Source organism: Flavobacterium microcysteis (assembly GCF_006385255.1).
Classification (GTDB): Bacteria; Bacteroidota; Bacteroidia; order Flavobacteriales; family Flavobacteriaceae; genus Flavobacterium; species Flavobacterium microcysteis.
In genome coordinates this window covers 403,699-461,369 of record NZ_VFJE01000054.1, presented here as the reverse complement: position 1 = coordinate 461,369, position 57,671 = coordinate 403,699, and the positions used below count along the sequence as shown (strand labels likewise).

The following is a 57,671-nucleotide window of genomic DNA, read 5'->3' as shown; positions in this document are numbered from 1 at the left end:
CATCTTGGACAGCATTTCCTTACGGACGAAAACATAGCAAAGAAAATCGCAGATACGCTCCATTTTGAAGGCTACGATAATGTTTTGGAAATTGGACCGGGGATGGGCGTATTGACAAAATACCTGCTTGAAAAACCGGTAAACACCTATGTCATTGAAATCGATACGGAATCGGTAGATTATTTGAATGCGAACTATCCAAAGCTTCACAATCATATCATCTCGCAGGATTTTCTGAAATATGACATCAATAAAACCTTTGAAGGGAAACAGTTCGCTATCATTGGTAACTTTCCATATAACATATCTTCCCAGATTGTTTTCAGGGCTTTGGAATTGCGAAGCCAGGTGGCAGAATTTTCGGGAATGTTCCAGAAAGAAGTGGCCGAAAGAATCTGTGAAAAGAAAGGTAGTAAAACATACGGCATATTGTCGGTGTTGGTACAGGCATTTTATGATGCGGAGTATCTTTTTACCGTACATGAGAATGTATTCAATCCGCCGCCTAAAGTGAAATCAGGAGTGCTACGACTCAAAAGAAAAGAAAATTTTGCACTACCGTGTAATGAAAAGTTATTTTTTACAGTTGTGAAAACTGGTTTCCAACAGCGAAGAAAAACATTGCGTAACAGCTTAAAATCCCTAAATCTTTCGGAAAGTTTAAGAGAAGATACTATCTTTGACCTCCGTCCGGAACAGCTGGATGTACAGCAATTTATAGCAATAACCCAAAAAATAGAAGCCGATGCAATTTAAAATCAGTAAGGAGCTAATTCTTCAGATTGAAGAATTAATCTTGAGCAAAAAAGACCAGCAACTGGAAGCCTTGCTTAACGATATGCACCATGCTGATATTGCCGAAATCCTTGATGAATTGGATTTTGACGAGGCAACTTATATTTTCAAAATTCTTGATAGCGAAAAAACAGCCGAGATTCTTCTTGAACTGGAAGACGACCTTCGTGAAAATATCCTAAGCAGGCTTTCTCCAAAAGAAATTGCAGAAGAGCTTGACGAGTTGGATACGGATGACGCAGCCGACATTATCGCTGAACTTTCTACCGATATCAAGAATGAGGTAATCTCTGAGCTTATTGACGTTGAGCACGCAAAAGACATTGTTGATCTTTTGCGTTATGACGAAGATACTGCCGGAGGTCTTATGGGAAAAGAGCTCGTAAAAGTAAACGAAAACTGGAACGTATTGACCTGCGTGAAAGAAATGAGAATACAGGCGGAAAATGTTTCCAGAGTGCACTCTATTTATGTGGTCGATGACGAAAACAGGCTGAAAGGAAGACTTTCGCTAAAAGACCTTTTGACGACTTCTACTAAAACTCCAATCAGTGAAGTATATATCCCAAAAGTAGATTACGTACGTGTCGATACAGAAGATGTAGAAGTAGCCCGTATCATGCAGAAGTATGACCTGGAAGCCATTCCTGTTGTAGATGAACTTGGAAGACTGGTGGGAAGGATTACGATTGATGATATCGTAGACGTTATCAAGGACGAAGCCGACAAAGATTACCAGTTAGCGGCGGGTATCTCTCAGGATGTTGAGGCAGATGACAGCATTTTGGAACTCACAAAAGCACGTTTGCCATGGCTTGTCCTGGCACTTTTAGGAGGTTTTGTATCTGTACGGGTTCTTGGGCTTTTTGAAGGAGCAATGACAGAACACGGTAACCTGTTTTTCTTTACGCCGCTGATTGCTGCGATGGCAGGAAACGTAGGTGTCCAATCTTCTGCAATCATTGTACAAGGTCTTGCAAACAATACATTGAGCGGTTCGCTTTTTAGCCGATTGATAAAAGAGATTTCCTTAAGTCTTTTGAACGGAGTCATTCTGGCTTCGATATTGTTTTTAGGGAGCCATTTCTTATTGAACGTAGAACTTATCATCGGAGTTATCGTGACCAGCGCATTGATTTCCGTAATCATCATAGCATCGCTTATCGGGACATTTGTTCCTCTTTTGCTGAATAAATTTGGAATAGATCCGGCTTTGGCAACAGGGCCTTTTATTACGACCAGCAATGACATCTGCGGAATATTAATCTATTTTTCTATCGCAAAGCTTATCCTCGGCTTTTAAAGCAAAATTGCTTCGGTATAGGATTGCGCATTATTTAACCGTAAAAATTCTATCGAAGAATGGTGCCTAAAGAAATTAAAATACTACACATTGACAGCAATTATCCTTTATTGCTAAGTCAGTTACAAGAAGCCGGTTTCACTAACCACGAAGATTTCAAATCTTCAAAAGAAGAAATAGAAGCCAAAATTCAGGACTATAACGGAATTGTGATTCGCAGCCGTTTTAAAATCGACAAAACCTTTTTAGATAAAGCAACCAACCTGCAATTTATTGCCAGAGTAGGTGCTGGTCTTGAAAGTATTGATTGCGACTATGCGATTGCTAAAAACATAAGCCTGATTGCTGCTCCGGAAGGCAACCGAAACGCTGTGGGAGAACATGCTTTGGGAATGCTGTTATCACTTTTCAATAAGCTGAACCAAGCCGACAGGGAAATTCGTTCCGGACATTGGAATCGTGAAAAAAACCGTGGACATGAACTGGATGGCAAAACCGTAGGAATCATAGGATATGGCAATATGGGAAAATCATTTGCCAAAAAACTGCGTGGATTTGATGTTCAGGTATTGTGCTATGATATTCTTGACAATGTAGGCGATGTCAATGCAAAACAAGTGTCGTTAGAAGAACTTCAACAAAAATCAGATGTATTGAGCCTGCACATTCCGTGGACTCCGGAAACGGACAAGCTGGTGAATGCTGACTATATCAATGCTTTTGCAAAACCGTTCTGGCTAATCAATACATCAAGAGGTAAAAATGTAGTAACTGCTGATTTGGTTCAGGCTTTAGAAACGGGCAAAGTTTTAGGTGCCGGATTGGATGTGTTGGAATATGAAAAACTGTCTTTTGAAACCCTGTTTGAAGAAGATAAAATTCCGGAAGCTTTCCAATACCTTTTAGAGTCAGACAAAGTCATATTGTCGCCGCATATTGCAGGATGGACTTTTGAAAGCCATGAGAAATTAGCGCAGACCATCGTAGATAAAATCAAAGAATTGTATTTTGGTAAAAATGCAGAGGAAAAAGTGCCAAACCGTGTTACTGGAATAGGCGGCTTTTTCTTTAAATCAGAAGACCCGAAAGCGTTGAGAGATTGGTATAAAAAACATCTAGGATTAAATACAGACGACTATGGCTGTACATTCTGGTGGAAAGATAAGGAAGGATATGATTGTGCTACCCAATGGTCGCCGTTTAAAAGCGATACCAATTATTTTAGTCCTTCAGAAAAACAATTCATGCAGAATTTCAGGGTAGAAAACCTGGAAGAACTGTTGGTTTCATTAACAAGAGAAGGCGTACAGGTTGTAGGAGAAATGGAAAGCTACGACTATGGGAAATTTGGGTGGATTGTTGATATTGAAGGGAATAAGATTGAATTGTGGGAGCCTATAGACAAAGTATTTTTGTGATAAGAATATAAAATTAACATAAAGCAATTGTCTATCCGATATTTTTGTTAATTTTAGCAATTATAAACATCAAAAACAAAAATAAAAATGGAATTAGAAAGACCAGAAAACTATGGTATTATCCCTGAATTTAGGGTTGACCCGATAGTAGTTTTGCTTTTAGGATTTATTACCTGTGGGCTGTATTTGATTTATTGGAATATTAAAGTAGCGCAAGTACTTAATGCTGTAGCTGGGAAAGAAGTTATTTCTCAACCTATTGCCATTTTTTCAGGATGCTGTATGCCGGTAAATTTATATTTCTACTATTTAGCAGGAAAAGAAGGTTTGCCTAAAGTTTATGAAAGAACTGGCGAAAGGGAAAAAGACCAGTCAACATTATTGTTAGTTCTTGGTTTCTTGTTCCCAATGGTAGCCGCAATGATTGTTCAAGGTGATATCAACAAGCTATATAAGTAATAGAAAAGTTCAATTGAAAATATTTGGAATTATCGGGGCGCTATTGACCCTGATAATTCCATTTTTTTTAATGCTGCACAATCACGACAATCATCTGGAAACAGACCAGTCTTTGTGTCCGTTTAAGATGCTGACGGGTTTTCCGTGTCCCGGTTGTGGCATTACCAAGTCATTGGTCTATTTATATGAAGGCGATTTGCAGAAAAGCTTATCCTATCATCTTTTTGGGCCTTTTGCTTTTGTTTTCTGCATCGTTGTCATAATCGTATTGACACTGGAGCTAAGAAACCAAAAAGAATATTTCAATTCTGTTTTTTACAGTAAAAAAATAGCCTATTTCTTAGGTGCAATTCTAGTCCTATACCATTTAGGCAGATTGGTATACTTCGTACGTGAGAATACTTTTGATGAGATTTTAAGACAGTCTATCTGGATGTAGATACCTATAAAAAAGCCTGAGAATTTCTCAGGCTTTTCTTTATATATTGAATTTTTGTGTTCTGTAAGTTTCCGAACTATAATTTTTCTCCTTTTTCTGCCAGTTTTCTTTCCAACTCAGCCTGGAATTCTTCCATTACCGGTTTCATGGTGCTTTCTGGAATATCTGCAATTCGAATATACATCAGTCCGTCAACCGCATTGTTAAACAGCGGGTCCACATTAAATGCCACAACCTTAGCGTTCTGCTTGATGTATTTTTTAATCAATACCGGAAGGCGAAGGTTGCCTGGTTCCAGTTCATCGATAAGCTTATCGAATTTGACAAGATCGGCTTCGGCTTCATCAAATATAAAATCCTTATCCGCATCTTTAAGTTTTACTTTAAACTCCTTTTTAGGATGCACATATTGTGCGATATAAGGATCGTAATAATGCGATTTCATAAACTCAATCATCAACGATTTTGTAAAATCAGAAAACTGATTGCTGATGCTCACTCCACCAATCAGGAATTTGTGTTCCGGATAACGTAAAGTAGTATGCACGATTCCTTTCCAAAGAAGGAACAATGGCATCGGTTTTTGCTGGTATTCTTTTGTGATAAAAGCACGGCCCATTTCAATGGACTTATTCATCATATCATACAATTCCGGTTCAAATCGGAAAAGCTCCTGAAGATAAAACCCATCAATTCCATATTTAGGGAAGATTTCTGAACCCAAACCCATTCGGTAAGCACCTGCAATTTCTTTGGTGTCATCGTCCCATAAAAACATATGGTGGTAATATTTGTCGAATTGATCCAAATCCAATGATTGGTTGGTTCCTTCGCCCACTTCTCTGAATGTTATTTCCCTAAGTCGTCCAAGCTCATGCAGGATATTTGGAATGTGATTCGCTTCCGTAAAAAAGACCTCGTAGTTTTTGCTTTGTAGCAATCGGCAGTCTGTCTGTCTCAAAGCATTAACCTCGTTGACAATCTGCTCATGATTGGCAGGCATTGCAATCTGTTTTGGACTTCTTGGAATTTTTAGGTTTGAAGTATCTATCAGCTTGGTTTCCTTTTCAAAAGGATTGGCCAACATGTAGGTCTTTTTCCTAAGAAATTCAGAGTATTCTTCGATTTTATCGTATTCGTTCTGTTCGTTTACCGAAATAGGCTTACCAATCCTTACCTTGATTACACGGTCTTTCTGAGTTAGCAATTCCGAAGGTAGCTTTGCAGTTCTTAAAGTATCGTCAAGTTTGGAAAGGAAGTAAAAAAGCTTGCTGTTTTTGGCATGGAAATAAATCGGCACTACAGGAACTTTAGCTTTTTTAATCAACTTAATGGCGCCTTCTTCCCAAGGTTTGTCTACCACCAATTTTCCGTCTTTGTAGGTGGAAACTTCACCGGCAGGAAACATTCCCAATGGTTTTCCATCGCTTAAATGGCGCAGTGTTTCTTTGATTCCGATTACGCTCGATTTGGCATCCTTATGATTTTCAAAAGGATTTACGGGCATGATATACGGTTTCATAGGATCAATCCTATGCAAAAGGAAATTAGCAATAATCTTGAAGTTAGGCTCCCTGTCCAGCATCAACTTTAAAAGCAGGATACCGTCAATTCCGCCTAGCGGATGGTTTGAAATGGTAATATAGGCTCCGTCTTTTGGAAGGCGTTTTAAATCTTCTTCCGGGATTTCGAATTTAATCTGGAATTCGTCCAATATAGCATTAAGGAATTCGACATTTTGTAGATGTTTGTTCCGGTCGTAGATTTTATTTAATGTGGAAATCTTGAGTATCTTCATTAACAGCCAGCCTGAAAAAGTTCCCAAAACTCCGTATTTATCTGTGTTTATTGCTTTTGCAACTTCTTTAGCGGTAACTAACCCCATCTATCATCTGTTTTGTGCGAAAAAAACAAAGATAGCAAAATTGAGTTAACACATCCATTTTTTTCGCCCTATCAGACCAGAGATTTTGACTGCAGAAATAATCTTTTTTTACTTACTTTTGAAAAAGTCAAAATCTACAGCAACTATGAGAATTATCTCCTACAATGTCAATGGAATAAGAGCTGCCATTACGAAAGGCTTCTTAGAATGGTTACAACAAGCTAATCCGGATATTATATGTCTTCAGGAAATCAAAGCAACGCCAGACCAGATTCCGCTTGATGAATTTGAAAAAGCGGGCTATCCGTATAATTATTGGTTTCCAGCCCAAAAGAAAGGCTACAGTGGAGTAGCTGTTTTATGCAAGACAAAACCCAATAATGTAGTTTTCGGTACGGGAATAGAACACATGGATGCAGAAGGAAGAAACCTTCGTGTAGATTATGATGATTTTTCGGTTATGAGCCTTTATCTTCCTTCGGGGACTAACATCTTGAGATTAGACCATAAGTTTATGTATATGGACGATTTCCAGAACTACATCAATGATCTCAAAAAAGAAATCCCAAATCTTTTGATTTGCGGAGATTATAACATCTGTCACGAAGCCATCGACATCCATGACCCGATTAGAAATGCCAAAGTATCAGGATTCCTTCCGGAAGAAAGAAGCTGGTTGGATCTTTTCATGAAAAGTGGTTTTGTTGATTCGTTCAGGCATTTTAATAAAGATCCGCACAATTATACCTGGTGGAGTTACAGAGCTAATGCCAGAAACAATAACAAAGGCTGGAGGATTGATTATATATTGGCCAGTCGTTCTGTTGAAAACAGATTGAAAAGAGCCGTAATATTGCCGGATGCCAAACATTCTGATCACTGTCCGGTCCTGGTAGAGATTGATTAAATAAGCTAAAAACTAGTAAGAAATAAATAAAAACCAATTCAAAATCATGATTAAAAAAGTATCGCTTGGAGTATTAGCCCTGGCATTGACTACTTCGTGTGTTTCGTCAAAAGTTTATAAAGAACTTGAAGACAAATATGCTAACCTAAAAAAAGAAAACAGGAACCTTTCTGATGAAAACCAGAACCTGTCAAAAGCGAAAAACCAGCTGGATCTTGAAGGCAAGGATTTGAAATCGCAACTAGAAAAACTAAAAGCAGAAAGAGACAAGCTTGCAGCAGATTACGCAGCAGCAAGTGCTAATCTGAATACGCTAAAATCATCCTATTCAGCGTTGGAGAAAAACAGTGGCGATGCATTGGATACTAACATGAAGAAAAACCGCGAACTGTTAGCCCAGCTTGAAGCAAAAGAAAAAGCATTGGCAGCAGAACAGGAAAGATTGAACAAATTGCAGGCAGAATTAAAAGAGCGTTCTTCAAGAGTTGACGAATTAGAAGGAATGATTGCTGCAAAAGAAGAAAGCATGAGAAAGTTGAAAGAAACACTTTCTAAAGCACTAAACAGTTTTGAAGGAAAAGGACTTACCGTTGAGCAAAAAAATGGAAAAGTATATGTTTCTATGGAAAACAAATTGCTTTTCGGTTCAGGTAGCTGGTCTGTAGGAACAGAAGGAAGAAGAGCCGTTGTAGAAGTAGGTAAGGTTTTGGGCGTTAATCCGGATATTTCAGTACTTATTGAAGGACATACAGACAACGTGCCTTATGGCGGAACCGGACAAATCACAGACAATTGGGATTTATCTACAAAACGTGCTACAGCAATCGTAAACATTCTGGCTGAAAACAAAAGCATCGACAAAAAGAACCTTACGGCTGCAGGACGTGGAGAATATGCTCCATTAGCACCTAACGAAACAGCAGAAGGAAAAGCTAAAAATAGAAGAATCGAGATTATTTTGACTCCTAAATTGGATGAAATCTCTAAGATGTTGAATGAATTGTAGGAAAAGCGGCTAGTTGCTGAGGTACTAAGGCACTAAGGTTTTAAGTATTTAAGCGATAAAGCTTTTTGTTTATAATATAAAGACTCAGGACATTTGTCTTGGGTCTTTTTTTATTTATGAACACAACCCAAAACCTTAATACCTCAGAACCTTAGTGCCTCAATTCCTCAAAAACTTACTACCTTTGCACCTCAAAACCTTAGCAACTTAGCGCCTTAGCCACTTAGTACCTTAAAAAATGATCTACAATACACTTCCAAACACCAATCTAAAAGTCAGCGAAATATGTCTCGGAACCATGACCTTCGGGCAGCAAAATACCGAAGCAGAAGGACATGCCCAAATTGATTTTGCATTGGATAAAGGAATCAATTTTATCGATACGGCAGAAATGTATCCAGTGCCGGCACGTGAAAAAACAACAGGCGAAACCGAAAGAATTATAGGAAGCTGGCTGCATAAATCAGGAAAGAGAAACGACATCATCCTTGCTTCCAAAATTGCTGGACCAAACAGAGGAATGGAATATCTTAGAGAAGACCTGAGATTCAATAAAGAAACCATAAAACTATCAGTAGAAAAAAGCCTGAAGCGACTACAGACAGATTATATCGATTTGTACCAATTGCATTGGCCGGAACGAAAATCGAATATGTTTGGACAACGTGGATTCAAAATTCAGGAAGAAGCTTGGGAAGATAACATGAAAGATATTCTCGAAGTATTCCAGGAATTGATTCAGGAAGGAAAAATTCGTGCCATAGGCGTTTCCAATGAGACACCATGGGGCGTAATGCGTTTTTTAGAAGAAAGCAAAAAGCACAATCTGCCTAGAATAGCAACAATCCAAAACCCGTATTCTTTGCTAAATCGCACATTTGAAGTTGGACTTTCAGAAACAGCCTATCGTGAAAATGTAGGATTGCTGGCCTATTCACCATTGGCTTTTGGTGTATTGTCTGGAAAATTCCTGACAGGAGAAAGTCATCCTAATGCGCGACTCAACCTGTTCACCAATTTTATAAGATACAATTCACAACAGACCAAAGAAGCAACAGCCTTATATCAGGAAATAGCCACCAGATTTGGACTTACGCTAACAGAAATGTCTTTAGCTTTTATCCGTCAACAACAGTTTGTGACGGCAACGATAATAGGAGCAACAAACCTAAAACAACTCGAAGAAAATATCAATTCAAGACATACGGTTCTTTCAGAAGAGGTACTAAAAGCCATTGATGAAATTCAGGCCATACGTCCTAATCCTGCACCATAAAAAAGAAAGCCTGTTTCAAAAACAGGCTTTCTTTTTTTATATAATCGGGTTGTTATTTTTTTCCCAATTTTGATGTAAACGTATTTCCGGATGTGTCTTCTATTGTAACAACATAAATTCCTGTCTGTAGCGAACTGATGTTGATAGTATTTACAGGCGTGTTTTCCAACTTTTGGTCTATCAGGAGTTTTCCGGATAAATCAACAATAGAAATCTTTTGAAGAACAGTTCCGTTAGAATTGGAAAGGAAAAGTTCAGAATCTGCCGGATTAGGATACATAGAGAATCCGTTCTTCGTAAAATCGTCATTGCCCAATGCAGTATCGATAACTCTGTAAACAATATCCTGGGAAGTTCCGGTAACAAACAGTTCGCCACTAGAGTTTTCTCCAAAAGAAGTAAAGGAGTTACTGCCGGGGAAATTGGCAGAATAGGTGATATTGCCAGATGTATCAACCATTCCTATACGATTGACACAATAGTCAGCAAAGAAATATTTGTTTTGCATGGCCGGATACGTACTGCCTGTGTAGACATAGCCTCCGGTAATAGAACAGCCGCCTGTTGAAGCATGCGTATATTGCGCAATTGGAAATGTCATAGTCGACATAGCGGCACAGCCTGTCGTATTGTATGTAGCATTACCTTCATAGCATCTCCATCCATAGTTTAATCCGGCAGTAGTTGAGCTTACTTTATTAATTTCTTCAATTTGATCCTGACCTACGTCTGCAATCCATAAATCGCCATTAAGCCTGTTGAAAGAAAACTTCCAGGGATTTCGCAATCCGATAGCCCAGATTTCATCAGCTCCTGCTGTAGCGCCAGCATAAGGATTGGTTGGTGGAATTCCATAAGGAGATCCGGAATTGACATCAATACGCAGCATTTTGCCCAAAAGCTCATTAATATTTTGAGCTCTGTTTCCAGGATCGCCACCGCTTCCGCCATCTCCCATTCCAATATACAGATAACCATCAGGGCCAAATTTTATGGTTCCTCCATTATGGTTAGAAAAAGGCTGGTTAACAGTCATTAGGATAGTACCGGTCGTATTGGCGACATCAGGATTCGAACTCACAGAATAGCGTGAGATTACAGTATTTCCGGATGTATTGGTGTAGTTGACATAAAAAAATCCGTTCGTAGCATAATTAGGATGGAAAGCAAGACCTAAAAGTCCTCTTTCACCACAGCAGCTTACGAGACTTGAAATATTGAGAAAAGGCGTAGCATTTGTCGTGCCATTGGAGTTCAGGACTTTGATGACTCCGCTTTGTTCTACAATGAACAATCTTGAGTCACCTGCATGGGCAATTTCAATAGGATTATTGAATCCCGTCGCAAAAGAAACTATTCCTATCGTCTGCGAGAATGCAAAAGTTGAGAATAGTAGTACTAATAATTGTAGTGTTGTTTTCATTTTATAGCAATTAGGTTAGGAAGTAAATTTATAAAATAAAATTTGAAATTATTCATAATGAAATGTTTACATGTTTGAAATATAAGTATTTTTTTAATAAAAAAGCCTCGTTATTATAACGAGGCTCTCTTGTTTTAAAGATTGTCAATAATCTTGTTTTTAGGATATTTGACCGTATAGCTGATCCGAATCTTCTTGGTTTCATTTGGTTTCAGATTCAAATCCCAGGTTAAAATTCCTGTTTCTGAATTGACTTTTGCATTATCACTCTGCTTTAATTCGATTTCAATTTCTTTATCGGTGCTTAGTGGATATTGGTCCTTAAGCATCAATTGAACGGCCTCCTTTTTATTATTTCTTATAGTAGTCTCAAAAGTAAATGTCTGTACTTTGTATGCAGACAGGAACTTTGTACCTGATTTGTCTACTAGTTTTTCTCGTTTGATAGAAATTTTCTTGTCTCTTCCCATGCTTAGGTTCAAAGTATCCGAAGTCTGGTTTGGATCAACAAACGTTTTGCCTACATACATTCCTTCAAAAATAATATTGGCTTCACCTTTCAGGAGGTTGTATTTAGAATAATCGCTGATTTCTGCCAAAAGAAATGCTTCCTTGTCGGCTGTTGGTGCAGCATAATATTTATAGGTCGCTGGCAATTTCATTTCTTTTAAGGCAACACTATGCTTTTTACCGTTAGACAGGATATCATACGGAATATCAATATCAAACGAAATGTTCAATTGGTTTTCTGCGATGGTCGTAAAGTTGGAAACAGATCCTCTAATCATTACATTATTTTTCTTTGGACTATAGGCTTGAACTACAACTTCGGACAGTTCATTGCTTTTTGCATCCTCATTTCGACTATAATCTGGCACATATCCATATCTTAAAAACCAAGCTTGTAGTAATGGAGCCTGATTGTTTTGGTTAGGAACTCCAGATGATAAGGTCAGTTTTACGTTTTTCCAATCAATTCCGGTACTTTGTGTGACTTGTGCCTTATACATCATTTCAATTGGTGATGTAACGTTATTAGCTCTTAGGTCATAGAATGGTGCCCAGGTTGCATTATTAGTCAGATACGAAATTTCCAACGGCACATTTCCGGCAACTTCATTCATGACTTGTAGGATCAGTTTTCCGGATGAGATTTTTTCTTCGTTTTTGTTGTTAACTTCCAATCTGTCATTTAATTTTTTAAGTACCTCGGCTAGTTTCTGTTCTTTTTCGGCCAAGGCATTTATATTGTTGCTTAATTCTGCTCTTTTTGCCTTGTAGTACTCTACCATTTTCATCAATTCGGTTACATTCAATCCGGAATTTTGTCCAGAAACCTGCTGGTTTTTATCCAATAAGTCGATAGTCTTACCTTCAGAAATTCTGGAATTGACAAGTTTTGCGATTTCTTTTTGAACAATAACGATACTGTCTTTCACTTTTTTTACCAAAGGAGAATTGGTGTCAATTTCATATTCAGAAATATAATTGTCAGTGAACTGTACAGACAGTACCGTTAATGTAGGAGATGTTCCAATTTGTATTGAATTTTCATTGACCCAATTGGCCACATTTTTTACTACGATTTCGTGAGTTCCGGCAGGAAGGTTTACGCTGGCCGTTTGGGAAATTTCAGCTGCATTGAAATAAACAGTTGCGGCTTTTACTTTAGCTGTCGTAAAAACAGGTTTTTGGGCATATAACGTAGCCTGAAATAACAAGAATAGTATAAGAAATTTTTTCATAATTGAATTTTAAGGATTAGTCTTTCTTAGTAAGAGAGCAAAAAGACGCAAAAGGTTGGGAGGGAAGAAAAATAAATTTCTTTTCTTGCTTTGCGGCTCTGCGCCTTTGCGAGCAACTATTTCACGCAAAGGTGCAGAGCCGCAAAATTCCTAATAAAGGAAATGTTGGGAATTAACGGGTCAGGTATAAATTTTCCGATAATCATTAAAATAAATATGCCCCATGAAACGTATGAGGCATATTTTGAAGTAAGGTTTACTTTTCAGCAGTATAGCCTTTTATTTTTGCAAAGCCTAAAATCGATGAAGCAATAGCATTTCCTAAATCGTCCTGCGTTTTACCCTTTTTATTTTCAGTATCAATATAATCCTGGCGCTGTTTTGCCAATTGTGCCATTTCTTTCTGTATTGTTTCTCTTTCCTGTGTTTTTTTGTCTACAATGGCTTTGATTTCCTGAGGAGATTTATTCTGCAGTTCTTTTGGCAGTTCTTCTTTTTTGATTTTCTGCAAGGCTGATTTGTCTTCTTTTACTCGGTCTACTAAATCCCAGGATTCGTTTTTATAAATGGCGTTTGATTTGCTTACGGCACGTTCTGCATAATTAGAAGAAGAAACGGATTCAGCATTTTTGTCCTGCGCTTCCTGCATGGCTTTCTTCTCAGAACCTTGCGCTCCGTAGCCCATATAAGTAGAATTTAACCGGTCGTTGCATTTGCTAATTTTTTCATCATAAGGCGTTACGATATAGCGTACCTTTTCGTCAGAATTGATGTTAAAATATTTCCCTTGACCTTTGTCAGCACCATCTTTCCAGAAAGTATCGATTCCTTCTATCGACCCGCCACAAAAAATGGTGTTGACATAAATATCGCTTTTCAAAGCATCGCTTATGGCTTCTTTGTAGTTGATGCTTCCCTGATTAAAAGGTTCGTTGCCGGCTATGTATAGCAATTTCATGTTTGTTTTGCTTTTCCCCCAGGAAAGCTGTTTTGTAGCATCCTGGATTACAGCACCGCAATATTCCGAACCTCCGTTGGTTCTGAGTGAAAATAACTTTTCAGAAATAAGATCTAAATCGGTTGTTAGCGGTGCTACCTGGCGGATATAATTTGAGGTGGCCGACAAGCCGTCATTTCCATACTCATAAAGCGCAATTTCTATTTTTGGATTTTTTCCTTCATATTTCAAGGTTGTCAAAGTGTTTATGATATTCCAAAGCCTTGATTTTGCCTGGTCAATCAATCCGTCCATACTATTGGAAGTGTCTAATAACAGTGCTACCTGAATTTTTGTGTTATCATCATCAGGAGTAGTGGCCATTGCCAGTTCAGGCCCGGGATTGTTTTCTGGATCTGGATTTTGTTTTGGTTCTTTTTTTAAGAAATCGCAACTGGCAAAGCAAAAGGTTGTGCCTAATAGTAAGGATGCAAAAATGATTTTAGTTTTCATGATTTGTGGTTTTTAGATTATTGTAGTTTTTTAATATCGTTTTCAATTGATAAAATCATCAGGCAGGTTGCGGTGCAAAACACAGGACTTGTAATGCAATGGTGTCCGTTCCAGCTTCCATCATTATTCTGGATACTGATAATTCTGCCACTGACATCATCATACCATTTTTTCCATTCGTCATCCTGATTAACAATCATCGATTCTCCGGTTTGCAGAAAGCTTAAAAACTCTTCGCCGCCGTTATTTCCAAAACCATTGATTACATCTTTATTCATGGCTTTTACCTTTGCAGAATTATATACTTTGTCGGCAACATCATAAACTTCAGCCTGTTCTTCTGAAACACCTGCTTTTTTTAGGTTTTCTTTATTCAGTTTAGCATTTTTGTCTAGTTTTCCTTCACGTTTTGCCTGATTGATAATGGCTTTTGCTTCCTGAGATTCTTTTGCACTGCCACGCACAGAACTGCTCACGGCATATAATACGATTCCGGCACCATCTTCTGTTTTTACGCTTTCGCTTTCTGCATTGTAGTTGTTTTTTTGGTATTCGCGAGATTTTTGGAGTTTTTCGGTATTGACCTTGACATCCTTGTTTTTTGCGGCAGTTTCTAAACTTGAGTTGGCAAAAGAAGATTGCAATACTCCTGCCCATCCGGCACCTTTTACTTTTCCGGTTTCATCATACGACTTTTCAATTTTGTTGACACAGATCTGTATTGCTTCCTGTACTTTTCTTTTTAAGGATTTGTCTTTCAATGTTGGATAGACCTGGTTAAGGAATTGGAGCGTTAATACAGCATCAATATTTTCGCCTAATTTGCTTTGTATTTGTGTGCCTCGGACTTCAGTAATGAAATTCGGATTGTTTTTTGTCTTTTCAATTTCCAGTAAAAGATAATCCAGGCTTTTTTTCAAGACGTCACTATATTTACCCGATTCCAGATTGTAACCGCAGCGGTATAAAGACATTGCGGTCATAGCCGTAGTAGCTGGATCAGAACTAACGGCATGCGGATCCATAACATTTTGTCTGGCATGCGAACCGGCTCCCCATCCGCCATCTTTGTTTTGTGCCTTAATGAGCCAAAGTTCACCTTGGACAATCTTGTCGTCAATCTTTGCATCTCTTTTAGCTGCTGCAAATCCGTCAGAAGGCTGTTCTCCCATGACCGTCATAAAAACGCATGGTTTTTCTTCTTCTTCAATTTTTTCTTCAGGTAAAGAAGCTAAGTCTTTTCCTTTTGAAACCTCTTTGTCTTGCAGTATAGAACGATTGTTTATGATTCCTACAGATATGTAACATGCTGCCAGGAAGACTGCTACGGAAATAATTCTTGTTTTCATGATTATAAGGTTTTAATTGATTTCTAGGGTAAAATTATCTTTCGTTAGGATTGGAATTTTCTACAAATGGTGAAACGCCTTTTTCAATTGGTGAAAGGAATAGGATAAGAGACCAGAATTATTTTACTTTACATTGCAGAAAACAGGCAGTCGCCGTAAGTGATTCTGTAATAGAATATTTATACGATGAAAATAAAGTGGACATTCTTCTTTTTTCTTTTGCTGTTCGGTATGAAAGCCGCCATGGCACAGGATACTATTAAGAAAAAAAGTAAGTATAGCCCAAAAGAATATAATTTGAATCAGGCAGCATCTGAACTGAAAAAATCATTGTCGGAAGATGAAAATGATTTACAGACTGCACAAAAATATGAAGCACTGGCAAAACAGCTTTCGGCTAAAGGACAGTATGCAAAAGCAGAAGAATATTTGAAGAAAGCCCGTGATATCTATGCAAAGCGCAACAAGAAAAAAGAAGCGGCTATTACGAATCGTGGGATTGCTAAAGCACAGGAATCACAAAATAAAACGCAAGATGCCATTGTGAGTTATGAAATGGCAAGCCAGACTGCAACGGATAAGGTGGCAGAAAAAATTAATTACAATGATGCCGAGCGATTGAAAAACAGTGCGCCGGAACAAAAGAAGGATTATATTTCTTCTAATATTCTACTTCTGGAAAAAGAAGGAGAAAAAGAAGAAACGGCCGAAGCCTATCAGCAAATGGCTAAGGCTAATATTGATAAAAATGATACAAAAGCGGCCGTTGAAAATTATAAAAAAGCGTTAGAAAATGTAAAGCACAAACCGGAGGAAGCTATTAAGATTAAAAATGAAATAGCGAAAGTCTATGCTTCAGAAAATGAATTCGACAAGGCCATCGAGATTAACAAAAAACTGATCAACGAAGCCAAAGAGAAAAACAATACGGAAGGCCAAATTGTACAAATGCAGGAATTGGCAACAATTTATTTTAAACAACAGGAAGCTGAAAAAGGGATCTCTGTTTTAAAAAATGCGTATGAACTTGCCATCCAAAACGGAAAGACCATCTTGGCAAAAAATAGTTTGGATCAGCTTATCAAGGAATATAATGCGAAAGGAAATGGCGAAAAAAGCATTGAGCTGTATGAGAATTTCTTTGAGAACTTTGAAAGCCTAATCAAGTCTGATAATTCTCTGGTAGACTCAAAAGTCTTTCAGGTGACGGAAGACCGAATCAAACATTTAGAAAAAGAGCGAGCCTTAAAAGACGAGCTGATTAGCAAAAAAAACACTTTTAATTATTTTCTTCTGGGTTCAGTGGTGTTGATGATTCTGCTTTTTGTCTTTATCGTCAAGGCGTTGTATTCTATTAAAACCAAGAATAAAAAAATTGCTTTGCAGTCGTTGAGGAGAGAAATGAATCCGCACTTTATCTTTAATAGCCTGAATTCTGTCAACCAATTTATTTCAGAAAATAAAGAGCTGGAAGCCAATAAATACCTGACTTCTTATTCTAACTTGATGCGGAACATGATGGAAAATTCCAATAAAGATTTCGTTTCGCTGAATAACGAAGTAGAACAGCTCAAAAAATATCTGGATTTGGAACATCTGCGTTTCAATGAAAAATTTGATTATGAAATTACCATAGATGAAGCGTTGGATGGTGATGCTGTTTTTGTACCGAACATGCTTTTGCAGCCGCATCTTGAAAATGCAATCTGGCATGGGCTTCGTTACAAAGAAGGCAAGGGATTTTTGAAATTGGATTTCAAACTCAAAAACAATCAGATAAAAGTAACCATTGACGACAATGGAATAGGACTCACCAAAAGTCAGGAATTAAAAACGACCAACCAAAAGGTACATGAATCACGAGGAATGACGAATACACGTGAAAGGATAAGTCTTTTGAATGAGCTTTATAAAAAGAATATATCTCTGGAAATTTCAGAAAAAGGAAGTCCAGAAATAGGAACACGTGTTGAAATTAGTTTTCCATTAATTGATCGGATCTGATGATGATGCAAAAAATAAGAAGTGTTATAGTTGAGGATGAAACGGCTGCCCGAGAAGTCCTGAAAAATTATGTGCAGAAATATTGTCCGCAGATTGAAGTGGTAGGAGAAGCACAGAATTTTAAGGAAGCCGTTCCGCTACTTCATGAATTAGAACCGCAATTGGTTTTTCTGGATGTAGAAATGCCTTTTGGAAATGCTTTTGATGTTCTGGAAGCGTGTAAAGATCTGCGATTTGAGACCATTTTTGTAACGGCTTTTTCTGAGTATTCGCTAAAAGCATTGAATCAGAGTGCGGCTTATTATCTGCTAAAGCCAATTAGTATCGAAGAACTCATTACAGCTGTAAACAAAGTACAGCAGCATATATTGAACCATGAAATTTTTAACAGGAATAGAATCATTGTCGAAAATTTCAGAGAAACGAAACCGGAAAAACAACAGGTAATCTTGCCTACTTTAGAAGGTTTTGAAGTCGTAAAAATGGAAGATATTGTCAGGCTACGTGGGAATGGGAATTTTACGGATTTATATCTGGCGGACGGACAGAAAAAGATGGTCTGCCGATTTTTAAAACATTTTACTGAAATTCTCCCTTTTCCGTTTGTTCGTGTTCACAAGTCACATATTATAAATGTCAATTCTGTAAAATCCTACCACAAAGGTGCAGGAGGTTATGTAATGTTGATAGATGGTTCTGAAATAGAAATTTCTCCGAGTTATAAAGAAGATTTTTTGAAAGTTTTTAAATAATTTCTTTATCTAACCTTCCAACTCTTAACCCTGCCAGAGTTCGAAACTCTGGCAGGGTTAAGGTTTCGGTTCGAAACCCTGGCAGGGTTATTTAAAAATCAAACTCTTCGTCAATCCCTATCGAATCTACCGCAGTAGAATCCGGAGCTTTTATTCGTAAGAAGGAACGGGCTGGTCCGGTAATTTCTACAGGGAAATGTTTCTGTAGCGTATCGTCTTGAGTGAGCAGTCCACGACGGATCATCAGATTGGTCATGTATTCATTTCGCTTTTCGGCAAAAGACTTTAACTTTCCTTGGTTGTCAAACTGCCACATAAAACCGCGTGGCCTTGGAACAATACTAGCCAAAAATAACGATTCGTTCAGGTTCAGCTGTGACGGATGTTTTCCAAAATAAAAATGGGCTGCTTCTCCAATTCCATAAACATTAGGTCCCCATTCTATAATGTTGAAGTAGACTTCAAGCATTCTTTCTTTGCTGGCAATACGATTGTTTTCCAGAATATAAACCAGAAGAATTTCTTCAAGCTTGCGAGAAAGCGTTTTTTCCCTTGTCAGGAAAACGTTCTTGATCAATTGCATGCTGATGGTACTGGCACCACGTGAAAAACGTTTGGTTTTGATGTTTTTGATAATAGACTGCTTGAAAGCCTCATTGATAAAACCACGATGCGAGAAGAAAGACGGATCTTCAGAAGTCAGTACCGATTTTCGGATATAAGGCGAAATCTGTTCCAGTGGAGTATAATTCGGATTGGACATTCCAACTTCTATTTGTCGCTGTCGGACACCGTTTATGATTGCCCTATACGCAAAATCGCTGTTGAGTTTGCTGAGGTTAGCTTCACCGTATTTCGTGATTTTTAGATTTTCTTTATTCAGTTTGCTGTCAAAAACCAGTTCGCTCGGCTTGTTTTTGTTGTAAAGGAAGTCCAGATCATAGCTAAAGTTTCCTTCTGCCTCCATACCTTCAAAATTGGTAAAAAGCCCTTCAGGAAGCGAAACGATAAAATCCTGGGCATTCATTTTCGGAATCTTGACTTTTAACGCATAAATCTGATTTTTATCTTCTTTAGTTTTTTGATAAAAAACATATGGAGAAAACTTCATCTTGTTTAAGGTAACCGATGAGGTGCTGTCAACAGCAATAAAGTCTTCGCCAAAAAGCAGGTTATAATCGAACTTTGCTTTTTTTATGACTACGTCTTTAGTTGCAATCTTCGGATGGTTTACAGTGAAGTTAACAATAGAAGTAAAGCCGTCTATATGAAGCTTGCCGCCATCCATTTCAATATTGGAAACATTCAGACGTATGGAATCAAATCCTGCTTTCATGTTAAAGCGTTCATCAATATAAGGAACCCGGATTTTTCCGGTATCGAGATTAAAAAAGCGTAGGTCTGTTTTTTTGTTCCTTGGATCAGCAAAACCTTTGATTTTCCAATGCTGTTTAAAGTTATCTGCGGTAACGCCAATCGAAGTTTCGAGCTCTTTGTCTTCCAATCGGAGTTTTTTCAAGTCCAGATTTACTTTTCTTCCCATGTCGTCCATACGAAGAGAAATGTTTTCCAGATTCATATCGGTTGGAATCAGATTCAAAGCCTGATTCAGCAAGCGATAGGCTCTTTTGGCATAATTAGTCTCAATATTTGTTGTGTCTTCGTTGGATTTTCTTTTTAAAAACGCATCAAAGTTGCGGCCATTTTCATCTTTAACCAATTGTACAAAGCCATTTTTTACATGAAGCGTTCCTAATTGTACGTCACCCGTAAGCAACTTCCAGAAATTAATATTGGTCTTGATGCTTTCTACGTTGAGAAGCGTATCGGCATGTTTTGGAACCAACAGGACATTTTCTAAGGCAACACCTGAAAAGCCTTGAAAAGAAGCTTTTTTTATAGAAAAATTACTGTCGTATTCGTTTTCCATCTTATCAGAAACCTTAGCAATTGCCTTTTGCAATATGGAATTTCTGAAAATAAAGAATGTGCCTATGAAAAGCACAAAAAGCACGCCGATTATTTTTGCGGCAAGTATTGCTTTTTGTTTTCTGGATCTCATTTAAGATTTCTTGGTTTATTTAAAAAACAAATATAGCGGATTAATAGAAAACCAAAAGTCAGATGGAGACGAATTAACAGTTAAACCCAATCTAATCGTGTCATTTGGCGAGAATGTGTTATTCTTTCAGCATCTTAAGAGAGAAAAAGGCCAGCACAACGATAATAATTCCCATTAATACCCACAGCCATATTTTGTTTTCAAATAGTGGTGATTTTGTCTCTATTTTGAATTCCGGATTTGGCTCTTCTTTTGAAATGGAAATTACAGATGGGTTTTTGGGAATATTTTCTTCAAAATTTTCAATATCATAGGATGGCTTTCCTGCCTTTTTATTTCCGTAAAATAGGCTGTAATCTGCTTTTTCCGTAAAACGGGCAATTAGGAAATAAATGGCATTTTTGACTTCTATTCCCTTAATGTCTAAAGGCTGGTTGCTATTGTTTTCGATCGTGATTCTTAATTTTTTTGCAAGGCTGTTTCCCACTGAAAAACCTTTTTTCTCTAAAGAACTTAATGTTCCCTGAGTAAGGATGTCATAATTGTAATGCCAGCGGTCTTCGATTTTTACACTGTCGCGTAATGTTTCAACTGTTACCGGTCTGTAATAATCAAAAGCAGTCGCAATATCGATTTTAATGGAAGATATGGGAACTTTATTGACTAATTCTACTTCGATTATGGATGTCTTTTTCTTTTCGTCTATGGATTTTTTCAAAGATTTAATAGTAGCAATTTTAAAGCTGCCTTCGTCCTTTTTCTGTTCCCAAATTTTTGCTTCTGTTAGTTTTGGCTGTTCTGAAGCCCTGATTTTTATTCGGTAGAATTTATATTTTGAATCTGAAAAATCAACCTGTGTAAATTTATAATCGGTTTGGTTGTTTTTTATTGAAAGTATCCGATAGTCTTTTTGGATTAAAAACCATTCCGTTTGATTGTTACTTGCTTCCAAATCCAATTTCCAATCAAAATTCTCTTGTTCAAAAACGAGCTTAATCTGATTGATTTCTTTGTTTTGAGACAATTCAAACGTATAGAAATAGTCAGAATTTTTATTGGAAACATTAATCATCTTAAATGGAACTGCGACTTCCGAAATCCGGTCTGCCGATGTCTTTAAAATGTAAGGTGTTTCAATTTTATTATTTCCGAAGATTCTCAGGTCGGAAAAATCAGCGTTGAATTTACCAAAAGATTCTTCCGGCAATATGATTTTATGCCAGGTGTCTGAAACATTTTCCAGCGTTCTTTTGTATTGGAAATCTTCTGTTTGTGAAAAAGATTTCAGGCATACAAAAAGCATCAGGACTAATCCTATTTTATTTTTTGTCATCATCAAGAATCAGATGTTTGTATTTGTTATATAAGAATGAGATTACCAAAAGCAGTATACCAAGCGATACAAAAACAATTGTTTTTCGAATGGTATTTAAATGAACGATATCGTAGAAGAACAATTTCAACAATGTAATTCCAAAAAGAACGATGGCTAAAATTCGAAGATGTTTTTTGCCTTTCCAGATTCCGTAGCTGATGAGAAGCAGTGAATAACATCCCCATAGGATACTTAGTCCGAGTTTGTTGTTTTCGTAAATATTGAAAGCATTGAGCCAGATTAGCATTTCGGCACTTAAGATCCAGATTACTAAAATCGAAAAGAAGATGTCAAATAACATCCTGTTTTTTTCTTGTCGGCTAATAAAATAGATATAGATTCGATAGACAAAAATGGCCAGGATTACTAAGGAAATGTAATGAACAATCACGCCAAAAAATCCAGCAGGAGCAACATCTGTTGGGTTCATGTAATTATGAATCAGGCTAGCTTGAGTATATAATCCGGTAGTGATAAAAAGAAATAGCGTAAGACCCGAAATAACTAGTGTTGTAATTTCTAAAGCGGCATTCTTGATTTTCTTTTCAATTACAAAGAAGATAGCGGAAAGATATAAAAGAGTGAAATTTAATATCCAAACGGTCTCATAATCCATGAATTTCTCATTGTAAATGCTATAGCCGCTTCTGTCAGTGCTCATTGTTGAAGCTAGGTATTTCAGATTCCAATAATTACTGATTTCCATTTGGATTGCCTTATAGAAGACAAACAAGAAAACACCCGGCACAAAGTAATTCATCAGAGACACATGGAATTTTATCTTAGTATTTTCTTCTTCTCTGAATTTTCTCTGTAAGTAAAAAATAAACCCGAATGCTGTGAGAAACAGCAAGGAGTTCAAGAAGTCCGGATTGAAAAATGGCGTAGCATTTTTGTAATTCCACCAATCCTCAACCAGGCTAAAGAAAGCCAGGAACATTACAATATAAGAGAGATTTTCATAAAGCGGGACTTTTTTGCTTCTTCCCAACCAGAAGAGCAAGAGTGCCTGGAAAGCCCAACATAGGGTTACCCATTGTCCGTTTAATTGAATTGGGACCGCTATAGTAATGAATGTCAAGACCAGGCCTAGTATCAAATAAAACAAACTTTTATCGCCTAGTTTTTTCTTATAGATAAGCGTGCTTACTCCAAAATGAATGATTGCATTCAATAGCGTGAAAAGCCCTAAATAATTTGTGGCAACCGGATGGGCGTTTAACATTCCAATCCCAATTCCGTAGAAGACAAAAGAGTTTGAAAGAACGGAAAAGATATCTTTTGCTTCGTAGTTTTCTTTCTTGATCAGTTTGTAAGATAAGAATGCGGTATAAAAAATGGCAAAGAAAATAAATAAGAAAGTCAATCCTATATTGAAATGCATACTGACATTGAAGCTGGAAAAATACCAGGTTGCAAAAATCAGCCAGGTTGCAAAAAAGGAAGTCAGGTTGAGCAATCGCCAATATTTTTTGAAAGCGATGATCAGGATTCCGATATTGATTAGCGTCATATAGGAAAACAGGACCAGTACTTTTCCTGAACCGTCACTTAATAAAAAGGGCACGGAATAAGCACCCACTAATCCGATGATGGCAATAACCTGCTGGTCGTATTTCAATGCGGCAAAGACGGTGAAAACGGTAAAGATTACCATGATTATAAAAGCCAACGATTGGGGCATTAAGCCGTATAGACTGTAGGCGAGAAACGTAATAAAATACATAATCGCCATAGAGCCGCTAAGCAAAACAGCACTAAAACTTTCAAATTTCTTTTTTAATTTGAGAGCAAAGCCTAATAATCCGAGTCCCATCAGGTAGCCTAAAATGATTCGGGTTAGCGGACTGATCAATTCGTTGTCAATGGCATATTTGGCACCAATTCCAACTCCTATTATCAGGACAAGAACTCCAATTTTGTTAATCAGATTTTCACCAATAAATTTCTCCCAGTTCGATGGTTTTTTAATTTTTGGCTCTGGCCTTGGAGCAATAGGTTTTGGAGCAACACGGGTTTGCTGGTGTACTCTTGGTTTTTCCGGAACTGGCTGTTCCTGTGTAAATGAAACGGTTTCGACTTTAGAAACAGGAGAAGTTTCACGCTGTAACGATTCTATTTCTCTTCTCAGTTCTGAGATTTCCTTTTGAAAGCTGTCTTGTCTTTGGATTAGAAAATCTAGTTTCTGATGAAGCAGGTTGATTCTATCTTGATTGTCAGCCATAAGTTTCAGATTATATATTTTAAAGATATATAAAAAAGGATAACAGTTTGTTATTATCCAAACAATTCGCTTACAACATCTTCAATTTTTGAAACCAAACGCACTTTTATAAAAGTATTTTTAAGGGTAATTTTGTTGTATTTAGAAACAAAAATGGTTGAAAATCCTAATTTTTCAGCTTCCTGGATTCTCTGATCTACTCTATTGACAGGGCGTATTTCGCCGGAAAGGCCTACTTCGCCTGCAAAACAGAAATCTTTGCCTACGGGAATGTCTTCATTAGATGAAAGTATGGAAGCGACAACAGCCAGGTCAATAGCGGGATCGTCTACAGAAATTCCACCGGTGACATTCAAAAAAACATCCTTAGCGCCTAGTCGGAATCCTGCTCTCTTCTCCAATACGGCCAAAATCATGTTAAGTCGCTTGGCATTATATCCGGTAGTGCTGCGCTGTGGAGTTCCGTAAACAGCTGTACTTACCAGTGCTTGTATTTCAATCATTAAAGGACGCATTCCTTCCAAAGTAGTAGCAATGGCAGTTCCGGAAAGCTCTTCTTCTTTGTGGGAAATCAAAATTTCTGAAGGATTTGAAACTTCTCTCAAACCAGACCCTTGCATTTCATAAATTCCCAATTCGGCAGTTGATCCAAAACGGTTTTTCAGCGAGCGCAATATTCTGTAAATATGATTTCTGTCGCCTTCAAACTGCAATACTGTATCCACCATGTGCTCCAGTATTTTTGGTCCGGCAATATTTCCATCTTTGGTAATATGTCCAATCAAGATTACAGGAACGTTGGATTCTTTGGCAAATTTGATTAGTTCTGCCGTTGTCTCCCGGATTTGGGAAATGCTTCCGGCTGAAGATTCGATGTAATCTGTGTGAAGCGTTTGTATGGAATCGATGATTACGATTTCCGGTTCAATGGCTTCAATCTGCTTGAAGATATTCTGCGTTTTTGTTTCCGTGAGAATATAACAGTTGTCATTTAAGGGATTGATTCTTTCTGCCCTCATTTTTATCTGTTTCTGGCTTTCTTCTCCGGAAACATATAAGGTGCGGTAAGGTAATTTTAGGGAAATTTGCAGTAAGAGCGTACTTTTTCCTATACCGGGCTCACCACCCAAAAGAATTAGTGATCCGGGAACGATACCGCCGCCCAATACACGGTTTAGTTCGCCATCTCTGGTATCAAGACGGATTTCTTCAGCGCTGTCAATTTCATGGATTCGTAAAGGTTTTGAAACTCTTTTTGAATCTGGTGAAACCGCACTTCTCCAGTCCTTTTTGTCTTCTTTCTGGATTATTTCTTCGGCAATAGTATTCCATTCCTTACAGGAATTACACTGGCCTTGCCATTTTGAATATTGGGCACCACAGTTTTGGCAGAAAAAAGACGTTTTTGTTTTTGACATACAATTATTTGCTCTTCATTTCGTCTGCTTTTTCAAGCATCATATCTTTTGTCAGGTCGCCAATCTCATTTTTAGTGTAGGCATTTTGGTAGGATTTGAAAGCCTTTTTGTATTCACCGGTGTGTTCATACATCATGCCCAATTCGTAATCTGCCAACATAGCTTTTGGATAGCTTTTTTTAGCAAGACCTGATAGTTTTTCAAATTCAGCATAGGCCTTGTTTTTCAAGATAGCTGCTTCGATCGCTTTGAAATCATTGACACGTATTGGCATTTTTATTCCCAGCGATTTTTCAATAATCTCATATTTGTTTGCCAGATAATCAACATATCCGCTTGGAAGCGTTGCAATTTTTTCTTGAAACTCTATAGTTGAAATAGGTTGGTATGCTGAGAAAATCTGGTAAAGCGCATTAGGAATTGCATACGGTACTAAAGAATAGTGTGTCGCATTTTTGAACTCATCAAAACGATAATTCAAATTTGGGTTGCCGACCTTTTTTATGTTTTCATCCAGCTCTTTAATTCTTTTCTGCATTTTCTTCAAATCACCGTCAGCTGTAGCCTGATAATAAAAAATAGGTTGTTTTAAAATGGCCAGTCTTTCAGCAATTCGGGTTTCCATTTCCGGAGCAAGTTCGGGGCTAAGGGAAATATAGGCGTTAAACAACGGCTGATCTTTATAAAGGTAAAAGTTTAAAAACCCTGCAGTAGTATCATGCCCTGCAATCACTCTGAAAGGAGCGATTCGGTATTTTTTCTCAAGAGCAGGAATCAGTTCTGAACCAATAAATTCATAGAAACGTGAACCGCCTTCTTCTGGAAGTCCGCTTTCTTTGTCAAATTGGCTATCAGTGAATCGTTCTCCTTTTTTATTTTGACTGATGCCTACCATAATAACCGGTGGCAGGTCGTCCCAATAATTAGCATAGGATAAGGTTCCTGAAAAAGCATCAAAAAGATATTCGCCATCCAAAAGAATCACAAGCGGAAACTTTCTGTCTGGTTCTTTTTCATAATTAGAAGGAAGCGAAATCATAATCTGGCGTGTGCCATTGAGTTTTTCTGATTTTACTTCTTCAACACTTTTTTGGGCAAACAAACTAAAAGAAAAAATGCAAAAAGCAGCAGTAATGAAATTCTTCATTCGTAAGAGTTTTAGGGTTTACGTTAGCTGAGACGGAAAGGCCTCTAATAGGAAAGCAAGATAGTAATTTATTTTTTCCTATTCAGGATAGGCAAAAGCAAAAACGAGAGTCCTCCTAAAATAATTATTTGAACGGTTTGTGAAGTCCAGATAATCCAACCAAAAGCAGTTCCGGCTTCTTCTGAAATTCCATATAAGGCCAATATTTTAGAAATTAATGCCGGAAAAACACCAAATCCTCCATTAGAAAAAGAGATTGCTAGACTGCCAATAACGAAAGCGGTTACCACTACGCCAAAACTAATGCCACTGGTTTCATCCAGTGCAAAAATGGCAGTGTAGAAAGTCAAAACGTACCCAAGCCAGATTATAGCGGTGTAAAACAAGAATGACCATTTTTTTTCCATTCTCCAAACGCTAAGAAGTCCTTCTGTCAACCCAGAAATCTTTCCTTTAATCATCAGAATCCATTTTGATTTAGAGTAGATAAAAAGAAGAATAGCAGAAAGGAAAATCACAAAAGCGACAATGCCGTAGACCAATAATTTTTCTGCCGGAATGGTATGTAGAAGAAAAGTTTTTAAAACATCAAACTGTAATAAGACAGCAGTTGCGATGAATAGTAAAAGAATGATAAAATCAACAACTCTTTCAGCAATAATGCTTCCGAAAGCTTTGTCAAAAGGAATGTCTTCGTATTTTTTTAGTACTAAGGCCCGTGAAACTTCACCGGATCTTGGAATTGTCATGTTCATAAAATAAGCAATCCAAACGGCCATGAAATTATTTTTAAACGGGGAATGATATCCCATATGTTCCAGCATGAATCTCCATCGGTAGGCTCTTGCCGCATGGCTGATGAATCCAAAAACTAAGGCTATAAGAATATAAGTATAGTCTGCATTCCTGAAATAACTTTTTATTTCTTCCAGTTGTTCTGGAGTAAATGAATTATAGGCATATATAGTTAAAAAAACTCCCAATAAAATTGGGAGGAGTATGGATAATGCTTTGCTGATTTTTTTCTTCAAAAGAATTCTAAGTTAAGGAGTTGTCCTTTTCATTAGGGAAAACAAGAGTTGGCTTAAAGCTCTTTGCTTCTTCAAAATCTAGAATTCCATAGGAAATAATAATGATGATGTCGCCTTTTTGAACCATTCTCGCTGCAGGACCGTTTAGTGTAATCTCGCCGCTGTTTCGGTTTCCTTTGATAGCGTAAGTTTCTAATCGAGCACCGTTATTGATATTGACAATAGAAACTTTTTCTCCTTCAATAATATTTGAAGCTTCCATCAACGCTTCGTCGATTGTGATGCTTCCGATGTAGTTTAAATCTGCTCCAGTCACCATAACACGGTGAATCTTGGACTTAACAACTTGAATTTGCATGGTGCAAAGGTAATTATTTTTTAATTCAATGAAATATTATCTATGAGCCGAATACTGTTAATAAAAACAGCTATGAAAGCGCGGTACTTTTTAGCAGTGTCTTTTTTATCTATCGGCAATAATTGAGCTTCGTCAGCAATTTGGAAATATTCCAGTTTGAATTCAGGATTTTTTTCAAAAACACTTTCCACCCAGTCAGTGATATCTTTTGCACTTTCCGTGCCAAACTTTTCTTTGGCAGTCTTTAATGTTTTGTATATCAGGGAGGAATCTTCTTTTTGTTGCGGAGTAAGTCTTTCGTTTCGGGAACTCATGGCAAGTCCGTTAGCTTCCCTGTATATTGGGCAACCTATGACATTTACGGCCATTTGGTGCTTCTCGACCATTTTTTTTACAATCTGCAACTGCTGGAAATCTTTTTCTCCAAAATAGGCATTGGTAGGAGTTACGATTTCGAAAAGCCTCTTGACAATCGTGCCTACACCGTCAAAATGTCCGGGTCTGTGTTTGCCTTCCATCTGATTTTCAAGTCCGTCAAAGTCAAAAGCCTTTGCTATGGTTTTTCCTTCGTAGATATCGTCTACGCTTGGAGCAAAAATGAGGACATCTTTATTGACTGTTCCAATTTTTTGAGTGTCTTTTTCAAGAGTTCGGGGATATTTTTCAAGATCTTCGGGGTTGTTAAACTGTGTCGGATTTACAAAAATACTGACTACCGTTACCTGATTTTCTGTAAGCGATTTTTCAATCAGCGACAAGTGTCCTTGGTGTAGAGCGCCCATTGTTGGGACAAACCCAATAGTCGTATTTTCTTTAGTAACCGACATTAAATGTTTTTTAAGGTCTTCCTGTCTGTTGAAAATGAGCATCAGCTTAAGATTAAATTGAGTGCAAACTTACCATTTTTGTTAATAACTCCATAAATTTTTGTAATTTTGCATGTTTTTATATGCAATAAATAAAAGTTCAAAACAATATGGAGGATAAGAGGATATTGTATGTATCATCTGAGGTAGTGCCTTATTTGGCTGAAAATGAAGTGTCTATAATGTCGTATGACGTTCCGAAAATGATTAATGATCAGGGAGGACAGATTAGGATTTTTATGCCACGTTATGGAAACATAAATGAGAGAAGGCATCAGCTACACGAAGTTATAAGACTTTCGGGGATGAATTTAGTGGTAAATGATTTAGACATGCCGCTAATTATTAAAGTAGCCTCTATACCAAAAGAAAGAATCCAGGTTTATTTCATCGATAACGATGAATATTTTAAACGCAAGGCAACTTTTACAGACGAAGAAGGAGTATTATATCCGGACAATGACGAAAGAGCCATCTTTTTTGCAAAAGGAGTCGTGGAAACAGTGAAAAAACTGAATTGGGTGCCTGATATCATCCATGTGCACGGTTGGTTAGCTGGAATGCTTCCTATTTATATGAAGCACTATTATAAAGATGAGGCCTTGTTTTCTGAAACAAAAATAGTAACTTCTGTTTATAGCCAAGGCTTTGATGGCAACCTTGATATGGAGATGATGAAAAAGGTAGCCTTTGACGGAATCCCAAATGAGTCTATAGAATATCTGGTAGAGCCTAACTACGAAAACGTAATCAAAGCTTCTGTAATGCACTCAGATGCAGTCATAATAGCTTCAGAAGACCTTTCTTCAAGTTTAACAAAATTTATAGAATCATCGGGAAAACCTTTTTTACCTTTCGCCACGAAAGATAAGTTTGCAGAAGCTTATACTAATTTCTATAGAAATCAAGTTTTATAAAAAAACATTCAAAAAAAATATGCTTAATAATTCGACTTTTAAGAAGCTTCTTTTTCTTATCGTGGGTACCGGTTTTGTGATTTCGTGTGATAGCGAATACAATTCTATAGGTGCTGACATTGTAGACGACAATGACCATTTTGGGTTTATAAAAAACGATGAGGCGTCAATAGTAGCTTTTAGCCAGAAAACGAATGCAGTGCAATCAAATAACCTTCCCATAAACCCATTGGGAGTGTTTGATAATGGCCTTTTTGGAAAAACTACAGCCAATTTTGTTACGCAGGTAGAATTAAAGACTGAGAATCCTACTTTTAGAGAAGTGCCTACGGTAGATAAGATAAAATCTGTCGTCTTAAATATCCCTTATTATTCTACCCATATCGAGACTAAAAGCGATGGGAGTAATACGTATGAGTTGGATTCAGTATATGGAAACATAGAAAACAAATTAAGACTTAAAGTGTATGAGAACGGATACTATTTGAGAGATTTTGATCCTAATAGTAGTTTTACTGATGCTCAGAAATTCTATTCTGATCAGAACGCAGTTTTTAATAATGCTAAAGGACAGCAATTAAATGATTCTGATTTTACGGAGCAGAATGAGTTTTTTGTTTTTAGTCCAGAGGAACGTGTAACTAGGGTGGATGGAAAGACTATAAGAGAAATTCCTGGCATGAGGCTTGATTTGAACAAACAGTTCTTTTATGATAAGATTATTGCTGGAAGTAGCAATTTAGTTAACAATAACGTCTTTAAAAATCATTTCAGAGGTCTTTATTTTCAAGTAGAAGAGGTTGCCGGAAGCTCAATGGCAATGCTTAATTTTTCCAGCGGAACAATAACCATGACTTATGAAGACAAGAAAATAAAAATTGTAAATGGTGAAGAAGTTGATGATGGCGTTCAGGAAAAAACACTTGTTCTTAATTTAAAAGGAAATACGGTAAGTTTATTGGATTATACTCCAACTGGTACAAGCCAGCCTTATGATAATTTGGTGTCGAATCCTGTTACAGGAGATCAGAAGCTTTACCTGAGAGGAGGCAATGGCTCTGTTGCGATGATTGATTTATTTGGAGGAGGAAATTCTCAAGAATTGGAAACATTGCGAGCACAGGCAATTTCAGGGAATTGGCTTATAAATGAGGCTAATCTGGTATTTTATGCTGACCAGCCTGCCATGCAAAATAATGTTGAACCCAAAAGGATATACGTATATAATGCAAAAGATAACCGTCCGTTAACCGACTATCTTTTTGATCTTTCGTCTAATGGGGCAAAACCTAAGTATGGGAAAAGAATTTTTGATGGAATGGCAAAGCTAACGGGCAGTTCCAGTGATGTAAATAGAAGAGTAATCAAATATAAAGTAAGGATTACGGAACATATCAAAAATGTCCTGTTTAAAGACTCTACAAATGTGCGACTCGGTGTTGCCGTTACAGAAGATATTACAAAATCGACCAGCCTATCACTAAGAACACCACAATCGGCATTTACTAAAGTGCCTCTTTCTTCAGTGATAGATCCACTTGGAACTGTGCTTTATGGAACTGTTCCGGTGCCAGCAAACGAAAACAAGCGACTAAAGCTTGAAATTTATTATACTAAGCCTAACTAATACGAAGGAATTATGTGTGGAATCGTTGGATATATAGGTCATAGGGATGCCTATCCTATAATTATTAAAGGATTAAAAAGATTAGAATATAGAGGTTACGATAGCGCTGGAATCATGCTTTATGATGGCGAATCTATGAAAGTAGCTAAAACCAAAGGCAAGGTTTCTGATCTTGAAGAAAAAGCAAAAGAAATTAGCCGTAACGGAAATATAGGAATTGGGCACACGCGTTGGGCTACTCACGGTGTTCCAAATGATGTGAATTCGCATCCGCATCTTTCTAATTCAGGAGATCTGGTAATCATTCATAACGGAATTATAGAAAACTATGAGCCGTTAAAGAAAGAGCTGATTAAAAGAGGGTATGTTTTTAAATCGGATACGGATACTGAAGTATTGGTAAATCTTATTGAAGACGTACAGAAAAAAGATAATCTAAAATTAGGTAAAGCAGTTCAGATTGCCTTGAATCAGGTAGTAGGAGCATATGCGATTGCTGTTTTTGATGTAAAGAAGCCTGATGAAATTGTTGTTGCCCGTTTAGGAAGTCCTTTGGCAATAGGAATTGGCGAAGAGGAATTTTTTATTGCCTCTGACGCTTCTCCATTTATAGAATATACAGCCAATGCCATTTATCTGGAAGATGAAGAAATGGCTATTGTCAGAAAAAATAAATCAATCAAGGTACGAAAAATTAAAGACGATTCATTGGTAGATCCGTATATTCAGGAATTGCAAATGAATCTTGAGCAGATTGAAAAAGGAGGCTATGAGCACTTTATGTTGAAGGAAATCTATGAGCAGCCAAATGTAATCAAGGATACTTACAGAGGAAGACTTTTGGCAAACAAAGGAATTGTTCAGATGGCCGGTATTGAAGATAATATTGAAAAATTCCTCAATGCAGAAAGAATCATTATTGTAGCTTGTGGAACTTCATGGCATGCCGGATTAGTTGCTGAATATATTTTTGAAGAATTTGCAAGAATTCCTGTTGAAGTAGAATATGCATCTGAATTCAGATATAGAAACCCAATTATCAATCCAAAAGATGTGGTCATTGCGATTTCTCAATCTGGAGAAACAGCAGATACGCTTGCAGCAATCAAACTAGCAAAAGAAAAAGGAGCTTTTGTTTTTGGAGTTTGTAATGTGGTAGGTTCGTCAATTTCACGTGAAACGCATGCTGGTGCCTATACCCATGCTGGGCCTGAAATTGGAGTTGCTTCTACAAAAGCATTTACAACCCAGATTACGATCCTGACAATGATATCGCTTCGTCTTGCTAAAGCAAAAGGAACGATGTCGAACTCAGATTTCCATAGATATCTTCAAGAATTGGAAGCTATTCCTGAAAAAGTAGCAGAAGCGTTGGCTACAAACGATATTGCCAAGACTATTGCTTCTATTTATAAAGACGCTCCTAATTGTCTTTACCTGGGAAGAGGTTATAATTTTCCGGTAGCATTAGAAGGAGCTCTAAAACTAAAAGAAATATCTTATATCCACGCTGAAGGTTATCCAGCTGCGGAAATGAAGCATGGACCAATTGCTTTGATTGATGAAAAAATGCCGGTTATTGTCATAGCTCCAAAACAAGGACATTATGATAAAGTAGTTAGCAATATTCAGGAAATTAAATCACGAAGCGGTAAGATTATAGCGGTAGTTACAAAAGGAGATACTCAGGTTAAGAAATTAGCTGACCACGTTATCGAAATTCCTGATACAGCAGAAGCATTGACGCCTTTGTTGACAACCATTCCTTTGCAGTTATTGTCATATCATATAGCTGTAATGAGAGGCTGTAATGTGGACCAACCACGAAATTTGGCAAAATCTGTAACTGTGGAATAGTCAAATTTTTATATAAAATATTATCAAAAGCGAGAAATTTTCTCGCTTTTTTTATTGATACCATGCATGCATATTAAATTTATTTGTAATTTGGCTATATAAACTAACAAATTCAAACCATGAGAGTGTATCTTATTATTTTGTCATTGCTTTTCTGTGGAGCAGCCTTTGCCCAGAATTCAATTTCAGGAGTCGTTACTGATGAGACCAGTCAGCCACTTCCCGGAGTAAGCGTTAAGGTAGTTGGAGAGTCGACATCCACGGTGACGGATGTTGAAGGGAAGTTTCTTCTCAAGCCAACAAAACAACCCCCGTACATGGTCGAGATTTCGAGCGTTGGTTATGCACCGCAAGCTATCGAAGTTAAGACATTAGGACAAAAATTAGAGGTTCAGCTTTTGAATCAGGATATTAATCTTGATGAGATAGTAGTATCGGCTTCTAGAACACCCGAAAGAATTTTAGAATCCCCGGTGACCATTGAAAGAATGGGAATCAAGGATGTCAAAAATACCTCTTCGGCAACTTTCTATGATGGTTTGGAAAACCTGAAAGAGGTGCATTTCAACACCAGCAGCTTGTCGTTCAAATCGATCAACACCAGAGGATTTGCTACAGTTGCCAATACTCGTTTCATGCAGTTAGTTGATGGGATGGATAACTCCTCGCCAGCTTTGAACTTTGTTTTAGGAAACTTGATTGGTCTTTCTGAACTTGATGTGCAAAGCGTTGAATTGCTTCCAGGAGCATCTTCAGCATTGTATGGAGCGAATGCGTTTAACGGAATCTTGTTCATGAATAGTAAAAGCCCTTTTGATTATGAAGGAATAAGCGTTTATGCAAGATATGGTAAGACTAACCAAAAATTGGCAGGGACAAATGACTACTATGATTTTGGTATTCGTCTAGCCCATAAATTTTCCGATTATTTTGCAGCTAAAGCCAATTTCACATACTTAAAAGCTACGGAGTGGATTGCAGGTGATGAAAGAAGTATGACAAATGGAGGTCTTGGTCACGGAGTGAATCAAAACTATGACGGTTTGAATATTTATGGTGATGAGGTAACTACGTTTATTCCAAATGTTGGACAAGTGAGCAGAACGGGTTATTATGAAGAAGATATCAATGATAACTCAATCGAAAGCGTAAAAGCAGATTTCTCATTACACTTTAAACCGATGAAAGATGACTTCGAGATAATTCTGCAACACAAAGTAGGTATCGGAAGTACAATTTATCAAGGAGCTAACAGATATAGATTGGAAGACTTTATCATGCAGCAAAGCAAACTAGAAGTTAAAAACAGAAACTTCTTTGTTAGAGCCTATATGACTACGGAAGATGCTGGTAATTCTTATGATATGCGTTTTGCAGCGTGGAACGTTAACAGAGCATGGAAATCCGATCAGGAGTGGTTTACTAATTATGCAACGGCTTACCAATTGTCAAGTGCTGTTATGGGAGCAACTACAACAGAGGCAGCTGGAATCGCAAGACAATATGCTGATTATAACCAATTGCCAAATGCTTTACAGGGACTGCCTCAATTTGGTAGTGGACCAACAGGTGGGCCAAGATACATGCCGGGATCGCCAGAGTTTAAAAATGCATTGGCAACGGTAATCCAAAATCCGGATCTTACTAAAGGTGCGAAATTTATCGATCAGTCGCAATTATACCATGTAGATGGAAACTACAACTTCAAAGAAATTATACAATTTGCAGAGATCCAATTAGGAGGTTCATTTAGAAGCTACAAATTAGATTCTCAAGGAACAATCTTTACGGATTTTGATGGGCCAATCAGATATGATGAGTATGGTATCTATACTCAAGTTCAAAAGAAATTCATGGACGACCGTTTGAAATTTACAGGTTCGATTCGTTATGACAAATCTCAGAATTTTGAAGGGCAGTATTCTCCAAGAGTTTCTTTCGTATATTCTGCGGGAGAAAGAAAGAATCACAATTTCAGAGTATCGTTCCAGACAGGTTTCAGGAATCCAACAACTCAGGATCAGTACATCGGATTGGATTTAGGGCCATTCGCGTTGGTAGGTTCTGCTGAAGATAACCTAGATCGTTATGTAGAAACTATGAACGTAAGTGCTGCTGGTCAGGCTTTAGGAGCTCCAGCTACCGTTACTTTGTCAGGTAGAGATGCTTATAATTCTAATGTATATTCAGTGCCTTCAGTTCAGGCATTTGCATTGTCACAAAATCCGGCAGATTTGGAAATTGTGAATGTTAAACTAGTAAAACCAGAGCAGGTAAAAGCATTTGAAGTTGGATACAAGTCGGTTACTAATGATGGTATTGCTGTTGATTTGAATGCTTACTATAATATTTATAATGATTTCATGAGTACTTCTCGTGTCATCCGTCCATATTATGGAACAGTTGGTTCTGATTTGTCTGACCAGAATGTCCTTCTAGGTTTGCAAGCATTGTCTAATGGAGATCGTAGAGTATACCAGGTATATACTAACACTACTGAAAATGTAACTTCTTTTGGTTTTGGTGTTGGATTGTCTAAAAAAATCTACAAAGATTTTGAATTTGGAATCAATTACAACCATGCTCAGTTTGATTTTGACCAGGCAAAAGATCCTTCTTTTATAGCAGGTTTCAATACGCCAAGACATAGAGTGAAAGCTTCTCTTGGAAACCAAAACCTATTCAAGAATTTTGGATTCAATCTTAATGCAAGATGGAGTGATGAATATTTATGGCAATCTTCTTTTGCTGACGGTATGATTCCGTCTGTGACAGTCTTTGACGCTCAGATAAATTATGCTGTTCCGGCTATGAAATCGGTATTTAAAGTAAGTGCATCGAACCTTTTCGGAAACGACTACCTTCAGGTAATTGGAGCTGGACGAATCGGACAGCAGTATTTAGTTTCTTGGATTATCAATCCTTAAAAAAATTAAGGCTAACGTTATAAAAATATAATTATGATAAAAAATTTCAAATGGCTGCTTTTAGTTTCGTTGAGCTTAAGCATTGCCTGTTCAGATGACGACTCGGATTCTACAGGAGGAGAAGTTCCTGTTTCGCCGGGATCAGCCGATTTTTCAAAATATATCGCTTTAGGTGATTCCTTTGCGGCTGGATATAGTGATAATGCACTGTTTAAAAAAGGTCAGGAAAATGGATACACTAATATACTTGCGCAGCAATTTCAATTAGTTGGGGGTGGTGCATTTGCAATTCCTTATATGAATGATAATATTGGTGGATTGCTATTTGGTGGAGCTCCAAACCCTTCGTTTGGGCCAAGAATTTATCTTCGAGGGTTCCTGAATGCTTCTACGCCTAACGTTCAGCCTGTGACAGGGCCTCCAACAACAGAAGTTTTTGCCCATTTAACAGGGCCATTCAATAATTTGGGTGTTCCGGGGGCAAAAAGTTTTCACTTAATAACTCCTGGTTATGGAAATCCGGGAGGTTTGGCAACGACTCCGCCTACTTCAAATCCATACTTTGTAAGATTTGCATCTACACCGGCTACTTCGGTTATTGCTGATGCCATTGCCCAAAGTCCGACTTTCTTCTCATTATGGATTGGAGGAAATGATGTATTGGGTTATGCGAGTTCAGGAGGTGTTGGGGTTAACCAAACCGGGAATCCAAATCCTGCAACGTATGGATCAAATGATATTACCGATCCGGCAGTTTTTGAAAGTGTGTACAATAATTTGGTGAATACATTAACCGCAAACGGTGCAAAAGGAGTGGTGGCAAACCTTCCTTATATTAATACGCTTCCTTATTTCACTACAGTTCCTTATAATCCGGTTCCTGCTTTACCGCCAGCTAATGCGGCACAGTTAAATCAGATTTTTGGAGCGATCAACCAAATTGCTGCAGCGGGCAATATGCCTGCCAGATTTAGTGTGTTGACTGCTGATGATGGTAATCCTGCAACTGTTGAGGCTACAAATCCATTACTTATTATCGATGAAACTTTGCCAAATCTAGCTGCTCCTATAACAAGTGCACTGACTCCGGTATTAGGAGCAACAACAGCAGGTTTCGTAGGGAATTTATATGGAAGAGCTCGTCATTCGAAAAAAGTAACGACACCAGCTCCTTTTGTTGATTATATACTTTTGCCAACAAGAGCTCTTATTGGAACAACTCAGGCTGGTGTGCCGGCTCCTTTCAATACAGTGGGAGTTACATATCCGCTGCAAGACGGAGCTGTGTTAACCAATGCTGAGGTAGCAGATATAAAGGTAGCTACAGATGCGTACAATACTACAATCCAAAACGTGGCTACTGCCAAAGGCTTGGCGCTTGTAGATACAAAAGCGATAATGGCACAACTGCTTAATGGAGGAATCCGTTTTGGAAACTATCATATGACAGCAAGCTATATTACCGGAGGAACTTTTTCTTTAGATGGAATCCATCCATCAGCAAGAGGTTATGCTTATATTGCAAACCAGTTTCTTAAGGCTATAGAGGCGACATATGGATCTTCGATACCGGAAGTTAACCCTGGAAATTACCAAATCCAATATCCGCAAACGCTGAACTAAAATAAATTTGTAAAATATAAAAGCCATTGTGCGAAAGTACAATGGCTTTTTTTGTTTTTAGAATTCTGAATACTTATTGCCGTAACATTCATTAAACAGACAATTCTATATTTTTTTCGTATTTTTTTATAAAAACATTATTAAATTTTCATTTTAAAAACTATCTTTGCGCTCTGAAAAAAGAGGTGTTTTTCATAAACCTAAATAGCTATTTAATAAATACATAAGTAATGTCAAAAGTAATAGGAAAAGTTGCTCAAATCATTGGTCCAGTAGTTGACGTAGTTTTCAACGGAAAGGATGTTGAACTTCCAAAAATTTATGATTCATTAGAAATCACTAAAAAAGACGGTACACTACTAGTACTTGAAGTGCAGTCTCACATTGGAGAAAACACTGTTCGTACAATCTCTATGGACTCTACAGATGGTTTAAGCAGAGGCTATGAAGTTGTTGGTACAGGAAACCCAATCAAAATGCCGGTAGGTCCAGATGTTTACGGTCGTTTATTCAACGTAATCGGAGATGCTATCGACGGTTTGGGAGATTTGCCAAAAGATGGTGATAACGGATTGTCTATCCACCGTCAGGCACCAAGATTTGAAGATTTATCTACATCTTCTGAAGTTTTATTCACAGGTATCAAAGTAATCGATTTGATCGAGCCTTATGCAAAAGGAGGAAAAATTGGATTATTTGGTGGTGCCGGTGTTGGTAAAACAGTATTGATTCAGGAGTTGATTAACAATATTGCAAAAGGTCACGGTGGACTTTCAGTATTCGCTGGAGTAGGTGAAAGAACACGTGAAGGAAATGACTTACTTCGTGAGATGTTGGAGTCAGGAATTATCAAATATGGTGAGGAGTTCATGCACTCTATGGAAAATGGAGGATGGGACTTGTCTAAAGTTGATAAGCCAGGAATGAGAGAGTCTAAAGCAACTTTCGTTTTCGGTCAGATGAATGAGCCACCAGGAGCTCGTGCTCGTGTAGCACTTTCTGGTCTTTCAATCGCTGAGTATTTCCGTGACGGAGCTGGTTCAGATCAAGGAAAAGACGTTCTTTTCTTCGTTGACAACATCTTCCGTTTTACACAAGCAGGTTCTGAGGTATCAGCACTTTTAGGGCGTATGCCTTCTGCGGTAGGTTACCAACCAACATTAGCAACAGAAATGGGTGCGATGCAAGAGCGTATCACATCTACAAATAAAGGATCTATTACATCTGTACAGGCGGTTTACGTTCCTGCGGATGACTTAACGGATCCGGCTCCGGCAACAACGTTTGCCCACTTGGATGCAACAACAGTATTGTCTCGTAAAATTGCCGAGCTAGGTATTTACCCAGCTGTGGATCCGTTGGATTCTACTTCAAGAATCTTGACACCACACATTTTAGGTGATGAGCACTACAACTGTGCACAAAGAGTAAAAGAGATCCTTCAAAAATACAAGCAATTGCAAGATATTATTGCGATTCTTGGTATGGAAGAGCTTTCTGAAGAAGATAAGCTTGCAGTATCAAGAGCTCGTCGTGTTCAACGTTTCTTGTCTCAGCCTTTCCACGTAGCAGAGCAGTTTACAGGTATTCCAGGAGTTTTGGTTGATATTAAAGATACTATCAAAGGATTCAACATGATCATTGATGGTGAATTAGATCACCTTCCGGAAGCAGCTTTCAACTTGAAAGGAACTATCGAAGATGCTATCGAAGCTGGACAAAAAATGTTAGCTGAAGCTTAATTTTAATTGCTTAAAGCCTAAAGCTTAAAGCCTAAAGCAAAAAAAAATGTATTTAGAAATTATATCGCCAGAAGCAAAATTATTTTCAGGAACAGTGACTTCAGTTACAGTTCCGGGTGTTGATGGAGAATTCCAAATGCTGAATCATCACGCTGCAATTATTTCAATCCTTACAAAAGGAGATATTAAGATTGCTGCTGACAGCTTTAATTTTTCAAAAGAAGCAGAAGGCAAGTTCTTTTTAGGAAACGATAAAAGATATCATTTGTCGATCGAATCAGGAACATTAGAAATGAATGATAATAAGATCAATATTCTAGTAGAATAGTCTGATTTTATTCCAATAAAAAAAGCCCGGCAATCGCCGGGCTTTTTGTTTTAATTTTTGTTTTGCGTCTCTGCGCCTTTGCGTGAAAATAATTCCTCGCAAAGGCGCAGAGACGCAAAGAAATTTTTTGTAAGCAGCATTTTAGGAACAAACTTCCTGAGAGTCTTTTATCTTATGTACAGAAATGCCTAAGCGTATGACTTTTAAACAGTATAAAAGTTGCTTACATTTGCCAGATATGAAACAATTCCCAAAATCATTACAGCAAAAAATCGAACTGAGACAACAGAGCAATTCGTTTAGAGTTCTACCTGAACCAAACGGCCTGATTGATTTTGCTTCTAATGATTATCTGGGGTTTTCAAAGTCAGGAATAATTTTTCAAGAGACGCACCAATATCTTCTGGATCATGCGATAATTCAAAACGGGGCTACAGGTTCTAGGCTTTTATCAGGCAATCATGCTCTTTATAAAGCATTAGAAGAACATATTGCCCATTTCCATAACTCTGAAACGGCATTAGTATTTAATTCTGGCTATGATGCTAATTTAGGGTTTTTCAGTTCCGTTCCGCAACGCACTGATTTCATTCTGTATGATGAATATAGCCATGCCTCTATACGTGACGGTATTCGACTTTCTAATGCCCGATCGTTTAAATTCGAACATAATGATCTTGATGAACTGGAAGCCTTAATTTTAAAATACAAATCTGAAAATTCAGAGATTTATATCGTCACGGAATCTGTTTTTTCTATGGATGGCGACTCGCCAGATTTGGAAAAGCTTGCTCAGATTACAGAACAGCACGGTTGCTTTTTGGTTCTTGATGAAGCCCATGCCTTAGGTGTTTTTGGAGAAGATGGCTGTGGGTTGATACAAGATTTGGGTGTGCAGGATAAGGTTTTTGCTAGAATCATGACTTTTGGAAAAGGATTGGGTGTACATGGTGCTGCGGTTTTAGGCTCTAAACAGCTAAAAGATTTCCTGGTAAATTTTGCCCGAAGCTTTATTTATACAACGGCTTTGCCACCTCATTCTGTAGCCGAAATTTTAATTGCCTATAAAAATCTGGAAACCCAAAAAACAGAAATTGAAAAGTTGCGAAACAATATCCTGCATTTTAATCAGGAGAAACAGCGTATAGGTTTGAAGCCGATTTTTGTCAGAAACAAATCAGCCATACAATCGGCCATAATCCCGGGCAATGACAAAGTAAAAATGATTGCCGGAAAATTACAGGAAAACGGATTTGATGTCAGAGCTATCCTTTCGCCAACCGTACCTGAAAATCAGGAAAGACTCCGGTTTTGCCTTCACAGTTTTAATACTAGAGAAGAAATTACGAAAGTTTTGGAAACGCTGGCTAAGTACTTGTTTTAGGTTTCTGTCGTTTAAACCATTTAGTGTCTTCTTCCCCAAACAGATAAGCGTAAGGTTCTGTATCTGGACTTAGTTCAAACAATTTTTTTAATATGGCAATTGTCGGTATAATCAGTACCATTCCAACAACTCCCCATATCGCCCCGCCAATCAGCAATCCCAGAAAAGTGACAAATGCATTCAGATTTACATTGGCACCTGTAATTTTAGGCGTCAGGAAACTGCCCTCCATAAACTGGATTAGCGTAAAGGCCACTATAACTGCAAAAGGATAGAATAAGCTGTCCTTGGTTATCAATGCATAAGCAAAAGGCATTAAAGCACCCATAAAAGGTCCTACGTAAGGAATAATGTTCAATAGTCCGGCAATCATTCCGAAAAAAATGGCGTGTTTGATTCCCAAAGCAAATAAGACAGCCGTATTTACGATTCCCAAAATAATCATCACTTTTCCGGCTCCTACAATATAAGCATGAACAATTTTTCGCATGGAAATCATATGCTCCATGAGTACTTTGTTACGCTGCTTATCAAATACTTTCGTGACAAAAACCGCTAGATGGTCTCTATAAATCAGTAAGAAAAAGATAAAAACTGGTAAAAGAATGATATTGGATAAGGTCCCGATTGTTGTGAAAAGTAATTGAGAGATGTTTGTGTTTTCGGATTGGATAAGCGCCATGACCTTTTTAATCTGAAAACCATTTCCCATCCCAATATCATAACCAATGAAATTTTCGACACTTGTGTTTATTTTAATCGCAAAATTATTCAGGCTTTCTTCCATATTTGTTTCCACATCATTTGTAAAACTCTGTAATTGGGAAACGATAAAGAAAATTAATCCCGAGGCCATTAGTATAATGACAAGCAGTGCAATAAAAGCACTCAGCGATCTTGGAATTTTCCATCTTTCAAGACGATTGCAAAATGAAGTCATAAGCATGGCTATATAGCCTGAAACAAGCAAAGGGACTAATATTGCCTTGGCCATTATCATAAAAAAAATAATTATGATAATCAGTAAGGAAATATAGACGGCTTTCATATAAGATGGTACTTGTGCTATGGGCATACTATACAGGTTATGAAGTTATTTCTTTCAAATTTAGTAATTAAAAAAAGCGATTACTTTCAAAAACTATAATAAAATCTTACGGAATTCACATGTTTTGAAGTTATTACAAAGGGAAAAATTATAAATTGTAGGATCGTCTCGGAAATTAATCCCATGTCGTACCTTTGAAAATATTCAATCTACATTAGGAATACACCATAAATATGAAAATTTTTGTCACAGGAATAGGAACCGATGTAGGCAAGACAATTGCTTCCGCTATTATTACTGAAAGCCTTGAGGCTGATTATTGGAAACCAATTCAAGCTGGAGATGCCGATAACTCAGATAGCCATAAATTACAAAGGCTGCTTACCAATTCAAAAACCAAACTCCATCCCAATAGCTATTTATTACAAACGCCGGCAAGTCCGCATTTTGCAGCAGATAAAGAAGGCATAACTATTGAACTGGAAAAAATAAAAGAACCCAAAACAAAAAACAATCTTGTAATTGAAGGTGCTGGTGGCGTTTTTGTGCCTTTGAATGAAAAAGATACGGTTATCGATCTGATTCAGAAAGATTACAAAGTTGTTGTTGTTTCAAGACATTATTTGGGAAGTATCAACCATACGCTCCTGACCATTGCAGCACTCAGAGATAAAAAGCTTGATATTGCAGGAATCGTATTCAATGGCAATGAAAACAAAGCCACTGAAGAAATCATACTAAGCAAAACAGGATTAAAATGTATCGGCAGAATTGAGGACGAACCTTATTTTGATAAAAACGTAATTCGTGACTATGCGGATTTGTTTTCCGATAATTTAAAAGCCTTATAACAAAGAGAACAATGACGCTTTCAGAAAGAGACCAACAGCATAACTGGCACCCGTACACGCAGCATAAATTGGCAAAACCTGCCATTGCAATCACAAAAGGCGAAGGAGCTTTATTGTGGGATGAAAACGGAAAAGAATATATTGATGCAATTGCTTCCTGGTGGGTGAATCCTTACGGACACAGCAACCGATTTATAGCAGATGCCATCCATAAGCAGCTTACTTCACTGGAGCATGTTTTATTTGGTGGATTTACACATGAACCGGCCGTATTGCTTTCAGAAAAGCTTATGGAAATTTTACCGGACAATCAGAAAAAAATATTTTATTCAGACAATGGTTCGACTGCTGTAGAAGTAGCCTTAAAAGTAGCTCTGCAGTATTTTTACAACAGAGGCGAAAAACGGATTAAGATTATTGCTTTTGAAAATGCTTTCCACGGAGATACATTTGCTGCTATGGCGGCAAGCGGAATTTCTTTTTTCACAGAAGCTTTCCGAGGTTCGCTGATTGAAGTGGTTCGCATTCCCGTTCCTGTAAAAGGTAAGGAGCAGGAGTCTTTTGAGGCTTTAGAAAAACTGGCCAAAACAAACGAATTTGCAGCTTTCATTTTTGAACCATTAGTACAAGGAGCGGCCGGAATGGTGATGTATGAAACTTTTGCTTTGGATAAACTGATGACTATCTGTAAAGAAAATGAAGTTTTTACGATTGCTGATGAAGTCATGACTGGATTTGGCAAAACCGGACAAAATTTTGCTTGTGATTATCTTGAAAGTCAGCCCGACATGATGTGTCTTTCAAAAGCCTTAACTGGCGGGACAATCCCGATGGCAATTACAACATTCACCCAGGAATTATTCGAAGGGTTTTACAGTGATGATGTCAATAAAGCATTATTTCACGGACATACTTTTACTGCGAATCCTACAGGCTGTGCTGCTGCCTTGGCAAGTCTGGAGTTGCTCCAGAGCAAAGAAATGCAGCACAATATTCAGCGAGTACACCAAAAACACAAGGAGTTTCAGGTGAAAATTAGCAGCCATCCAAGAGTAAAGGAAACCAGAACTCTGGGAGTTATTTTTGCCTTAGAAATTAAAACAGAAACTTCAGAGAGCTATTATGGCGATTTCAGGAACAAGCTGTATGACTTTTTTATAAATCACGGTATAGTGTTGCGCCCTGTTGGGAATATTGTCTATATTTTGCCGCCTTATATCATTTCAGATAAGCAACTGGAAAAAGTATATTCTGTTGTGGAAGAAGCCTTAGAAATAGTTTAAATTTGTTTTGAAAACCATTTTGACAAGGTTTGCTTGTCAGAAATATAATGATTCTGTTTTGTCTCAAAAAATAGCCATCACGTCCCTATCTTCTATTTCACCTTTAGGAAATTCTCCGGAGCTGATCTGGCAGAATTATCTAAACGAGGAAACTCTAATTGCAGAACACCCGATAGGAAATACAAAGGCATTGGCGGCAGTACTTCCAGACTATCTTAAAGAGGAAATTGCAAAGTTGAAAGACTCAGAGAGTAAGTATAAAAATCTTGATAATTCCGTTTTATATGCTATTTTGGCATCCCGAAAAGCTATTGAAAATTCAGGATGGAAACAGGGCGATGATTTTGGTATCAACATTGGTTCTTCACGAGGGTCTACCCAATTGTTTGAAAAGCATTTCCAAGAATTTCTGGAAACAGGAAAAACACATACTTTGGCTTCGCCAACCACTACTTTGGGCAACATTTCTTCATGGATAGCCCATGATCTTAACAGCCGTGGGCCGGAAATTTCACATTCCATTACATGCTCAACGGCTTTGCATGCGGTACTTAATGGTGTTGCATGGTTGCGTTCTGGTATGGCTGAAAAATTTTTGGTAGGCGGGAGCGAGGCGCCACTTACGCCATTTACTATCGCCCAGATGAATGCCTTGAAAATCTACTCTAAGAGTCAGGATACATATCCATGCCGGGCTTTTGATATGGAAAAGAATCAAAATTCTATGGTTTTAGGAGAAGCTGCATCTGTTGCCTGTCTTGAAATAGGAGAGAAGCAAAATGCCCTGGCTTATATTGAAGGAATTGGCTATGCGACAGAAATTTTAGAGCACAGCATTTCTATTTCTACAGAAGCCCAATGTTTCCAAAAGTCGATGAAAATGGCTTTGGGAACTATACATCCTGATGAAATCGACGCTATCGTAATGCATGCGCCGGGAACTATAAAAGGAGATTCTTCAGAACTAAAAGCGATTGAATTGCTATTTGGAAATGACTTTCCGATGCTGACGACCAACAAATGGAAAATAGGGCATACTTTTGGAGCTTCAGGAATGTTGAGTATTGAAATGGCTCTGTTGATGATGCAGCACCAAAAATTTATTGGGGTGCCGTTTACGGAAAACCAAAAAGAAAAAAAACCAATCAATAAAGTACTAATTAATGCAGTTGGTTTTGGCGGCAATGCTGTCAGCATATTAATCGTAAAACCTTAAATAAATTTATGGAAATTATCAGTTATAGTAAACCTACGTTGTTTATGAAACAGCTTTTTGGATTCTCATTAATTATTCTTGCCTTTTTTGCTTTTGTTTATACAGGCAATGTTTTTTCGATTATATTCTTGGCAATGGGTTTGTTTTTAGTTGCTACAGAAGGTTCAGAAATTGATCTGAACAATAGAAAATATAGAAAGCTGACTACGGTTTTTGGTGTAAAATTTGGCTCATGGAAATCACTTCCCGATTTCGAATATGTTTCGGTTTTCAAGACCAAGCAAAGCCAGAGAATTAATTTTATTACCGCTACTACTAGTTTTACCAATGAAGTTATTTTACTGAACCTATTCGACAGTAAAAACAAATACATCACATTTTACCAAACTGATGATAAAACCGATGCTTTCCAAGTAGCAAATCACTTTAAAAGAGCTCTTGGAATTGATATATTGGATGCAACTGAAAAAGAAAAAGTTTGGTTGTAGTTTTAAGAAACGTCACTCTAAACGAAAAAATCCCATAAACAAGAATATTGCTTATGGGATTCTGATGTGAATTATCTAGTCTTAATTCATGATGACTTTTTTGGAAACTGTTTGGTTGTCATCCAAAGTTATTTTTGCTACAACTACTTGAGTTCCTACGTTGATTCCTGTAGTTGTGAATTCGTTATTGTTAACTCCTTTTTTGAAGAAGATTTCTTTACCTGTCAAATCAAGAATCTGAACAGTGTCAATTGTGAAATTATCTGCTTTGATGGCAATCTGATCACCTTTTTTGTACACGATGATATCATTTGCATTTACTTTAGGAGTATCAATTCCTAGAGCTTCATTTACATAACGGATTTCAAATCTTGAATTGAAAGTTCCGGCTGCAGTTGAGAAATAGTATCTGTCATTCTTGATGTTGTGTACTGTGTTTGTCAATCTGTCTATCAAGAAAACTTTTTGATCTTCAAACAAACCGTCAACGCTTTCAATTCCGATGCTGTAATCACCAGCAGTAGCAGCCATAAATCCTAATGGAACAACATCTGCAGTGCTGAATGGTAATGATCTACCTTGGATAACCAATTTGTTAGTATCAAGCAAAGAATAAAGAGCAGTTCCAGAAGCGTATGTTATTCCGTCGTAAGCATCATCCATGTTGTTTGTTGCTCCTGTAACATAACCTACAAGAATTTCATTGTAAGCACCTGCTGCATTTGTGATATTCAACCACAATCTGTTTTTCTCAATAACAATCTCTCCATTTCCATTTCCGTCTTCGCTGCTTTGAGTAGCGTTAGCGTTGCTGTTTCTGTAGAATTGTCCGTTACCAGCAGTTTGAGTTACTCTCATTGCATTGTTGAAAATAATCTCACCACTAGCTTTTCCTTCTACGAAAAATCCTTGACCAGATGCAATATTTCCTTTGAACTTGTTTGATGGAGTATTTCCACAAGTCGTACAGTTGTTTGTGTCTCCACTACCTGTTGCTCCAGTTGCATTGTAAGAAACGTAGCTTGCAGGATTATAGTTGTATATTCCGTTAGCATCAGGAGTTGAGCTTACAGCAATATTATGTGTCCAGAAATAGAATGTTCCTTTAATAAGACCTTTGTTTGCCTCGTAGAATTTATCTGCGCTGATAGCTGATGGGTATGGATTTCCGATTAAGTTTGATTTTAACGTTGCCCCTATCTTCGTATCGATTTTTTTAACTCCGTTATTTGGAGCTCCAAGGAATTTTGTTTCAAAAATAACCGGAGCTGTAAGTGAATATTGTTGAGGAGCTCTAACAATATATCCTTTTCCTGTTTGCATAGCTGTAGTTCCGTTCATTTCAGTAACCCATCCGTTTCCAGCAGCATTGTAGCTCAGGTATTTGTCAGCTAATGTGTTTGGAGACAAATCACGTAATGTCCAGTCAGCAGCAGCTACAGGAGACGACCAGTATGTAAAGTCGTAACGAGTAACAGGAGTTGTGTTTCTTTTTACTGTTATTTTTCCGCTGTTTGCAGCGTTGTCATTAACTTGTATAAGGCTTGCATTATTTTCTACGATAACGTTCGCAGTTGGAGCAACAACTAATTCATTTTGTACAATCAGGTTTACACCAGAATTTACTTTTAGAGTTTTGTTCGTGTTTACTTTACAAGAACAAACATCAAGATTACTGTTCAATTGCAAATCACCATCTACTATGATTGCAGCTCCATCAGGAGAAGTACTCCAAGAAGTTCCGTTATAAACAGCATTGATTGGAGTTAAAGATAGTTTTACGTTAGCAGAACCGTTTACTTCTCTTGTGATTACTTCAATAGTTGAGTTGCTGTTAAGAGCATAGGTTCCTACTACAGTTGGTGTAGGGTTTTCACCACTCCATCCAGCGTTGTTAAATACAATCGTTCCATTAACATAAACTCTTGTTTCATCATCCCAATTGTCCATAGAAAGTTGGTATTTTCCGCAAGTGAATCCTTTTCTTTTATGAATCATAGTGAAATCGTCAACACGAACAGAACATCCGTTCCATCCTGCTGAAGAAGATGGAGAGGTTTCTTTATTCCAACCGTTGTTGGCCATGTCTTGTGTGTTCAATCCTAAAGTGTTCTGTGTATAGTATCCAGCATAATCTGCTAATGCAGGAGTCATGCTTCCAACATTATAACCATATACATTCCATGAATTGTTTCCAAATACTGTTGGGTCTCCAGAAGGTGTTGTTATCTTTACCTCTACTGTTACGCCACCTGTTGGTGTAGAACATGGTGTAGAGTTGATTCTTCTAACCCAGTATGTTGTTGTAGCGCTAGGAGAAACAGTGATTGAAACTCCTGAACCAGAAATAATGTTTGAACCTATTGCAGTTCCTGTTCCCCATTGGTATGTTGAACCCGAACCTCCGTTAGCAGTCAATGTAGTTGATCCACCAGCACACAATGTAAGAACTCCTGTGATTGATGTTGGAGCTACTGCAGTTCCTGTAGCCACAGTAATTTGCAATGTCATTCCTGTAGTTGTAAAATTACATGGAGCAGCACCTTTTCTTCTAACCCAGTATGTAGTTGTTGCAGTCGGTGAAACAGTGATTGAAGCACCTGTACCAGAAATAACGTTTGAACCTACAGTTGTTCCTGTTCCCCACTCATAAGTACTTGTGTTTACACTTCCACCACCAGCTGTTAAAGTAACTGAATTACCAGAACAGATAGTATTGTTAGTTGCATTTGAAGTTAATGTTGTTGGAGCTGTTGGTGAATTAGCACAAGTATAGCTGAAAGATACCTGTGAATCTCCCGTTTTTTCATAATACTCCAATACGAAAGTTACATTTGTTGCAGATGCGAACGTTTTTGTAGTTGAACCTGATGTATATCCGTGGTCAGTCCAGTCTGCGATAGAATATCCTGATTCTCCGTTAATTTTTAATCTGTAACCGTCATCTCCACCAACTGTAAAAGTATATGTTCCAGCAGGGAAACTTTTAGTCATTTTGTATACAGTATAGAAATTATCAGTTGGCTGTTGGCAAAGAACTGTTGTCAATCCAGCTACAGCACCACTACCTATATTTCTGTCAAAAGTTTCATTTTCTGTAACATACCCTAAATAAGTTGTAGCGGCAGGAGTTCCTGAGTAAGAGTAAACATAACCATTCCAAGAACCGTTAGGTGAAACTGATGGATTTCCTTGCGGTGTACAAACCGGTGCAACAGTTCCTGTTATTACCGGACCTAAAGCATTATGAGAAGAAGGTGCACTGTCGTTATAACCGTGTTTTATTCTGATTCTTGCACCAGACCATCCATTAGTTCTTCCGTAAAATGTTATTCTGATATAAACTGTCTCGCCAGATTGTACAGTTATTCCTGTCAATGGAACAGATACAGAATTAAAGTTTGTATTTGAAGTAACCAAGCTGTTGTTAGTAGCTAATACAGTTCCGTTTGAAGGGAAGCTTGCATCTTTTGAATAGTATACCTGCATTCTGCTAGGACCATTGTTGTCATAGTTTTGGTATTCAAAATTGAATTGGTTCAAATCGATTTTGTTTCCGCTGTTAGCAGAAATCGACATCTGAACATATTTTGAATAATCAGGAGTTGTTGCAGAAGGCCATTGAGCCGTGTTGAATGCATTTCCATTGTTACCCCAGTTGTCAACCATAAAATCTACATTCGATCCTGTGATGTTTCCAGCTGAAATATTGGATGCTGTTATGTATGGTGCAGCAGTTTTATTTGCGCCATCCCAACGTACTAAAGTTGTTTGTGAAAAACCAAAAACTGGTAGTAATAAAACAAGTAACAAAGCTATTTTTTTCATAGGTCAAGTGGTATTATTCTGATAGGGTAGGGCAAATGTATGTCCGGTATATCTATCAAAAGAAGCTTTCAAAGGCCTATTTTTCAGGTTTTCGATGACGTGTATTTTTTCATCGGCGAAATGCAGAAATCAACGAAAACGTTTTCGTAAAAAATGTAAGAAAAAACTTGTTTTTCGTAAAAAATGCTATGAAAATGAAGAAATAAGAGGTTATCCTAATTTTTCTAACTCGATTGCTTTTTCGTAAATGAGGTTACTTTCGAATCCTTTTCGAAGGAAAAAGTCGCAGAATTTTTTTCGCTTTTTAAGAGTGTCTTTTTCGGAAATCGTATCCCAGAATTTTTCAGCAGAAAAATGAAAAGTATCGAGATATTCGTCTGCAATTTCTTTTAGTGCAGTTTCGATATTGTATTTCGAGATGTTTCTAAATTTCAGTTCATTAATGATCCTGATTTTTCCCCAATGTTTGATTCGGTGCTTTCCACGAGCAAAACTACAGGCAAAACGTTCTTCATTGAGAAAGTTATTTTCAATAAGATGTACGATTATGGTGTCGATAGTGGACTGGGAAGAAGTAAGTGTTTTTAGTTTTTGTAGAATTTCCTCATGACAGCGCTCCTGATAGGCACAATAGACTTCGGCCTTTTTGGTGATTTCTTCCGGAGTATAGCTTTTCTGTTCTGGTTTTTGGCGCATGAGGAATTGTTTAACGGTTATAAAAGTATAAAAGATATTGGTCTGACGTAAAATTTTGAGGACATAAATAATTCTGATTGTCTAAGAAAGGTAGTCAGACGCTTTATTCCAACACAGGAAAACGACAGAGAAAATATTTGTTTATATTTAACTAAAATTTTACATACACTTTTGATACACAATGATATGGATTATAAAAAATATAGCTAGACTTTTTTAAAAACATTATGCGTATGAAACATTTCTACTTTTTATTTTTCCCTTTTTTGTGCATGGCACAAGCGCCGGTAATACAATGGCAAAAATCATTGGGCGGCTCCGGTAATGATTATGCGAACTCCGTTCAGCAAACGGCAGACGGAGGTTATATTGTTGCAGGATATACTTCTTCCAATGATGGTGATGTTTCCGGCAATCATGGCGGAGACGATATCTGGGTAGTAAAACTGACCGCAACAGGTACAGTAGCCTGGAGCAGAACATTAGGCGGTTCCGGAAATGAAGTAGCCAGTTATGTTCAGCAAACGGCGGATGGAGGTTATGTTATTGCTGGAACTACTTATTCTAATGATGGAGATGTTACAAGAAACCAAGGCAATAGTGATGCATGGGTAATAAAACTTGATAATGCAGGTGCTATCCAATGGCAGAAAACATTTGGCGGACGTCATATTGATGCTGCCACTTCCGTTAGGCAGATGGCAGATGGAGGTTATATTGTAGGAGGTTACACCTTATCTGAAAATACCGGTGATATTATTGGAAACAGGGGAGCAGCCGACTACTGGGTGGTAAAGCTGACTTCAACCGGCAACTTAGATTGGAACCGATGTTTTGGAGGGCAAAGCTATGAATACGCCCGTGCTGTACAGCCAACGACAGATGGAGGTTATGTCGTGGGTGGCTATACTTCGTCTATTGATGGCGATGTTTCTGGAAATCATGGTACTATTGATTATTGGGTAGTGAAAGTGAATGATATACAGGAAATCCAATGGAAAAAAACATATGGAGGAACCGGCACGGATATACTTACTTCTATTGTTCAAACCACTGATGGAGGATATATCGTTGCAGGACATGTGTATTCACAGGATGGAGATATTACAGGTTCTGGTTTCCATGGTCCCTTTTATGATGATTATTGGGTAGTGAAGTTGAGCAGTACAGGGGCTATACAATGGAAGAAAGCATTGGGAGGCTATGGCAATGATCTTGCACAATCTGTACAGCAGACAGCAGATGGAGGCTATATAGTACTTGGATATGTCACGAGTAACGACGGCGATGTTTCCGGAAATAATGGATATATGAATTATTGGATTGTAAAACTCAGCAGTCAGGGAGTTATCCAATGGCAAAAAGCTTTGGGAGGTAGCGGTCAGGAAGGATTTAACGCTATTCCCAATGCGTCAGATGGTGCCCATTCTATACAGCAAACAACAGATTTAGGATATATATTGGCAGGATATTCAAAATCTAATGATGGTGATGTTTCCGGAAATCACGGCGGTTTTGATTACTGGGTGGTAAAACTCGCAAATCCTTTGGGTACAGACGATTTTTTATCTAAAAGTATCAGCGTCTATCCCAATCCCGTCTCAGAACGTGTTTTTGTAGATACAGGTGCAGATTCCAACCTGGTACAGTTATCGCTTTACGGTTTGCTTGGACAACTTAAACGCACTACAAAAGAAAATTCAATTTCAGTTTCCGAACTTCCTAAAGGGGTTTATTTTCTTCAAGTAAAGACAGACAGAGGAGAGGTTACGAAAAAGATTATGGTGGAATAAAATAGTTGAACCCTAAAAAACAAGCAAATTATCAGGACAAGTAATAAAATATATGAGATATTTTTTAGTATTCTTTTTCTAATATTGTTTATTTATTGTGAGGGTGTTTGTTTTTTTTATTGAACTTTAATAATATCAGCTTTCGTGAGTCGGTTATCAGCTTGAACACCAAAGCTCTGAATCGTTAGCAAAAAATTTAAATAAACTATTATGTCCAAAACAAGATTTATTTTCGAAATTTCAGGTGAAATTTATACTACAGAAAAAGCATTTTACAAAGATGACCAAGACAAAATGCTTCAAGACTTAAATGACAATAGTAGTTCACTAAGTAAGGAAATCGAGGAAGAAGCACGGAAAGTTCTTGAGCTAGCAAAAATTGAAGTAAAACTTTCCTTTAGGAAAGGTAGCATACTTGCTAGTGGTTGGGTGATTATAGAAACTATAGGAACAATTGCGGATGCCATTTCATTTGGGGAATATTGTTCTCGGTTGCTTAAACACATAGTTTCACATCGTATCCAGAAGGCTGTTCCAGATTCTACGTTTTCAATTGATGTGAATTTTATTACTCCTGAATCTTTAATTACGAATAATCCTCAGTCGACTAGCGTGAGTTTTCCTTTCCTGAAGATTCTAACTATAGCAACTATTGTGAATGTTGTTTTAATTTTTGGAGGGACCTTATTCAACGCAATTACAGTACAGTCTACGCTTGAAAGATACCAAGAATCCCAAGAGAAACTTGCAGAGGCAAAAACTAGTTTGCTAGAATCTGAATCGACGCTAAAAAATGCTCAAGTTGATTATTTAATACATACTAAACAAATTGAATTGGTCAAAGGAGACCTAGTCAGACAGAAGGACTCTGCAATGCTTCAAATCAATATTGAGGAAAAGAAAATAGCTGATCAATTAGATGTTATAAGTTCAAAAAGAGATAGTGTCGAATATCTTGTAATTGCACAAAAGCAACAATTCAAAATCTTAGAATCTAAAATTAAGGATTTGGATCAAAAAAGAATTAAAGTAACGTTTTTAGATGTTTTTCGCTACTCTCATTGGACAGTTTATTGCCTGATTTTAATTCCTACTGTTATAGTATTACTTGTGTTATTCCTAGTATTAAAAAGGCGGTAAGTTAAGCCTTCTATTGACAGTGTTTATTCGCAATAAATGCATCGATGATTAATTATACGAGTTTGTCTCCGTTTGAAAGTGAAGATATAAAGTGCTTATGAGACAATGCTAACAATTGCTTCGAGAAACATAAGAAAACTAGCTCTTTGCTATTTAACTTGAGGTATTTAAATTCTTATGTGTCCTGACAATTGCTTGCTCATTTTTATAATCAATCCAGGATTGTCCCTTCCATTTTCGCATTAAGTTGTCAAAGTTTCTCATGATAAAGATGTTGTAAGCTGCCTTTCCCAAGTTTCCTATTTTTCTAGGAAAAGCACGAAGACTCATTGAGAATCCCGGAGTCATATATTTCATATAATGCCAATAACCTTCGGGCATATAAAGCATTTCGCCATGTTCCAGGTTGCAGATTAATCCTTTGGCTTTTTTTAATGCCGGCCATTTTTCTAAATCCGGATTGTCAAAATCGATATCTTCCCTTGAGATTAAGGCATGCGGCACTTTATACAGATAAGGGGTTTGGTCTGGAGCAAAAAGGATGCATTGCTTTTTTCCATGAAAGTGGAAATGAAGAATATTCGAATAGTCGATGTCGTAATGTATAAAGACTTTTGAGTTTTCTCCTCCAAAGAAAAGCATAGGAAGCTGCTTGACTAGCTTAAGTCCTATGTCTGGCCATTTAAAGTCTGATTTTAAGGAAGGCACTTCCTTCATCAGGTTATACAGAAAAATTCTATAATTGGTAGGCTTGGTTTGCAGAAGGTCAATATAGTCTGCCATTTTCATTTTGGCATGAGCTTCATTAAAACCATCCTTGTGTGTTACCGGACGATCGTCGTATAAAGGAACCGTTTTATCGCCAGCAATTTCCTTGATATAATTGAGTTTCCATTTTTCATATGCCGGCCAGTCTTCTGTCAGCTTTTCGATGACCAATGGTTTTTGTTTTTTTACATAATTAGTATAGAAGTCCTCTTTTGAGATAGTCTTTACACGCTCAATTTCTGTCAAGTGCAATGGCATACAATAGATGGTTTTGAGATAATGGTTTAATAACAAAGTTAATAAAGGATTATCAAACTGTAAAGAGCAATACCTTAAAATTTTCCCACAAAAAAATACCGCACATCAAATTTTGATGTGCGGTATTTTCAAATTTAAAAAACTGAAAAACTAATTTTTGACCAACTTTTGAGAAAACTGCTTATCGTTTTGTGTCGTAACATTTACGATATAAATTCCGCTGCTTAACTTTGAAATATTGATGCTATTGCTGGTGCTTTCCATAACTTTTTGTCCAGTAATGGAATATATAGCTGTATTTTTTATTTCAAATTGGTTGCCTGAAACACCAATATTCAAGATGTCATTCGCTGGATTTGGATAGATAAAGATAGGATTATGGGCAAGTTCCGGATTATGGATTCCCAACGGCAGATTTAGAATTTGGTATTTCATAACGCCCAAATCAGTTGTAGCCAGGTAAGCATTGATTGTTGAACCATAAAAATCATAGTCCATTGAAAATGATTGTACATAGTTTAACTGCTGTGGAGAGATATAAGTCCAGTTTGCACCACCATCTATGGTGTAATAGATAGAAGCATCAATTCCCAGAGCGCTGTGTACAGACGCTAGCATGACTCCGTTATTTACAGGAGAATATTTGATTCTTTTTGCATCAACGCCTTGTAAAATTACTGTCCAGTTTTCACCGGCATCTGAAGTAGCAAAAATACCTGAACTGGTTGTTACTATAAAATGATTAGCGTCTAGCGGATTTCTGGCCATATCCCAAATCAAATCTGCATCGGGACTTATTGTAAGGCCATTTATTTTTTCTACCCAAGTAACACCTCCATCAGTAGATTTAAAAAATTTGGTTCCTTTTACAATGAAAATTTCATTTGTATTGGATGCAGAAACAGAAATTCCTGTGATGACACCATCACCAAATTCACTTGTTTCAGGAGTTGTGATTTCTTCTGTGATGATTTCTTCTGGGTTGGCAAAGTTGATTTTATAAAGATTGCCGCCCTCGCCAGATCGTAATGAGACATAAATGATGTTGGGATTGATTGGGTCCACAATTAGTTCCTGCATATCATCTGCAAAAGCATCCATTAAAACAGTTGCTGTTGCGCCATAATCAGTACTCATAATTAGGCTGCTTCCAAAAAAGCCCATTGAAGCATAAGTGAAAACACGACCGGCAACTACCGGGTCTGCCACCATATAATTCCTTTTCGGATTGAAAGAAGTTGGCGGTTCAATATCATAAATTGAAGTCACTCCAGATGTAAGGTTTTTGTGCAAGCGCCCTCCTTGGCTTCCGTAATATAAATGTTTTGCTGATTGATATTTGGCATGAGAAACGCTTACGACATTATAAAAAGGAGCTTTAACCTGCGTTAACGTTGTACCTCCGTCATTTGAGAATTGCGGAAATAAATCTGTAGCAATGGCCACCTGGTTTTGGTTGAATGGATTATATGAAGCGTTCAATCCGTAATAGTAGGATGTAGAGCCTTGAGGATAAGCTATATTATTCCAGGTTAATCCTCCATCACTGCTTTTTACGATTTCATTTTCTTCAAGGATAATGATATGATTCGGATTTGTTGGATGGAAAGTGATTTTGTTAATACTGTTCAATGTTTGGTCAGTCCATGTAATAGGTACTTGGGTCCAAGTTTCTCCTGCATCAGTAGAGCGATAGAGGCGCTCCGGATGCGCTCCAAACCCAATGCTGGTTCCAATCAGCATATCATCACTGTTTAATGGATTAAAAGCAATAGCGCTAAATGTAAATCCAGGCAATTTTTCAGTCCAAGTTTGCCCATAATTTTCTGAAATCAACAATCCGCCAATAGCTTCATTAGGGCCCAAAGATCGGCCCATATAAATTTTAGAGCTGCTGACAGGACTAAAAGCGACATTGTCAATATGTATATCATCATGGTCAACGCTGAAATAGATCAGATTCCAGGTAGAACCAGAGCTTTTAGTATGGAAAACCTTGGTTCTTGCAACTAATCCTTCCAGGTAAGAAGTGTGTACGACTAAGTCAGTTTCAGATGTACCATAGAACGAATAAGAAGCAACCTGTGCATTATCCTGCGGATTAGGAAGGGCATAGAAATGAATAATGGCATTGGTGGTAAGGTCAAAAAGATAAACACCGTCATTTTCACCGCTGTTAACGACTGAAAAACTAAGATTCGTTTGTCCGTGTAATCTTAAGTCTTTCATTTGTGCTGAAGGATTTGGGAAGGAATATTTTAAGTTCCAGGTCAATCCATTGTCAACAGAAACAATAATATGGTTTCCTTGCGTACGGGCATACATTTTATTTTGAACAGCTGCATCATACGTAAGGTCTTCCAATTTTCCAAAGTTAGTGGAGGCTTCATAACTGATTTGGGCCTGACTTGCATAGCTCAATAGCAATAATAAAGCAATGGTAATTTTTTTCATAATAGACATTTTTTGTTTTCTAAATTTTCAAAAAAACAATAGCTATTTCAAAAAAAATGGACGGACATAGTGTGACATCCTTTAGGACAAAATGTGATTTAATCTTTTAAAGTGTTGAAAGATAATCGTATAGGTTAATATCATGCGGAAGTTCCATTCGGGCAGCAATTCGTTCTTTTCTTTTCCTGCAGGCATCAGCCGTAATATTCAACATAGAGGAAATTTCCTTAGTGCTGAGGTTCATGTAGATGTAGGTTATGAAGCGAATATCGTTTGAATTTAACTTTGGATGTTTTTCTTTCAGGTTGGTCAGGAAAGTTTGGTTGACTTCTTCGAAATGGGTAATAAAGCTGTCCCATTCGTCGTCAGTCTTCAAGTGTCCTTTTAAGTTTTGGATATGGTTTACCAATGCGGGGTCTTTAGAAATTTCAGGTAGCTTTGATAATGACTGAAGCGTTTCTTCAATCAGTTCGTTTCGTCCGGATAGGTAAAGTGCCTTTGCGGAAAGCTTTCTGTTTTTTAGCTCGATTTCATTTTTTAGCTTTTCCTGTTCTAACAGTGCGTTTGTTTCATTTTCATTGACCATTTTTTCAAGCAGCAGGTTGTCGCTTTTTTCTTTTTCAAGTTCCAGGAGCATGATCTGTTCGTTGCGCTCAGCAATTAGTTTTTTCTGCTTATGTTTGATGGAAATGTTTCGCAATGTCCACACTAAAAAGGCCACGACTATAAATATGACGGCAATGATAGAGTA

42 protein-coding genes and 1 pseudogene (2 of these 43 only partly in view) are annotated in these 57,671 nt (G+C 37.5%); 24 read left to right on the top strand and 19 right to left on the bottom strand.

All coding sequences use genetic code 11. The annotated features are described in order from the left end of the window. From rsmA to FJA49_RS11040, 5 genes and pseudogenes are all read left to right on the top strand, one after another. A protein-coding gene (rsmA, locus tag FJA49_RS11060) for a 16S rRNA (adenine(1518)-N(6)/adenine(1519)-N(6))-dimethyltransferase RsmA (protein ID WP_140000978.1) crosses the window boundary here: on the top strand, positions 1–756 show its 3' portion. Its footprint begins 24 nt before the window's first position; only the last 756 of its 780 coding nucleotides appear in the window; its start codon lies beyond the left edge, outside the window; it ends in the stop codon at positions 754–756. Beyond that, positions 746–2,098 carry a magnesium transporter gene (mgtE, locus tag FJA49_RS11055; RefSeq protein ID WP_140000977.1) on the top strand — a complete coding sequence of 451 codons (1,353 nt, stop codon included), beginning with the start codon at positions 746–748 and terminating at the stop codon, positions 2,096–2,098. Before rsmA ends, mgtE begins: the two co-directional genes overlap by 11 nt. A 59-nt stretch (positions 2,099–2,157) precedes the next feature. Next, a pseudogene (locus tag FJA49_RS11050) lies at positions 2,158–3,123 on the top strand (2-hydroxyacid dehydrogenase); the annotation flags it as partial. 480 nt (positions 3,124–3,603) lie between these two features. After that, entirely contained in the window at positions 3,604–3,975 is a 372-nt protein-coding gene (locus FJA49_RS11045; protein WP_140000976.1) for a DUF4234 domain-containing protein, read from the top strand. Positions 3,976–4,045: 70 nt separating this feature from the next. Beyond that, positions 4,046–4,414 (top strand): DUF2752 domain-containing protein, encoded by a 369-nt coding sequence (locus tag FJA49_RS11040; protein ID WP_233590124.1) that lies wholly within the window; start codon positions 4,046–4,048, stop codon positions 4,412–4,414. Positions 4,415–4,490: 76 nt separating this feature from the next. Here the strand turns inward: FJA49_RS11040 and FJA49_RS11035 are convergent, their stop codons facing one another. Further along, positions 4,491–6,299 carry a GNAT family N-acyltransferase gene (locus FJA49_RS11035; RefSeq protein WP_140000974.1) on the bottom strand — a complete coding sequence of 603 codons (1,809 nt, stop codon included), beginning with the start codon at positions 6,297–6,299 and terminating at the stop codon, positions 4,491–4,493. A 145-nt stretch (positions 6,300–6,444) separates the two neighbouring features. On the opposite strand from FJA49_RS11035, the gene FJA49_RS11030 reads away from it, so the two are divergent. From FJA49_RS11030 to FJA49_RS11020, 3 genes are all read left to right on the top strand, one after another. Continuing rightward, entirely contained in the window at positions 6,445–7,206 is a 762-nt protein-coding gene (locus tag FJA49_RS11030; protein ID WP_140000973.1) for an exodeoxyribonuclease III, read from the top strand. 46 nt (positions 7,207–7,252) lie between these two features. After that, complete coding sequence (locus FJA49_RS11025; RefSeq protein ID WP_140000972.1) at positions 7,253–8,212, top strand: OmpA family protein; 960 nt, start codon at positions 7,253–7,255, stop codon at positions 8,210–8,212. Positions 8,213–8,450: 238 nt separating this feature from the next. Next, positions 8,451–9,488, top strand: coding sequence for an NADP(H)-dependent aldo-keto reductase (locus FJA49_RS11020; protein WP_140000971.1), 1,038 nt, complete (start codon positions 8,451–8,453; stop codon positions 9,486–9,488). A gap of 52 nt (positions 9,489–9,540) precedes the next feature. Here the strand turns inward: FJA49_RS11020 and FJA49_RS11015 are convergent, their stop codons facing one another. From FJA49_RS11015 to FJA49_RS11000, 4 genes are all read right to left on the bottom strand, one after another. Continuing rightward, positions 9,541–10,911, bottom strand: a complete 1,371-nt coding sequence (locus tag FJA49_RS11015) for a PQQ-dependent sugar dehydrogenase (protein WP_140000970.1) — start codon at positions 10,909–10,911, stop codon at positions 9,541–9,543. A gap of 134 nt (positions 10,912–11,045) precedes the next feature. Then, positions 11,046–12,656: a DUF4139 domain-containing protein gene (locus FJA49_RS11010; protein WP_140000969.1), complete on the bottom strand. Its 1,611-nt coding sequence runs from the start codon at positions 12,654–12,656 to the stop codon at positions 11,046–11,048. 256 nt (positions 12,657–12,912) lie between these two features. Then, positions 12,913–14,106: a vWA domain-containing protein gene (locus FJA49_RS18675; protein WP_140000968.1), complete on the bottom strand. Its 1,194-nt coding sequence runs from the start codon at positions 14,104–14,106 to the stop codon at positions 12,913–12,915. A 17-nt stretch (positions 14,107–14,123) separates the two neighbouring features. Further along, positions 14,124–15,455: a prenyltransferase/squalene oxidase repeat-containing protein gene (locus FJA49_RS11000; protein WP_140000967.1), complete on the bottom strand. Its 1,332-nt coding sequence runs from the start codon at positions 15,453–15,455 to the stop codon at positions 14,124–14,126. A 186-nt stretch (positions 15,456–15,641) separates the two neighbouring features. On the opposite strand from FJA49_RS11000, the gene FJA49_RS10995 reads away from it, so the two are divergent. Both FJA49_RS10995 and FJA49_RS10990 read left to right on the top strand, forming a co-directional pair. Further along, positions 15,642–17,459 carry a tetratricopeptide repeat-containing sensor histidine kinase gene (locus tag FJA49_RS10995; protein WP_140000966.1) on the top strand — a complete coding sequence of 606 codons (1,818 nt, stop codon included), beginning with the start codon at positions 15,642–15,644 and terminating at the stop codon, positions 17,457–17,459. A 2-nt stretch (positions 17,460–17,461) separates the two neighbouring features. Beyond that, a complete protein-coding gene (locus tag FJA49_RS10990; protein WP_233590122.1) occupies positions 17,462–18,211 on the top strand; it encodes a LytR/AlgR family response regulator transcription factor in 750 nt (249 codons plus the stop codon). A gap of 91 nt (positions 18,212–18,302) precedes the next feature. On the opposite strand, the gene FJA49_RS10985 is transcribed toward FJA49_RS10990, so the two are convergent. The 8 genes from FJA49_RS10985 to panC form a co-directional block, all read right to left on the bottom strand. Next, positions 18,303–20,273 (bottom strand): transglycosylase domain-containing protein, encoded by a 1,971-nt coding sequence (locus FJA49_RS10985; RefSeq protein WP_140000964.1) that lies wholly within the window; start codon positions 20,271–20,273, stop codon positions 18,303–18,305. A gap of 118 nt (positions 20,274–20,391) precedes the next feature. Continuing rightward, positions 20,392–21,609 carry a DUF3999 family protein gene (locus FJA49_RS10980; protein WP_140000963.1) on the bottom strand — a complete coding sequence of 406 codons (1,218 nt, stop codon included), beginning with the start codon at positions 21,607–21,609 and terminating at the stop codon, positions 20,392–20,394. Continuing rightward, a complete protein-coding gene (locus FJA49_RS10975) occupies positions 21,593–23,872 on the bottom strand; it encodes a DUF2339 domain-containing protein (RefSeq protein ID WP_140000962.1) in 2,280 nt (759 codons plus the stop codon). The genes FJA49_RS10980 and FJA49_RS10975 overlap by 17 nt, the downstream gene beginning before the upstream one ends. Positions 23,873–23,925: 53 nt before the next feature. Beyond that, positions 23,926–25,290, bottom strand: a complete 1,365-nt coding sequence (radA, locus tag FJA49_RS10970; RefSeq protein ID WP_140000961.1) for a DNA repair protein RadA — start codon at positions 25,288–25,290, stop codon at positions 23,926–23,928. Between the two features lie 4 nt (positions 25,291–25,294). Next, entirely contained in the window at positions 25,295–26,437 is a 1,143-nt protein-coding gene (locus tag FJA49_RS10965; protein ID WP_140000960.1) for an alpha/beta hydrolase, read from the bottom strand. 68 nt (positions 26,438–26,505) lie between these two features. Continuing rightward, positions 26,506–27,468 carry a lysylphosphatidylglycerol synthase transmembrane domain-containing protein gene (locus FJA49_RS10960; RefSeq protein WP_140000959.1) on the bottom strand — a complete coding sequence of 321 codons (963 nt, stop codon included), beginning with the start codon at positions 27,466–27,468 and terminating at the stop codon, positions 26,506–26,508. 7 nt (positions 27,469–27,475) lie between these two features. Next, positions 27,476–27,826 carry an aspartate 1-decarboxylase gene (panD, locus tag FJA49_RS10955; RefSeq protein ID WP_140000958.1) on the bottom strand — a complete coding sequence of 117 codons (351 nt, stop codon included), beginning with the start codon at positions 27,824–27,826 and terminating at the stop codon, positions 27,476–27,478. A gap of 20 nt (positions 27,827–27,846) precedes the next feature. Then, positions 27,847–28,695 (bottom strand): pantoate--beta-alanine ligase, encoded by an 849-nt coding sequence (gene panC, locus FJA49_RS10950; RefSeq protein WP_140000957.1) that lies wholly within the window; start codon positions 28,693–28,695, stop codon positions 27,847–27,849. A 107-nt stretch (positions 28,696–28,802) separates the two neighbouring features. Between panC and FJA49_RS10945 the strand changes: the two genes are divergently transcribed. The 8 genes from FJA49_RS10945 to FJA49_RS10910 all read left to right on the top strand — a co-directional run bounded on the left by FJA49_RS10945 (position 28,803) and on the right by FJA49_RS10910 (position 41,097). After that, positions 28,803–29,609, top strand: a complete 807-nt coding sequence (locus tag FJA49_RS10945) for a glycogen/starch synthase (protein WP_140000956.1) — start codon at positions 28,803–28,805, stop codon at positions 29,607–29,609. Between the two features lie 19 nt (positions 29,610–29,628). Beyond that, positions 29,629–31,236: a DUF4270 domain-containing protein gene (locus FJA49_RS10940; RefSeq protein WP_140000955.1), complete on the top strand. Its 1,608-nt coding sequence runs from the start codon at positions 29,629–29,631 to the stop codon at positions 31,234–31,236. Between the two features lie 12 nt (positions 31,237–31,248). Then, on the top strand, positions 31,249–33,093 hold the full coding sequence (gene glmS / locus FJA49_RS10935; RefSeq protein ID WP_140000954.1) for a glutamine--fructose-6-phosphate transaminase (isomerizing): 1,845 nt from the start codon (positions 31,249–31,251) through the stop codon (positions 33,091–33,093). Positions 33,094–33,212: 119 nt separating this feature from the next. Then, positions 33,213–36,020, top strand: coding sequence for a carboxypeptidase-like regulatory domain-containing protein (locus FJA49_RS10930; protein ID WP_140000953.1), 2,808 nt, complete (start codon positions 33,213–33,215; stop codon positions 36,018–36,020). 33 nt (positions 36,021–36,053) lie between these two features. Beyond that, positions 36,054–37,643 (top strand): SGNH/GDSL hydrolase family protein, encoded by a 1,590-nt coding sequence (locus FJA49_RS10925; protein ID WP_140000952.1) that lies wholly within the window; start codon positions 36,054–36,056, stop codon positions 37,641–37,643. Positions 37,644–37,873: 230 nt separating this feature from the next. Beyond that, a complete protein-coding gene (atpD, locus tag FJA49_RS10920; RefSeq protein WP_140000951.1) occupies positions 37,874–39,385 on the top strand; it encodes a F0F1 ATP synthase subunit beta in 1,512 nt (503 codons plus the stop codon). 46 nt (positions 39,386–39,431) lie between these two features. Next, positions 39,432–39,713 (top strand): FoF1 ATP synthase subunit delta/epsilon, encoded by a 282-nt coding sequence (locus tag FJA49_RS10915; RefSeq protein WP_140000950.1) that lies wholly within the window; start codon positions 39,432–39,434, stop codon positions 39,711–39,713. Positions 39,714–39,951: 238 nt separating this feature from the next. After that, entirely contained in the window at positions 39,952–41,097 is a 1,146-nt protein-coding gene (locus FJA49_RS10910) for an aminotransferase class I/II-fold pyridoxal phosphate-dependent enzyme (protein WP_140000949.1), read from the top strand. Here the strand turns inward: FJA49_RS10910 and FJA49_RS10905 are convergent. Continuing rightward, entirely contained in the window at positions 41,081–42,172 is a 1,092-nt protein-coding gene (locus FJA49_RS10905; protein WP_140000948.1) for an AI-2E family transporter, read from the bottom strand. The two genes, FJA49_RS10910 and FJA49_RS10905, sit on opposite strands and share 17 nt — an antisense overlap. A gap of 206 nt (positions 42,173–42,378) precedes the next feature. Here FJA49_RS10905 and bioD point away from each other — a divergent pair, with 206 nt between their 5' ends. From bioD to FJA49_RS10885, 4 genes are read left to right on the top strand one after another with little or no spacing between them, the layout of a single operon-like run. Next, on the top strand, positions 42,379–42,996 hold the full coding sequence (gene bioD / locus FJA49_RS10900; protein WP_140000947.1) for a dethiobiotin synthase: 618 nt from the start codon (positions 42,379–42,381) through the stop codon (positions 42,994–42,996). An 11-nt stretch (positions 42,997–43,007) separates the two neighbouring features. After that, positions 43,008–44,279 carry an adenosylmethionine--8-amino-7-oxononanoate transaminase gene (gene bioA / locus FJA49_RS10895; protein ID WP_140000946.1) on the top strand — a complete coding sequence of 424 codons (1,272 nt, stop codon included), beginning with the start codon at positions 43,008–43,010 and terminating at the stop codon, positions 44,277–44,279. A 58-nt stretch (positions 44,280–44,337) separates the two neighbouring features. Continuing rightward, positions 44,338–45,495: a beta-ketoacyl synthase N-terminal-like domain-containing protein gene (locus FJA49_RS10890; protein ID WP_140000945.1), complete on the top strand. Its 1,158-nt coding sequence runs from the start codon at positions 44,338–44,340 to the stop codon at positions 45,493–45,495. Positions 45,496–45,539: 44 nt separating this feature from the next. Continuing rightward, positions 45,540–45,983, top strand: coding sequence for a hypothetical protein (locus tag FJA49_RS10885; RefSeq protein ID WP_140000944.1), 444 nt, complete (start codon positions 45,540–45,542; stop codon positions 45,981–45,983). An 81-nt stretch (positions 45,984–46,064) separates the two neighbouring features. Here the strand turns inward: FJA49_RS10885 and FJA49_RS10880 are convergent, their stop codons facing one another. Together FJA49_RS10880 and FJA49_RS10875 are read right to left on the bottom strand one after the other, a co-directional pair. Further along, positions 46,065–49,811, bottom strand: a complete 3,747-nt coding sequence (locus tag FJA49_RS10880) for an Ig-like domain-containing protein (RefSeq protein ID WP_140000943.1) — start codon at positions 49,809–49,811, stop codon at positions 46,065–46,067. A 210-nt stretch (positions 49,812–50,021) separates the two neighbouring features. Further along, a complete protein-coding gene (locus FJA49_RS10875) occupies positions 50,022–50,507 on the bottom strand; it encodes a regulatory protein RecX (protein WP_140000942.1) in 486 nt (161 codons plus the stop codon). A gap of 233 nt (positions 50,508–50,740) precedes the next feature. Here FJA49_RS10875 and FJA49_RS10870 point away from each other — a divergent pair, with 233 nt between their 5' ends. Continuing rightward, positions 50,741–52,300 (top strand): T9SS type A sorting domain-containing protein, encoded by a 1,560-nt coding sequence (locus tag FJA49_RS10870; RefSeq protein WP_158629479.1) that lies wholly within the window; start codon positions 50,741–50,743, stop codon positions 52,298–52,300. Between the two features lie 210 nt (positions 52,301–52,510). After that, entirely contained in the window at positions 52,511–53,440 is a 930-nt protein-coding gene (locus FJA49_RS10865; protein ID WP_140000940.1) for a hypothetical protein, read from the top strand. 153 nt (positions 53,441–53,593) lie between these two features. Here the strand turns inward: FJA49_RS10865 and FJA49_RS10860 are convergent, their stop codons facing one another. The 3 genes from FJA49_RS10860 to FJA49_RS10850 form a co-directional block, all read right to left on the bottom strand. Further along, on the bottom strand, positions 53,594–54,466 hold the full coding sequence (locus tag FJA49_RS10860; protein WP_140000939.1) for a cupin-like domain-containing protein: 873 nt from the start codon (positions 54,464–54,466) through the stop codon (positions 53,594–53,596). A gap of 150 nt (positions 54,467–54,616) precedes the next feature. Further along, positions 54,617–56,920: a T9SS type A sorting domain-containing protein gene (locus tag FJA49_RS10855; protein ID WP_158629478.1), complete on the bottom strand. Its 2,304-nt coding sequence runs from the start codon at positions 56,918–56,920 to the stop codon at positions 54,617–54,619. 106 nt (positions 56,921–57,026) lie between these two features. After that, positions 57,027–57,671 carry the end of a tetratricopeptide repeat protein gene (locus tag FJA49_RS10850; RefSeq protein ID WP_140000937.1) on the bottom strand. Its footprint extends 1,020 nt past the window's final position, so 645 of the gene's 1,665 nt are visible here — the last part of the coding sequence; the start codon falls outside the window, past its right edge; its stop codon occupies positions 57,027–57,029.

Coding starts and splice junctions, on each gene's coding strand:
- mgtE (WP_140000977.1), top strand. CDS start 746: ATGCAATTTAAAATCAGTAAGGAGCTAATTCTTCAGATTGAAGAATTA.
- FJA49_RS11045 (WP_140000976.1), top strand. CDS start 3,604: ATGGAATTAGAAAGACCAGAAAACTATGGTATTATCCCTGAATTTAGG.
- FJA49_RS11040 (WP_233590124.1), top strand. CDS start 4,046: ATGCTGCACAATCACGACAATCATCTGGAAACAGACCAGTCTTTGTGT.
- FJA49_RS11035 (WP_140000974.1), bottom strand. CDS start 6,299: ATGGGGTTAGTTACCGCTAAAGAAGTTGCAAAAGCAATAAACACAGAT.
- FJA49_RS11030 (WP_140000973.1), top strand. CDS start 6,445: ATGAGAATTATCTCCTACAATGTCAATGGAATAAGAGCTGCCATTACG.
- FJA49_RS11025 (WP_140000972.1), top strand. CDS start 7,253: ATGATTAAAAAAGTATCGCTTGGAGTATTAGCCCTGGCATTGACTACT.
- FJA49_RS11020 (WP_140000971.1), top strand. CDS start 8,451: ATGATCTACAATACACTTCCAAACACCAATCTAAAAGTCAGCGAAATA.
- FJA49_RS11015 (WP_140000970.1), bottom strand. CDS start 10,911: ATGAAAACAACACTACAATTATTAGTACTACTATTCTCAACTTTTGCA.
- FJA49_RS11010 (WP_140000969.1), bottom strand. CDS start 12,656: ATGAAAAAATTTCTTATACTATTCTTGTTATTTCAGGCTACGTTATAT.
- FJA49_RS18675 (WP_140000968.1), bottom strand. CDS start 14,106: ATGAAAACTAAAATCATTTTTGCATCCTTACTATTAGGCACAACCTTT.
- FJA49_RS11000 (WP_140000967.1), bottom strand. CDS start 15,455: ATGAAAACAAGAATTATTTCCGTAGCAGTCTTCCTGGCAGCATGTTAC.
- FJA49_RS10995 (WP_140000966.1), top strand. CDS start 15,642: ATGAAAATAAAGTGGACATTCTTCTTTTTTCTTTTGCTGTTCGGTATG.
- FJA49_RS10990 (WP_233590122.1), top strand. CDS start 17,462: ATGATGCAAAAAATAAGAAGTGTTATAGTTGAGGATGAAACGGCTGCC.
- FJA49_RS10985 (WP_140000964.1), bottom strand. CDS start 20,273: ATGAGATCCAGAAAACAAAAAGCAATACTTGCCGCAAAAATAATCGGC.
- FJA49_RS10980 (WP_140000963.1), bottom strand. CDS start 21,609: ATGATGACAAAAAATAAAATAGGATTAGTCCTGATGCTTTTTGTATGC.
- FJA49_RS10975 (WP_140000962.1), bottom strand. CDS start 23,872: ATGGCTGACAATCAAGATAGAATCAACCTGCTTCATCAGAAACTAGAT.
- radA (WP_140000961.1), bottom strand. CDS start 25,290: ATGTCAAAAACAAAAACGTCTTTTTTCTGCCAAAACTGTGGTGCCCAA.
- FJA49_RS10965 (WP_140000960.1), bottom strand. CDS start 26,437: ATGAAGAATTTCATTACTGCTGCTTTTTGCATTTTTTCTTTTAGTTTG.
- panD (WP_140000958.1), bottom strand. CDS start 27,826: ATGCAAATTCAAGTTGTTAAGTCCAAGATTCACCGTGTTATGGTGACT.
- panC (WP_140000957.1), bottom strand. CDS start 28,695: ATGCTCATTTTCAACAGACAGGAAGACCTTAAAAAACATTTAATGTCG.
- FJA49_RS10945 (WP_140000956.1), top strand. CDS start 28,803: ATGGAGGATAAGAGGATATTGTATGTATCATCTGAGGTAGTGCCTTAT.
- FJA49_RS10940 (WP_140000955.1), top strand. CDS start 29,629: ATGCTTAATAATTCGACTTTTAAGAAGCTTCTTTTTCTTATCGTGGGT.
- glmS (WP_140000954.1), top strand. CDS start 31,249: ATGTGTGGAATCGTTGGATATATAGGTCATAGGGATGCCTATCCTATA.
- FJA49_RS10930 (WP_140000953.1), top strand. CDS start 33,213: ATGAGAGTGTATCTTATTATTTTGTCATTGCTTTTCTGTGGAGCAGCC.
- FJA49_RS10925 (WP_140000952.1), top strand. CDS start 36,054: ATGATAAAAAATTTCAAATGGCTGCTTTTAGTTTCGTTGAGCTTAAGC.
- atpD (WP_140000951.1), top strand. CDS start 37,874: ATGTCAAAAGTAATAGGAAAAGTTGCTCAAATCATTGGTCCAGTAGTT.
- FJA49_RS10915 (WP_140000950.1), top strand. CDS start 39,432: ATGTATTTAGAAATTATATCGCCAGAAGCAAAATTATTTTCAGGAACA.
- FJA49_RS10910 (WP_140000949.1), top strand. CDS start 39,952: ATGAAACAATTCCCAAAATCATTACAGCAAAAAATCGAACTGAGACAA.
- FJA49_RS10905 (WP_140000948.1), bottom strand. CDS start 42,172: ATGCCCATAGCACAAGTACCATCTTATATGAAAGCCGTCTATATTTCC.
- bioD (WP_140000947.1), top strand. CDS start 42,379: ATGAAAATTTTTGTCACAGGAATAGGAACCGATGTAGGCAAGACAATT.
- bioA (WP_140000946.1), top strand. CDS start 43,008: ATGACGCTTTCAGAAAGAGACCAACAGCATAACTGGCACCCGTACACG.
- FJA49_RS10885 (WP_140000944.1), top strand. CDS start 45,540: ATGAAACAGCTTTTTGGATTCTCATTAATTATTCTTGCCTTTTTTGCT.
- FJA49_RS10880 (WP_140000943.1), bottom strand. CDS start 49,811: ATGAAAAAAATAGCTTTGTTACTTGTTTTATTACTACCAGTTTTTGGT.
- FJA49_RS10875 (WP_140000942.1), bottom strand. CDS start 50,507: ATGCGCCAAAAACCAGAACAGAAAAGCTATACTCCGGAAGAAATCACC.
- FJA49_RS10870 (WP_158629479.1), top strand. CDS start 50,741: ATGAAACATTTCTACTTTTTATTTTTCCCTTTTTTGTGCATGGCACAA.
- FJA49_RS10865 (WP_140000940.1), top strand. CDS start 52,511: ATGTCCAAAACAAGATTTATTTTCGAAATTTCAGGTGAAATTTATACT.
- FJA49_RS10860 (WP_140000939.1), bottom strand. CDS start 54,466: ATGCCATTGCACTTGACAGAAATTGAGCGTGTAAAGACTATCTCAAAA.
- FJA49_RS10855 (WP_158629478.1), bottom strand. CDS start 56,920: ATGAAAAAAATTACCATTGCTTTATTATTGCTATTGAGCTATGCAAGT.